General features: G+C 36.6%; 56 protein-coding genes, 1 pseudogene and 1 riboswitch (2 of these 58 cut by a window edge). Of the genes and pseudogenes, 21 read left to right on the top strand and 36 right to left on the bottom strand.

The window, feature by feature from the left end; genetic code table 11:
• The 3 genes from CER22_RS04000 to CER22_RS03985 all read left to right on the top strand — a co-directional run.
• On the top strand, nt 1–4,695 hold the 3' portion of the coding sequence (locus tag CER22_RS04000; protein WP_142293427.1) for a SpaA isopeptide-forming pilin-related protein. Its footprint begins 4,740 nt before the window's first position; only the last 4,695 of its 9,435 coding nucleotides appear in the window; the start codon falls outside the window, past its left edge; the stop codon is at nt 4,693–4,695.
• Between the two features lie 490 nt (nt 4,696–5,185).
• A complete protein-coding gene (locus CER22_RS03990) occupies nt 5,186–6,586 on the top strand; it encodes a M28 family metallopeptidase (RefSeq protein WP_000749138.1) in 1,401 nt (466 codons plus the stop codon).
• A gap of 147 nt (nt 6,587–6,733) precedes the next feature.
• Nucleotides 6,734–7,108, top strand: coding sequence for a hypothetical protein (locus CER22_RS03985; protein WP_088608223.1), 375 nt, complete (start codon nt 6,734–6,736; stop codon nt 7,106–7,108).
• Between the two features lie 25 nt (nt 7,109–7,133).
• Here CER22_RS03985 and CER22_RS03980 read toward each other — a convergent pair whose 3' ends face one another.
• The 5 genes from CER22_RS03980 to CER22_RS03955 form a co-directional block, all read right to left on the bottom strand.
• Nucleotides 7,134–7,805, bottom strand: coding sequence for an anti-sigma factor (locus CER22_RS03980; RefSeq protein WP_088608222.1), 672 nt, complete (start codon nt 7,803–7,805; stop codon nt 7,134–7,136).
• A complete protein-coding gene (locus CER22_RS03975) occupies nt 7,789–8,103 on the bottom strand; it encodes an anti-sigma factor (RefSeq protein WP_087983725.1) in 315 nt (104 codons plus the stop codon). Before CER22_RS03975 ends, CER22_RS03980 begins: the two co-directional genes overlap by 17 nt.
• Nucleotides 8,090–8,617: an RNA polymerase sigma factor gene (locus tag CER22_RS03970; RefSeq protein ID WP_088065044.1), complete on the bottom strand. Its 528-nt coding sequence runs from the start codon at nt 8,615–8,617 to the stop codon at nt 8,090–8,092. Before CER22_RS03970 ends, CER22_RS03975 begins: the two co-directional genes overlap by 14 nt.
• A 323-nt stretch (nt 8,618–8,940) precedes the next feature.
• The gene (gene argS, locus CER22_RS03960; protein ID WP_088608221.1) at nt 8,941–10,611 is read right to left on the bottom strand and encodes an arginine--tRNA ligase; all 1,671 of its coding nucleotides are present in this window, start codon (nt 10,609–10,611) and stop codon (nt 8,941–8,943) included.
• Nucleotides 10,611–11,048 carry a DUF1934 domain-containing protein gene (locus CER22_RS03955; protein ID WP_000414868.1) on the bottom strand — a complete coding sequence of 146 codons (438 nt, stop codon included), beginning with the start codon at nt 11,046–11,048 and terminating at the stop codon, nt 10,611–10,613. Before CER22_RS03955 ends, argS begins: the two co-directional genes overlap by 1 nt.
• A gap of 202 nt (nt 11,049–11,250) precedes the next feature.
• Between CER22_RS03955 and CER22_RS03950 the strand changes: the two genes are divergently transcribed.
• Nucleotides 11,251–12,237, top strand: coding sequence for a S66 family peptidase (locus CER22_RS03950; protein ID WP_088608220.1), 987 nt, complete (start codon nt 11,251–11,253; stop codon nt 12,235–12,237).
• Nucleotides 12,238–12,262: 25 nt separating this feature from the next.
• Here CER22_RS03950 and CER22_RS03945 read toward each other — a convergent pair whose 3' ends face one another.
• Nucleotides 12,263–12,625 carry a YxeA family protein gene (locus CER22_RS03945; RefSeq protein ID WP_000779928.1) on the bottom strand — a complete coding sequence of 121 codons (363 nt, stop codon included), beginning with the start codon at nt 12,623–12,625 and terminating at the stop codon, nt 12,263–12,265.
• Nucleotides 12,626–12,859: 234 nt separating this feature from the next.
• Between CER22_RS03945 and CER22_RS03940 the strand changes: the two genes are divergently transcribed.
• Nucleotides 12,860–13,897, top strand: coding sequence for a PTS sugar transporter subunit IIC (locus CER22_RS03940; RefSeq protein ID WP_000996323.1), 1,038 nt, complete (start codon nt 12,860–12,862; stop codon nt 13,895–13,897).
• Between the two features lie 388 nt (nt 13,898–14,285).
• Here CER22_RS03940 and speB read toward each other — a convergent pair whose 3' ends face one another.
• The 4 genes from speB to CER22_RS03915 all read right to left on the bottom strand — a co-directional run bounded on the left by speB (nt 14,286) and on the right by CER22_RS03915 (nt 17,967).
• Nucleotides 14,286–15,158 (bottom strand): agmatinase, encoded by an 873-nt coding sequence (gene speB / locus CER22_RS03930; RefSeq protein WP_001209823.1) that lies wholly within the window; start codon nt 15,156–15,158, stop codon nt 14,286–14,288.
• A gap of 218 nt (nt 15,159–15,376) precedes the next feature.
• Nucleotides 15,377–16,204, bottom strand: a complete 828-nt coding sequence (gene speE, locus CER22_RS03925) for a polyamine aminopropyltransferase (RefSeq protein ID WP_088608219.1) — start codon at nt 16,202–16,204, stop codon at nt 15,377–15,379.
• A 186-nt stretch (nt 16,205–16,390) separates the two neighbouring features.
• Complete coding sequence (locus CER22_RS03920) at nt 16,391–17,554, bottom strand: MFS transporter (RefSeq protein ID WP_060487953.1); 1,164 nt, start codon at nt 17,552–17,554, stop codon at nt 16,391–16,393.
• 5 nt (nt 17,555–17,559) lie between these two features.
• Nucleotides 17,560–17,967: a MerR family transcriptional regulator gene (locus tag CER22_RS03915; protein WP_088608218.1), complete on the bottom strand. Its 408-nt coding sequence runs from the start codon at nt 17,965–17,967 to the stop codon at nt 17,560–17,562.
• Nucleotides 17,968–18,119: 152 nt separating this feature from the next.
• On the opposite strand from CER22_RS03915, the gene CER22_RS03910 reads away from it, so the two are divergent.
• Both CER22_RS03910 and CER22_RS03905 read left to right on the top strand, forming a co-directional pair.
• The gene (locus CER22_RS03910; RefSeq protein WP_088065048.1) at nt 18,120–18,845 is read left to right on the top strand and encodes a glycerophosphodiester phosphodiesterase; all 726 of its coding nucleotides are present in this window, start codon (nt 18,120–18,122) and stop codon (nt 18,843–18,845) included.
• A gap of 102 nt (nt 18,846–18,947) precedes the next feature.
• Nucleotides 18,948–20,999 (top strand): transglycosylase domain-containing protein, encoded by a 2,052-nt coding sequence (locus CER22_RS03905; protein WP_088065049.1) that lies wholly within the window; start codon nt 18,948–18,950, stop codon nt 20,997–20,999.
• Between the two features lie 34 nt (nt 21,000–21,033).
• Here the strand turns inward: CER22_RS03905 and CER22_RS03900 are convergent, their stop codons facing one another.
• Both CER22_RS03900 and CER22_RS03895 read right to left on the bottom strand, forming a co-directional pair.
• Nucleotides 21,034–21,543: a YwhD family protein gene (locus CER22_RS03900; RefSeq protein ID WP_087983730.1), complete on the bottom strand. Its 510-nt coding sequence runs from the start codon at nt 21,541–21,543 to the stop codon at nt 21,034–21,036.
• Nucleotides 21,544–21,568: 25 nt separating this feature from the next.
• A complete protein-coding gene (locus CER22_RS03895) occupies nt 21,569–22,243 on the bottom strand; it encodes a site-2 protease family protein (RefSeq protein WP_000372469.1) in 675 nt (224 codons plus the stop codon).
• Nucleotides 22,244–22,355: 112 nt separating this feature from the next.
• Here CER22_RS03895 and CER22_RS03890 point away from each other — a divergent pair, with 112 nt between their 5' ends.
• Nucleotides 22,356–22,541 (top strand): 2-hydroxymuconate tautomerase, encoded by a 186-nt coding sequence (locus CER22_RS03890; RefSeq protein WP_001147171.1) that lies wholly within the window; start codon nt 22,356–22,358, stop codon nt 22,539–22,541.
• A 39-nt stretch (nt 22,542–22,580) separates the two neighbouring features.
• Here CER22_RS03890 and CER22_RS03885 read toward each other — a convergent pair whose 3' ends face one another.
• The 6 genes from CER22_RS03885 to CER22_RS03860 all read right to left on the bottom strand — a co-directional run bounded on the left by CER22_RS03885 (nt 22,581) and on the right by CER22_RS03860 (nt 28,598).
• Nucleotides 22,581–23,885 carry an HD domain-containing protein gene (locus CER22_RS03885; RefSeq protein ID WP_000262747.1) on the bottom strand — a complete coding sequence of 435 codons (1,305 nt, stop codon included), beginning with the start codon at nt 23,883–23,885 and terminating at the stop codon, nt 22,581–22,583.
• Between the two features lie 146 nt (nt 23,886–24,031).
• A complete protein-coding gene (locus tag CER22_RS03880) occupies nt 24,032–24,976 on the bottom strand; it encodes an ABC transporter substrate-binding protein (RefSeq protein WP_088065050.1) in 945 nt (314 codons plus the stop codon).
• Nucleotides 24,977–25,165: 189 nt separating this feature from the next.
• The gene (locus tag CER22_RS03875) at nt 25,166–25,978 is read right to left on the bottom strand and encodes an ABC transporter ATP-binding protein (protein ID WP_000212064.1); all 813 of its coding nucleotides are present in this window, start codon (nt 25,976–25,978) and stop codon (nt 25,166–25,168) included.
• Between the two features lie 15 nt (nt 25,979–25,993).
• Nucleotides 25,994–27,010: a FecCD family ABC transporter permease gene (locus tag CER22_RS03870; protein WP_088608217.1), complete on the bottom strand. Its 1,017-nt coding sequence runs from the start codon at nt 27,008–27,010 to the stop codon at nt 25,994–25,996.
• Nucleotides 27,007–28,062 carry a FecCD family ABC transporter permease gene (locus CER22_RS03865; RefSeq protein ID WP_000388283.1) on the bottom strand — a complete coding sequence of 352 codons (1,056 nt, stop codon included), beginning with the start codon at nt 28,060–28,062 and terminating at the stop codon, nt 27,007–27,009. Before CER22_RS03865 ends, CER22_RS03870 begins: the two co-directional genes overlap by 4 nt.
• 311 nt (nt 28,063–28,373) lie before the next feature.
• The gene (locus tag CER22_RS03860) at nt 28,374–28,598 is read right to left on the bottom strand and encodes a DUF1450 domain-containing protein (RefSeq protein ID WP_000526075.1); all 225 of its coding nucleotides are present in this window, start codon (nt 28,596–28,598) and stop codon (nt 28,374–28,376) included.
• Nucleotides 28,599–28,882: 284 nt separating this feature from the next.
• On the opposite strand from CER22_RS03860, the gene CER22_RS03855 reads away from it, so the two are divergent.
• Together CER22_RS03855 and CER22_RS03850 are read left to right on the top strand one after the other, a co-directional pair.
• Nucleotides 28,883–29,575 (top strand): RsfA family transcriptional regulator, encoded by a 693-nt coding sequence (locus tag CER22_RS03855; RefSeq protein ID WP_087981931.1) that lies wholly within the window; start codon nt 28,883–28,885, stop codon nt 29,573–29,575.
• Between the two features lie 129 nt (nt 29,576–29,704).
• Nucleotides 29,705–30,550, top strand: coding sequence for a lipoate--protein ligase family protein (locus CER22_RS03850; RefSeq protein ID WP_088608216.1), 846 nt, complete (start codon nt 29,705–29,707; stop codon nt 30,548–30,550).
• A gap of 48 nt (nt 30,551–30,598) precedes the next feature.
• Here CER22_RS03850 and pta read toward each other — a convergent pair whose 3' ends face one another.
• The gene (pta, locus tag CER22_RS03845; protein WP_000067226.1) at nt 30,599–31,570 is read right to left on the bottom strand and encodes a phosphate acetyltransferase; all 972 of its coding nucleotides are present in this window, start codon (nt 31,568–31,570) and stop codon (nt 30,599–30,601) included.
• A gap of 279 nt (nt 31,571–31,849) precedes the next feature.
• Here pta and hemQ point away from each other — a divergent pair, with 279 nt between their 5' ends.
• The 4 genes and pseudogenes from hemQ (at nt 31,850) to gerQ (ending at nt 35,271) form a co-directional block, all read left to right on the top strand.
• Complete coding sequence (gene hemQ / locus CER22_RS03840; protein WP_001287602.1) at nt 31,850–32,593, top strand: hydrogen peroxide-dependent heme synthase; 744 nt, start codon at nt 31,850–31,852, stop codon at nt 32,591–32,593.
• 355 nt (nt 32,594–32,948) lie between these two features.
• Nucleotides 32,949–34,219 (top strand): annotated as a pseudogene (locus CER22_RS03835) (serine hydrolase).
• Nucleotides 34,220–34,392: 173 nt separating this feature from the next.
• Nucleotides 34,393–34,815, top strand: coding sequence for a cell wall hydrolase CwlJ (gene cwlJ, locus CER22_RS03830; protein WP_000538157.1), 423 nt, complete (start codon nt 34,393–34,395; stop codon nt 34,813–34,815).
• A gap of 27 nt (nt 34,816–34,842) precedes the next feature.
• Nucleotides 34,843–35,271 carry a spore coat protein GerQ gene (gerQ, locus tag CER22_RS03825; RefSeq protein ID WP_000068635.1) on the top strand — a complete coding sequence of 143 codons (429 nt, stop codon included), beginning with the start codon at nt 34,843–34,845 and terminating at the stop codon, nt 35,269–35,271.
• A 31-nt stretch (nt 35,272–35,302) separates the two neighbouring features.
• Here the strand turns inward: gerQ and CER22_RS03820 are convergent, their stop codons facing one another.
• From CER22_RS03820 to CER22_RS03810, 3 genes are all read right to left on the bottom strand, one after another.
• A complete protein-coding gene (locus CER22_RS03820) occupies nt 35,303–35,671 on the bottom strand; it encodes a DUF423 domain-containing protein (RefSeq protein ID WP_000688322.1) in 369 nt (122 codons plus the stop codon).
• 65 nt (nt 35,672–35,736) lie between these two features.
• Nucleotides 35,737–36,024 carry a YwdI family protein gene (locus tag CER22_RS03815; protein WP_001167358.1) on the bottom strand — a complete coding sequence of 96 codons (288 nt, stop codon included), beginning with the start codon at nt 36,022–36,024 and terminating at the stop codon, nt 35,737–35,739.
• Nucleotides 36,025–36,030: 6 nt separating this feature from the next.
• On the bottom strand, nt 36,031–37,023 hold the full coding sequence (locus CER22_RS03810; protein WP_137034927.1) for a potassium channel family protein: 993 nt from the start codon (nt 37,021–37,023) through the stop codon (nt 36,031–36,033).
• 95 nt (nt 37,024–37,118) lie between these two features.
• Here CER22_RS03810 and CER22_RS03805 point away from each other — a divergent pair, with 95 nt between their 5' ends.
• From CER22_RS03805 to CER22_RS03795, 3 genes are all read left to right on the top strand, one after another.
• Nucleotides 37,119–38,402 carry a purine/pyrimidine permease gene (locus tag CER22_RS03805; protein WP_142293426.1) on the top strand — a complete coding sequence of 428 codons (1,284 nt, stop codon included), beginning with the start codon at nt 37,119–37,121 and terminating at the stop codon, nt 38,400–38,402.
• A gap of 281 nt (nt 38,403–38,683) precedes the next feature.
• The gene (locus tag CER22_RS03800) at nt 38,684–39,505 is read left to right on the top strand and encodes a Cof-type HAD-IIB family hydrolase (RefSeq protein ID WP_046955486.1); all 822 of its coding nucleotides are present in this window, start codon (nt 38,684–38,686) and stop codon (nt 39,503–39,505) included.
• A 209-nt stretch (nt 39,506–39,714) separates the two neighbouring features.
• The gene (locus tag CER22_RS03795) at nt 39,715–40,008 is read left to right on the top strand and encodes a DUF3817 domain-containing protein (protein WP_000953389.1); all 294 of its coding nucleotides are present in this window, start codon (nt 39,715–39,717) and stop codon (nt 40,006–40,008) included.
• A 41-nt stretch (nt 40,009–40,049) separates the two neighbouring features.
• Here the strand turns inward: CER22_RS03795 and CER22_RS03790 are convergent, their stop codons facing one another.
• From CER22_RS03790 to CER22_RS03770, 5 genes are read right to left on the bottom strand one after another with little or no spacing between them, the layout of a single operon-like run.
• Nucleotides 40,050–40,727: a uracil-DNA glycosylase gene (locus CER22_RS03790; RefSeq protein ID WP_088608213.1), complete on the bottom strand. Its 678-nt coding sequence runs from the start codon at nt 40,725–40,727 to the stop codon at nt 40,050–40,052.
• Between the two features lie 19 nt (nt 40,728–40,746).
• Complete coding sequence (locus CER22_RS03785) at nt 40,747–41,739, bottom strand: ABC transporter permease subunit (RefSeq protein WP_088608212.1); 993 nt, start codon at nt 41,737–41,739, stop codon at nt 40,747–40,749.
• Nucleotides 41,732–42,649 carry an ABC transporter ATP-binding protein gene (locus CER22_RS03780; RefSeq protein WP_088608211.1) on the bottom strand — a complete coding sequence of 306 codons (918 nt, stop codon included), beginning with the start codon at nt 42,647–42,649 and terminating at the stop codon, nt 41,732–41,734. The genes CER22_RS03785 and CER22_RS03780 overlap by 8 nt, the downstream gene beginning before the upstream one ends.
• Entirely contained in the window at nt 42,646–43,527 is an 882-nt protein-coding gene (locus tag CER22_RS03775) for an SGNH/GDSL hydrolase family protein (RefSeq protein ID WP_176551453.1), read from the bottom strand. The genes CER22_RS03780 and CER22_RS03775 overlap by 4 nt, the downstream gene beginning before the upstream one ends.
• A 10-nt stretch (nt 43,528–43,537) precedes the next feature.
• Nucleotides 43,538–44,515, bottom strand: a complete 978-nt coding sequence (locus CER22_RS03770; protein ID WP_088065057.1) for a LacI family DNA-binding transcriptional regulator — start codon at nt 44,513–44,515, stop codon at nt 43,538–43,540.
• A 98-nt stretch (nt 44,516–44,613) separates the two neighbouring features.
• Between CER22_RS03770 and CER22_RS03765 the strand changes: the two genes are divergently transcribed.
• A complete protein-coding gene (locus CER22_RS03765; protein WP_088065058.1) occupies nt 44,614–45,240 on the top strand; it encodes a YczE/YyaS/YitT family protein in 627 nt (208 codons plus the stop codon).
• 30 nt (nt 45,241–45,270) lie between these two features.
• On the opposite strand, the gene CER22_RS03760 is transcribed toward CER22_RS03765, so the two are convergent.
• From CER22_RS03760 to CER22_RS03750, 3 genes are all read right to left on the bottom strand, one after another.
• Nucleotides 45,271–46,566 carry a homoserine dehydrogenase gene (locus CER22_RS03760; RefSeq protein ID WP_088608209.1) on the bottom strand — a complete coding sequence of 432 codons (1,296 nt, stop codon included), beginning with the start codon at nt 46,564–46,566 and terminating at the stop codon, nt 45,271–45,273.
• 141 nt (nt 46,567–46,707) lie between these two features.
• Entirely contained in the window at nt 46,708–47,613 is a 906-nt protein-coding gene (metA, locus tag CER22_RS03755; protein ID WP_048542768.1) for a homoserine O-acetyltransferase MetA, read from the bottom strand.
• The gene (locus tag CER22_RS03750; RefSeq protein ID WP_000504750.1) at nt 47,597–48,895 is read right to left on the bottom strand and encodes a bifunctional O-acetylhomoserine aminocarboxypropyltransferase/cysteine synthase; all 1,299 of its coding nucleotides are present in this window, start codon (nt 48,893–48,895) and stop codon (nt 47,597–47,599) included. Before CER22_RS03750 ends, metA begins: the two co-directional genes overlap by 17 nt.
• Before the next feature lie 92 nt (nt 48,896–48,987).
• Nucleotides 48,988–49,092, bottom strand: a riboswitch (SAM riboswitch).
• Between the two features lie 314 nt (nt 49,093–49,406).
• Between CER22_RS03750 and CER22_RS03745 the strand changes: the two genes are divergently transcribed.
• Nucleotides 49,407–50,639 carry a chloride channel protein gene (locus CER22_RS03745; protein WP_088608208.1) on the top strand — a complete coding sequence of 411 codons (1,233 nt, stop codon included), beginning with the start codon at nt 49,407–49,409 and terminating at the stop codon, nt 50,637–50,639.
• A 40-nt stretch (nt 50,640–50,679) separates the two neighbouring features.
• Here the strand turns inward: CER22_RS03745 and CER22_RS03740 are convergent, their stop codons facing one another.
• Nucleotides 50,680–51,375, bottom strand: a complete 696-nt coding sequence (locus tag CER22_RS03740) for a YjjG family noncanonical pyrimidine nucleotidase (protein WP_048542774.1) — start codon at nt 51,373–51,375, stop codon at nt 50,680–50,682.
• A 106-nt stretch (nt 51,376–51,481) separates the two neighbouring features.
• Between CER22_RS03740 and CER22_RS03735 the strand changes: the two genes are divergently transcribed.
• On the top strand, nt 51,482–52,153 hold the full coding sequence (locus CER22_RS03735) for a transcriptional regulator YeiL (RefSeq protein WP_088608207.1): 672 nt from the start codon (nt 51,482–51,484) through the stop codon (nt 52,151–52,153).
• Nucleotides 52,154–52,215: 62 nt separating this feature from the next.
• Here the strand turns inward: CER22_RS03735 and CER22_RS03730 are convergent, their stop codons facing one another.
• From CER22_RS03730 to CER22_RS03715, 3 genes are all read right to left on the bottom strand, one after another.
• The gene (locus CER22_RS03730) at nt 52,216–52,842 is read right to left on the bottom strand and encodes an FMN-dependent NADH-azoreductase (protein ID WP_000246726.1); all 627 of its coding nucleotides are present in this window, start codon (nt 52,840–52,842) and stop codon (nt 52,216–52,218) included.
• 190 nt (nt 52,843–53,032) lie between these two features.
• A complete protein-coding gene (locus CER22_RS03720) occupies nt 53,033–53,680 on the bottom strand; it encodes a response regulator (protein WP_088065061.1) in 648 nt (215 codons plus the stop codon).
• 20 nt (nt 53,681–53,700) lie between these two features.
• A complete protein-coding gene (locus tag CER22_RS03715; RefSeq protein ID WP_088608206.1) occupies nt 53,701–55,272 on the bottom strand; it encodes a GAF domain-containing sensor histidine kinase in 1,572 nt (523 codons plus the stop codon).
• Nucleotides 55,273–55,406: 134 nt separating this feature from the next.
• On the opposite strand from CER22_RS03715, the gene pdxK reads away from it, so the two are divergent.
• On the top strand, nt 55,407–56,231 hold the full coding sequence (pdxK, locus tag CER22_RS03710; protein WP_088065063.1) for a pyridoxine/pyridoxal/pyridoxamine kinase: 825 nt from the start codon (nt 55,407–55,409) through the stop codon (nt 56,229–56,231).
• 82 nt (nt 56,232–56,313) lie between these two features.
• Here pdxK and CER22_RS03705 read toward each other — a convergent pair whose 3' ends face one another.
• Nucleotides 56,314–57,369 carry a GGDEF domain-containing protein gene (locus tag CER22_RS03705; RefSeq protein ID WP_088608205.1) on the bottom strand — a complete coding sequence of 352 codons (1,056 nt, stop codon included), beginning with the start codon at nt 57,367–57,369 and terminating at the stop codon, nt 56,314–56,316.
• Between the two features lie 146 nt (nt 57,370–57,515).
• On the bottom strand, nt 57,516–57,671 hold the 3' portion of the coding sequence (locus CER22_RS03700) for a YbdD/YjiX family protein (protein ID WP_000919820.1). 48 nt of this gene lie beyond the right edge of the window; the window shows 156 of its 204 coding nt (coding positions 49–204); its start codon lies beyond the right edge, outside the window — the gene reads right to left on this strand; its stop codon occupies nt 57,516–57,518.

Genomic DNA, 57,671 nt, shown 5'->3' with positions numbered 1-57,671 from the left:
TTTATTGAAACAAAGGCTCCTGAGCATTATGTACTAGACGAAACACCGATTCCATTTAAAATCGATAGAAGTCAGAAAGAAACTCTACTTGTAAAAGCTGAAAATGCTTTAAAACCAGGAGATGTTGAATTAACGAAAGTTGATGATATCGATGGTACAACTCTTGAAGGTGCTGTATTTAAAATTGTTGATGCTAATGATGAAAAGAAAGTCATTCGCGAAAATGTAAAAACTGGTGCGGATGGTAAAGCTATCGCTACTGGTTTACGCCCTGGCGATTATAAATTTATCGAAGTAACAGCACCAAAGTATTACGATAAAAATACAACGCCTATCGAGTTCACAATTAAAGAAAGTCAAGGAACTTCACCAATTACTGTTACTGCTAAAAACAGCTTAACAAAAGGCGGTATTGAATTAACAAAAGTGAATGCTGCAGATGAAAAGGAAACACTTCAAGGTGCAGTATTTAAAATCGTTAATAGAGATACGAATGAAGTTGTTCGTACGGAACTTGTTACGAATAGTAAAGGAATGTTAGTTGTAGATGACTTACGTCCTGGTAACTATAAACTTATCGAAACAAAGGCTCCAACTTATTACGATGTAAATGTAGAACCAATTGAATTTACAATCGAAAAAGGACAACCAAAACTTCTTCCACTTACATTTAAAAATAGTTTAACGAAAGGTAAAGTTAAACTTATTAAAGAAGATGATGTGGATAGCAAAATAGCTCTTGCTGGCGCTGTATTCAAATTACAAGACGCAACTGGCACTGACATTATGAAAGATTTAAAAACAGATGATTATGGGGTACTAGTTATTCCTGATTTAGCACCAGGGGATTATCAATTTATTGAAACAGAAGCCCCTGAACATTATAAATTAGATCAAACACCGATTAAGTTCACGATTAAAAAAGGTAGCAAGGATGATCTGCCAGTCCCTGTAATTGTAAAAAACAGTTTACTTACAGGTGGCGTCACTTTAACTAAAGTGGATGACGTTGATGGCATTACACTTGAAGGTGCAGAATTTATCATTGTTGATGCTCATGATACTAAAAAGGTTGTTCGTAAAGGATTAACTACTGATGAACATGGTAAAGTGTCTGCTTCTAATTTACGTCCAGGTGACTATCAATTTATTGAAGTAAAAGCTCCGAAAGACTATGACTTAAGGAAAGATCCTATTCCGTTCACTATCGGAAAAAGTCAAAAAGAAAATATTAACGTTACTGCTACTAACAGCTTAACGAAAGGTGGCGTCATTTTAACAAAAATAGATGACATCGATCGTACAATGCTGAAAAATGCAGTATTTAAAATTATTGATATGGATGGTAAAGAAGTTCGCACAAATCTTGTTACAGATGACAATGGTGAAATTTCTGTTTCTGACTTACGTCCTGGAGACTATCAATTTATTGAAATGAAGGCTCCTGAACATTATGTGTTAGACGAAACACCGATTCCATTTACAATTGAACGAAACCAAACGAAAAAAATTCCTGTTACAGGGAAAAACACGTTGAAAAAAGGTAGCGTTGAATTAACAAAAATTGACGATATTGATACTGATACGAAGCTCGCTCATGCTGTATTTAATTTATTAGATGCTGACGGAGAGATAGTTGATGAAGGCTTAAAAACAAATGCTGAAGGAAAAATTGTTGTTGAAAATCTACGTCCTGGTACGTATAAGTTTATTGAAACAGCTGCTCCTGAACATTACGATTTAAATAAAAAACCGATCGAATTTACAATTAAGAAAAGCCAAACTGAAACGCTTCATGTTACGGCTAAAAACGCTCTAACAAAAGGTGCAGTGGAACTTTCTAAAGTAGATGACATCGATGACACTACCCTTGAAGGTGCAGTATTTAACATTGTTGATATAAATGGTACTGTAATTCATAAAGACCTTGTTACAAATGGTAAAGGGAAGATCGAAATTAACGACCTACGTCCTGGTGATTACCAATTCATTGAAACAGAAGCTCCTAAGCATTACGTTTTAGATGAAACACCAATCCATTTCACTATTGAAAAAGGACAGAAAAAAACTATTTCTTTAACTGCTAAAAATAGTTTAAAACAAGGTAGTATCGAATTAATTAAAGTTGATGATTTAAATGATCAAACAAAACTTGCCGATGCTGTGTTTAATTTACTAGATCAAAACGGGAAAGTACTTAAAACGGATTTAAAAACGAACAGTGAAGGAAAAATCATTGTTGAAAACTTACGTCCTGGTACGTATCAATTTGTCGAAACAACGGCTCCTAAACATTATGATTTAGACAAAAAGCCAATTGTAGTTACAGTTGAGAAAAGCCAGAAAGATATTGCTACTGTTACTATGAAAAATAGTTTAACAAAAGGCGGCGTTGAACTTATTAAAACGGACGACGTCGATGGTACTACTCTTGAAGACGCAGTATTTAACATTGTTGATATGAATGGTACTGTAATCCGCAAGAATCTTACTACAAATTCACAAGGTAAAATTAGCGTTTCTGACTTACGTCCTGGTGAATATCAATTCGTCGAGACGAAAGCTCCGAAACACTACGATTTAAATAAAGAACCGATTCCTTTCACTATTGAAAAAGGACAAGCTGAACCGATTTCTGTTACTGCTAAAAATAGTTTAACAAAAGGTGCGGTAGAGCTTTCTAAAGTGGATGATATCGACAGTACAGCTCTTGAAGGCGCAGTATTTAAAATTATTGATGACAAAAACAATGATGTTCGTACTGACTTAACTACTGTTAAAGATGGAAAAATCTCTGTTCCTGATTTACGTCCAGGGGACTATCAGTTTATTGAAATAAAAGCTCCTGAACATTATAAATTAGATAGTACACCGCTTAAATTTATAATTAAGAAAAGCCAAGCAGAGAAGCTACAAGTCACTGCTACTAACAGCTTAATTGAAGGTGCTGTTGAATTAATTAAAGTGGATGATATAAATCCAGATACAAAACTTTCTGATGCAGTATTTAACATCATTGATGCGAAAGGTAAAGTTGTTCGCACGAATTTAACTACTGATAAAGACGGGAAAGTTTCTGCTTCTAATTTACGACCAGGAGATTATCAATTCGTTGAAACGAAAGCTCCTAAAGATTATGATTTAAATAAAACACCGATTCCTTTCACTATCGAGAAAAGCCAACCAGCTCACGTTTCCGTTACTGCTAAGAATGGCTTAACTAAAGGTGGCGTGGAATTAACGAAAGTTGACTCTCTAGATGCGAAAGAGACACTGGAAGGTGCGGTATTTAAAATTACTGATATGAACGGTAACGATATTCGTACGAATTTAGTTACCAATAAAGATGGAAAAATCATCGCTAAAGACTTACAACCTGGAGACTATCAATTTATTGAAACGAAAGCTCCGAAACATTATGACTTAAATGAAGAGCCGATTAAGTTCACAATTGAAAGAAGTCAAACAAAACATGTCTTCGTTACAGCTACGAACAGCTTAACGAAAGGTAGTGTGGAGTTAATTAAAGTTGACGATGTTGAAGAAAACACAACACTGGAAGGTGCGGTATTTAAAATTGTTAATAAGGATGGACACGATGTCCGTACTGATTTAACTACTGATAAAAACGGCCGTTTAGTTGTGGATGAATTACCACCAGGAGACTATGAGTTTATCGAAACAAAAGCTCCTAATCACTATGACTTAAACGAAACACCTATTAAGTTCACAGTTAAAAAAGGACAAGAAAAAATCGCTTCCGTTACCGCTACGAATAGCTTAACGAAAGGCGCTGTTGAACTTTCTAAAGTGGATGACTTTGACGGTTCTGTCCTTAAAGATGCAGTATTTAAAATCGTCGATATGAACGGGCACGACGTTCGTTCTGATTTAACTACTGATAAAGACGGCAAAATTTCTGTTTCTGATTTACGTCCGGGAGACTATCAGTTCGTTGAAACGAAGGCTCCTATTGGATACGATTTAAGTGCTAAGCCAATTCCTTTCACAATTACGAAAGGACAATCTCAAGTTACTTCTGTTACAGCTTTAAATAGTTTAACAACAGGTTCAATGGAGTTAACTAAAATTGATATTGATCACCATGGAACACTTGAAGGTGCCATTTTCAACATTTTAGATCACGACGGAAAAATAGTACGAGAAGGTTTACAAACAGACGGACATGGTAAATTAATCGTAAATGATTTGAAACCTGGTAATTATCAATTAGTGGAAACAAAGGCTCCTAAAGGTTATCAATTAGATGCATCACCAATAAACTTTACAATTGAAAAAGCTCAAGCTGCACCACTACAAATTACAGTTTCAAATAAAAAAATCGATTCTTCATCCGGTGGAGATAATAAACAAATTACTCCTCCTAATAAAGAAGAGGAAACGGGGAAAGAAACTTCTGAAGAACTAGAAAAAGGAAATCCTGACACACATGGTAAAGGAACTTCCGAAGAACTAGAAAAAGGAAATCCTGACACACATGGTAAAGGAACTTCCGAAGAACTAGAAAAAGAAAACCCTGACACACAAATAAACAAACAGCAAGATGACCGAAATAAGGGTAAAGAACTTCCAAATACAGGTCACAAAAATGATCCTACTCAAACAGTAGGCATCGTACTTCTACTAGCTGGTTTTTTAAGTATTTTAGCTACAAAACGAAAAAAATATTATTAATAGTTTTTCACACCTAATCAAGTGAACATTTGATTAGGTGTTTTTTTATGCCAAAAAAGGACGATACATAGAGTATCGTCCTTTTAACGGGGTGAGGCTGCCCAAAAGTACGGAAAACCTTTGAACAGCCTCGTATTTTCATATGGATGCCTTACATATATCACTGATAATAAGTATGAAATGCGGAAACATATTTATCATCACATGATTCAAACATGAGAAAAGAAATCCTATAGGATTCTTTTCTCTACATAATCTAAAGTTTGGGTACACTAGATTCATGCAATGTAGGAGCTTTCCAAGCAGAAAGCGAACCTTCATTTAAAATGATAGCATACATATCTCCATCAAAAATATGCAAATATGCATATAGCGTTTTTTTATTTCTCAATGTCAGAATATTGAAAAATAATGAAGATGACGGTAAAATAAAGTCGTTATCCGTCTTCTTTTGTCAGTCAGAGAGAATAGAAGAATAGGAGAGGAAAAAATGAAAAAATCTTTGAAACAAAAAATAGTAAGCTCTTTGCTTGCTGTATCACTCGCTGTTAGCTTAGCTCCAATTGGACAAGCCAAAGCTGATTCCACGTCAGAAATCACACAGACTTCACCTATCACAAAACAAGTTGATGCAAGCCGCGCTATCGAACACATCCGTTTCTTATCCGAAACAATTGGTCCTCGTCCTGGTGGGACAAAATCAGAAGAATGGGCTTCTCGCTACGTTGGTATGCAGCTTAAATCAATGGGCTATGAAGTAGAATATCAACCATTTCAAGTACCGGATCAATACGTTGGATTTATTGAATCACCATTATCCACAAAACGTAATTGGCAAGCCGGCGCTGCCCCTAACGCACTAATTTCTACAGAAGCTGTTACAGCTCCTCTTATCTTTGTTCAAGGTGGAACAAAATTAGAGGATATCCCAAATGAAGTAAACGGAAAAATTGTTCTATTTGAAAGAGGAACAACAGTTGCAGACTATAATAAACAAGTTGAAAATGCTGTTAGCAAAGGAGCAAAAGGTGTCCTTTTATACAGTTTAATTGGCGGACGCGGAAATTATGGACAAACCTTCAATCCCCGCCTAACGAAAAAGCAGTCTATCCCTGTCTTTGGTCTTGCTTATGCACAAGGAAATGCATTTAAAGAGGAAATCGCTAAAAAAGGGACCACTCTTCTTTCTCTAAAAGCGAGACATGAATCTAACTTAACATCACTTAATGTCATCGCTAAAAAGAAACCAAAAAACAGCACAGGTAATGAAAAAGCCGTCGTTGTAAGTTCGCACTATGATAGTGTCGTTGGAGCACCTGGAGCAAACGATAATGCTTCTGGTACAGGATTAGTATTAGAATTAGCTCGTGCTTTTCAAAATGTAGAAACTGATAAAGAAATTCGTTTTATTGCTTTTGGTTCTGAAGAGACTGGCTTACTTGGCTCCGATTATTACGTTAATAGTCTATCCCAAAAAGAACGCGATCGAATTTTAGGTGTCTTTAACGCAGACATGGTTGCAACAAATTACGATAAAGCAAAGAATTTATATGCTATGACGCCTAACGGTTCTCCAAACCTTGTAACAGACGCAGCCTTACAAGCAGGTAAACAATTAAATAATGACCTCGTACTGCAAGGGAAATTCGGCTCTAGTGATCACGTGCCATTTGCTGAAGTTGGTATTCCTGCCGCCCTATTTATTTGGATGGGTGTCGATAGTTGGAATCCATTAATCTATCATATTGAGAAGGTATACCATACGCCTCAAGATAATGTGTTAGAAAACATTTCGCCTGAACGTATGAAAATGGCATTAGAAGTTATCGGGACAGGAGTTTATAATACACTTCAAAAATCTGTTGCTCAAACTGAACAGAAGGCTGCTTAATCATTTAAAAGACCACTGATTTTTATCGGTGGTCTTTTATTGAGAAAATATATATATGCATAAAAGCATATTCCCTCCTGCTCATTATCCTATACAATATTAAGTGTAACAAAAATGATTACAACTAATAAGGAGGCTTTTTCTACTATGAAAAAAATGATTTTAGCCAGTGCCTTAACTTTAGCAGGAATTACTGGCGCTACCGCTTTTATTCCTGAAACAAAAGTCGCTGCTGCCACTCAAGAACAAAGTTTTACAAAATTTTATTCTTTACAAACTGGAAGTAGTTCTGAACAAGAACCTATTTTCCTTCAAAAAGGACAGGAACTAACAATTCAACCTAACAGTAAAACTCCTAGTTACAGTGTTTATGACTCAAATCATAACCTTATCGGGCGATATTCTGATGGTTACGGCCGAATTTTCACTGTAAAAACAGATGGAAATATGTATGTTCAATTTCACGCACCTTTCGTTTACTATAGTCCTGTTAGCTTTTCCGTTACGTATACAATCCAATAAAATAAAGGGCCTTTCTCAAGGCCCTTTATTTTATTTCCCAATTCACTTTTACAAAACCATCTTTCACCATTACACCACTTATATTAAATACATACTTTTCATTTGCCTTTAATGCAGCTTTGAAAGTACCTTTTTTCGATTCACAGATCTCTTTTAACTCTCTTATACCTTCTCCTTGCCTTTCATACAAGCTAAAGCATAAATTCCCACGTTTTGCATCTGTCTCATAAGAAAATGTTACTTCTGTATCTTTTTCATACTCAAGTTCAATATCTTTCCCAGTAATATCCCATGATGAGAATTTTGCCTCGTAACCGGTCTCCCCTTGCTTCTCATTTTCTAAATATATATCACCAGCTCTCCACATATCATCTAACGTTTGAACGAAAGCAAAGCCGCTCAGTAATACAAACATCGTACTTGCAAATATGACAACTAATGTTATCTTTTGTTTTTTCATAGCCTTCATCGTATGTTCTCCTTCTATTTTCTTGTTACTTCTTCGTATCATATATAACAAAACTCCAATAAAAAATGGTAATACAATCGCTATAACACTCCACCACTTACTTATTCCACGCGTTTTCGCATCTGTATACACCCATGATGCTACACATACTAAAAGTGCTATAAAAGTCAAAAGCATTGTAATCCCAGCTATCTCAAATACTACAAATGGATTAGCGAACTCTATCATGTAATTTATACTCCTTCTTTAAAAATGACTGTATGACAACATATATAGGAACGTATAGATGCATCATAATCACACTTGCTATCAACATAGGGACTTTATGATTCAAATGAGTGACAAACTGCTCCATAACAACTGTTAATAAAATAATCCAAATAGCATGAATACAAACAACCCATCTTTTCTCTAATTTCCGAGCATTTCGTACGCTCTGTTTCGTTTTATTTATCAGCTCTCCGCTTGGAATCGTGTCTTCAGCTAAGCTGCTTCTTATCTTCTGATCAAACTTATCTTCCGTCATAAACAAACCCCTCCAAATGTTCCCGCATTTGCTTCTTCGCATAATTAAGGCGGTATTTCACCGTACCAATCGGTATATTTAATATTTCGCTCATTTCTTTATAAGAGTATTGTTCATAATAGTAGAGTACGAGCACGGTTTTATATTTTTCATTCAATAGCTGTATAACTTCACGTATCATTTCCGATTCCACTTTTTGAATAAATTCTTCTGATATATTCACTTCATCTGCGAAATCGATTTCTCCACCATCCTCTTTATGAAACAAATCCAATACGCGATCTTTCCACCTTTTCTTCTTACGATAAAAGTCATAAAACGTACGAACACAAATTGTAGTAATCCATTTTTTATAATTTTCCACGCAAGAAAGCTGGTGCCTAGAGGAAAAAACTTTTATCCAAGTCTCTTGAAAAATATCTTCTGCATCTTCTTTCGTTTTCGCTAATTTATAGCATAAGGAATATATTTGCTGCTTATATATATCAATTAATTCTTCTACCTTTTCTTCCATCTTAAACCTCCTGTCATTTATATAAGACGACGCAAATTCTCCTTTTGTTTGATAAAATTTTATTTTTTTATTATCTCCATACAAAAAGGCAATCACAACATCGTGTGATTGCCTTTTACTGAAAACGAAAAATCGGTTAGAATACTCGGTGGCTTCGCGCCTTCCTCCTATTCTGAACGAGCCGCTTCTGCTTTTCTTTATTGTCTAGCTCTGCCTCCTAGCCCCTTCTGTCTAAGAACCTTCCCCACGAGAAGATAAAATGCATCTTCTGTGGGAAAGAACCTTAGCCTTCAGGGCTAAACAGTCGGCTCCGCTTTTCTTAATTACATTTTTTCTGGTGCAGATACTCCTACGATTGCTAATGCATTTTGAAGTGTAGTGCGTACTGCTTTCATTAACTCATAGCGAGCTTTACTTAATTCTAAGTTGTCTTGGTTTAATACTTTTTCTGCATTGTAGAAGCTGTGTAATGCTGCTGCTAATTCAAATGCATAGCTTGTAATGCGGTGTGGCAGACGTTTTTGCGCTGCATCCGCAACTACAGCTGGGAATTCACCAAGTTTTTTCAGTAACTCTACTTCTTTCTCCGAAGTAACAAGCTTGTAATTCACGTCTCCGCCTGCAGCTAATCCTGACTCTTCACCTTGACGAAGAATACTGCATACGCGAGCATGAGCATACTGTGCATAGTATACTGGGTTTTCATTAGATTTTGATACAGCTAAGTCCATATCGAAGTCTAAATGAGAATCACCGCTACGCATTGCGAAGAAGTAACGCATTGCGTCCACGCCTACTTCTTCCATAAGCTCACGAAGTGTAACTGCTTTACCTGTACGCTTACTCATCTTCATTTTTTCACCATTTTGGTACAGTTGTACCATTTGGATGATTTCTACTTCAAGTGTTTCTTTATCGTAACCAAGTGCTTGAATAGCCGCTTTCATACGAGGAATGTAACCGTGGTGGTCAGCACCCCAAATGTTGATTAACTTATCGAAACCACGCTCTAATTTATCACGATGATAAGCGATATCTGGCGTTAAGTATGTGTAAGAACCGTCGTTTTTAATTAATACACGGTTTTTGTCGTCACCGTAAGTCATAGAACGGAACCAAGTTGCACCGCCTTCTTCAAAGATCTCGTCACGCTCTTTTAATACTGCAAGTGCAGCATCGATTTTTCCGTTTTTGTATAATGATGTTTCTGAGAACCATACATCGAACTTAACACGGAAGCTTTCTAAGTCTTTTTGAAGTTTTGCTAACTCATATTTTAAACCGTATGAACGATAGAACTCATAGCTTTCTTCAGCATCAGCTTTTGCATAACGATCGCCAAACTCTTCAGCTAAACGCTTACCGATTCCAATGATGTCCGCACCATGGTATCCGTCTTCTGGCATTTCTTTCTCTAGGCCTAAAGCTTGCATGTAACGAGCTTCAACAGAAAGAGCTAAGTTATGAATTTGGTTACCAGCGTCATTAATGTAGTACTCACGAGATACATCGTATCCTGCTTTTGCTAATACGTTACATAAAGTGTCACCTACTGCCGCACCACGTGCATGTCCTAAGTGAAGGTCACCTGTTGGGTTCGCAGATACGAACTCAATTTGTACTTTTTCACCTTTACCAGTATTCGTTTCACCGTAAGCTTCGCCAGCGTTAACGATTGTTGGGATTAAGTCTGTTAAGTAGCTATTATCCATGTAGAAGTTAATGAAACCAGGTCCTGCGATTTCAATTTTTTCAATAGAAGCTTTTGCTTTATCGAAGTTTGCAACTAATTCTTCTGCAATCATACGAGGTGCTTTTTTCGCAACGCGTGCAAGTTGCATTGCCATATTTGTAGAGAAGTCACCATTTGTTTTATCTTTTGGAGATTCTAATACAACGTTTGGAATCTGTTCTTCTGTCGCTAATTCTGCCTTTAATACAGCAGCTTGAATTTCTTCTTTAATTAATCCTTTTACTTGTTCTAAAGAATTCATTATTTTGCCTCCTTCAAATTAAGTGTAATTGTATATCTGCCAGCTTCTTGTTCACTTAGAAGCAATGCGTACGTTAAGAAGAGTTGTCCTTTTTTCTTTTCATCCGACCATTTAAAAAGAACGTTATCAGTTTTCGTTTGCAATGCAAACGTACCAAGTTCACTCGTATACGTACCAGTTGTCCATTCACCTTTCACATGCGTTTGACGCATTGAAACAGCACCTGAACGCATAATGAGAACTTGTTCATCTTGAATTTTAATAATTGTTTTCACTTCGCCCTGTTCGTTCGGCTCTTGGAATGTTACATATGTACCTTGACCTTTTACATAGTATTGACCATTTGCTTCAAAAGCAACGGTTTCCTTCCTCGCCCCTTCACGGATTTCTGTTACGAAATGAACGTGTACCGGCAAGCCTGCAAGTTGTTTCTCCACGTCTTGCACACCTTTCAAATGTTATAGATATTAAATACTACTTATAATAAATCACTTTTCCTATCATATCAAAAAAAACCTCTGTCTGTCTGCTGAAAAATCAGGAAAACTCCATTTCAAAAAATAATTCACTTTCACTTTATTTCATATGATAAAATATTTCTTAAATCTAAATATTCTTTCATTTAAAGAGGTGAGTTATGTGCTACCGACAAAATTAAAAAAGGGTGATGAAATTAGAGTTATTTCACCATCTTGCAGCTTAAGTATTGTCTCAACTGAAAACAGAAAGCTTGCTGTAAAAAGATTAACTGACATGGGCTTTCAAGTTACATTCTCAACATATGCTGATGAGCTAGATCAATTTGCTTCCTCTTCTATTTCTTCACGCGTTCAAGACCTTCACGAGGCATTTAGAGACCCTAATGTAAAAGCCATTTTGACAACACTTGGCGGATACAACTCTAATGGTTTATTGAAACATCTCGATTATGATTTAATTCGAGAAAACTCGAAATTTTTCTGTGGCTATTCTGATATTACCGCTTTAAATAATGCAATTTACACAAAAACAGGACTTATTACATATTCAGGGCCCCATTTCTCTTCATTTGGAATGAAGAAAGGTCTCGAATATACGACTAATTACTTTTTACAATGCTTAACTTCTAATAAGCCTATTGAAGTCCTGCCATCTGAAACGTGGAGCGATGATTCTTGGTATATAGATCAGGAAAATCGAGAATTCATTACAAATGAAGGTTATATTTCGATTCATGAAGGCGAAGCAACTGGAGAGATTATCGGTGGTAATATGAGCACATTGAATTTACTACAAGGTACACCATATATGCCAAACTTACAGGGGAAAATATTATTTCTTGAGGAGGATAGTTTAACTGGAAAAGCTACCCTTAACACTTTTGATCGTTATTTACATTCTCTTATGCAGCAACCTGACTTTGAACATGTAAAAGGCATCGTTATAGGAAAGATGCAAAAAGGTGCAGAATGTACGATAGAAGACATTCAAGAAATGATTGCTTCAAAGCCTGAACTTACACATATACCTATCATTGCAAACGCAAGTTTCGGGCATACAACCCCGATTTTCACTTTCCCAATTGGTGGACGTGCAAAAATCATTTCTAATAAAGAGAATTCAGCTATTACCATTTTAACGCACTAAAAAAGGAGCGAACGATTCGCTCCTTTTACGGTTTTTCTATTTTTTCCAACGCTTTTTGCGGAATTGATTCTTTTGGGATTTCAGCCCATCCTTTTCCTTGCATACCTTTTGCATAAATTTTTATAAACGCCCCCGTATGCAATTCACGGTTCATCATTCTTTTCACAACTTGTAACTTTCCGTCTTCTGTATACCCTTTAAATGTATACAAGTATTCACCGTCTTTTTTCTCACCTTTATTTATAACCGCATAATAATCTTGTATTTCTTTATTTGAAAAGAAGTTGTCTACAAAAGCATGCACACCTTCTGTTTTCGTGTTTAAATAGTACGCTGTTCCACCTAAAATAATGGCGAATACAGCTAAAACTTTAATTACCAATTTCATACATGCGCCTCCTGTTTGCACTTCTTTCTCACTAATCTTATGTCTATACCTGTATTATACGGAAAAAGGCATACCATACTCTATTGAAAAGTCTTACACTTTCCTTACATTATTGTAAGGGTTTTTCAACTTATAGCAATTTCCCAATAAAAAATTTTTCCGTTTCATGAACTTTTATATTATTATTGAATGATACAAATTTTTATTACAAAAATCAAAGGAGACAGTTTTCAAATGGCTATCTTGCAAGGTTTAGCACTATTACTTGTTGTACTTTGTCTATTTACACTTTTTAGTTACCGTGCTCCTTACGGAATGAAAGCAATGGGTGCTTTAGCTAATGCAGCAATCGCAAGTTTTCTTATTGAAGCATTTCACCGTTATATCGGTGGAGAGATGTTTCATAATGACTTTTTACAATCAGTAGGAGAAGCTTCTGGTAGTATGAGCGGTGTCGCAGCGGCAATTTTAGTCGCACTAGCAATCGGTGTTTCACCCGTATATGCTGTTTTAATTGGTATTGCTACTAGCGGATTCGGTATTTTACCAGGATTTTTCGCTGGATACGTTTGCGCTTTCGTCGTGAAATTTCTCGAAAAGAAATTACCGGCTGGTGTAGAGTTTTTAGCAATTTTATTTATTGCCGCACCAATCTCACGCGGAATGGCCATGCTTATGGATCCGCTCGTGAATGCAACGCTCGGTAAAATCGGTTCTATGATTTCAGTTGCAACTACAGAAAGTCCTATCATTATGGGTATTATGCTTGGTGGATTAATAACAGTTATTTCTACTTCTCCATTAAGTTCTATGGCACTAACTGCAATGCTTGGATTAACAGGTTTACCAATGGCAATTGGTAGTCTTGCCGTAGCAGCCTCAGCCCCGATGAACTTTATTTTCTTTAAGCGACTAAAAATTTGCTCAAAGAAAGACACAATCGCTGTAGCAATCGAGCCTTTAACACAAGCCGATGTTGTTTCAGCAAATCCAATTCCAATTTATGCGACAAACTTCGTTGGCGGTGCACTTGCTGGTATTATTACATCTCTGTTCCAGCTCGTTAATAATGCACCAGGAACAGCATCACCAATCCCAGGACTTCTTGTCTTATTCGGATTTAATGACGTTGTAAAAGTAACAATTGCTGCTGTACTGTGTGGAATCGTTACCACTATTGTTGGATACATCGGATCAATCGTATTCCGCAAATATCCAATTCGTTCTGCTGATGAAATTCGCGGCATTACTTCGGAAGAAAAAGTTGCATAAGAAAAAGAGCTATTCTCATTGTTTGAGAGTAGCTCTTTTTCTTGTCGTGTAACGGTAAATGAAATTATATCAGCGATTTTTTTAATATATCGACTTACCGACACATAACGACAAAATAAGAGCTCCCTATTCATATAGGAGGCTCTTATTTTATCCAGCTATAGCGGCTAGAATGATCGGTGGCTTCGCTTCTTCCTTCGAGGCAAAAAGTGCCTCTACGTCTGAAGCTCCATCCCCCTCACATTCTAAACGAGCCACTTCCGCTTTTATTTCTATCCAGTTACGCCTCTTAGACCCTTGCGTCTAAGAACCTTCCCTGCCAAAAGGTAAAAAGCACCTTTTGCAGGAAAGAACCTTAGTCACCGGGTCTAAACAGTCGGCTTCACTTTTATTTCACCCAACCGAGCAGCATTTCCCGCACGAATTTGCTTGCTGCGACTGGTGTTTGATCACTATGGTCGTAGACAGGAGCTACTTCTACTAAGTCTGCTCCAACTACATTTATATTTGAATTTGCAATTGCCACGATGGAATCTAATAATTCTTTAGATGTGATACCTCCAGCTTCTAACGTTCCTGTTCCTGGAGCGTGAGCTGGGTCTAATACGTCAATGTCGATTGTGACATAAACTGGGCGTCCTGCAAGTTTCGGTAATACTTCTTTTAACGGTTCTAATACGTCAAATTTATATAAGTTCATACCTACTTCTTTTGCCCATTCGAATTCTTCCTTCATTCCAGAACGAATACCGAAAGAATATACGTTTTCCGGACCAATTAAATCGCACACTTTACGAATAGGTGTAGAGTGGGATAAAGGCTCCCCTTCATACGATTCACGTAAATCAGTATGAGCATCCATATGGATGATTGCTAAATCCGGATATTTTTTTGCCATTGCCTTAAAAATTGGCCAAGACACTAAGTGCTCACCGCCGAGACCTAGTGGAAACTTATCGGCATCTAAAAGTTTTGATACATACTCTTCAATCATGTCTATGCTACGCTGTGGATTTCCAAATGGTAATGGAATATCACCCGCATCAAAATATTTTACCTCTTCTAGTTCACGATCTAAATATGGGCTATATTCTTCAAGACCGATTGACACTTCACGAATACGTGCAGGGCCAAAACGAGAACCTGGACGGTAGCTTACTGTCCAATCCATTGGCATCCCGTAAATAACTGCCTCTGACTCTTCAAAACTTGGATGACTTTTAATAAATACTTTACCTGAATAAGCTTCATCAAAACGCATACTCTTTTCCTCCTTGTGTGGAACTTAAGGTATCCCAACCTTTCATTATTTCTCAAATTTGGAGCCTATAACTCCTCTTTCTCGATTTACCTGTGCCTTCTTTTTCTTACAAGAAGACTACTTCATTTGTAGCAGTGTAAGTAACTAGCATGTTCAAGCCTTCTAGACAAACACCTTAAATGAGTCACTTACACTTTATTTATTTCAATTTAACGCTCTTACTTAATTAAATCGCCAACAAATTTCGGTAATGCGAATGCTGCATTGTGTAATTCTTTTGTGTAGTATTTCGTTTCGATTTCGTGGAAACGCTCTTCACTCACTTCTAATGGATCATGTTTTTTAGATCCAATTGTGAACGACCAAAGACCACTTGGGTAAGTTGGAATGTTCGCTGTGTATAAACGAGTAATTGGGAAAATCTCCTTTACGTCTTTAAACACAGTTGTAATTAGTTCTGGTGTGAACCAAGGGTTGTCCGTTTGTGCAACGAAAATACCATCTTCTTTTAACGCTTTAGAGATTCCAGCGTAGAAGCCTTTTGTAAATAGATTTACTGCTGGTCCTACTGGCTCAGTAGAATCTACCATAATTACGTCATATTCATTTTCGCTTTCTGCAATGTGTAGGAAACCGTCTCCTACTTTTACTTCTACACGCTCATTATCTAGTGCGCCTGCAATTGATGGTAAGTATTGTTTAGAGTACTCAATTACTTTTCCATCGATTTCAACAAGAGTTGCTTTCTTTACGCTTGGGTGTTTTAACACTTCACGAATAACACCGCCATCGCCACCACCTACAACTAATACGTTTTCAGGGTTTGGATGTGTAAATAAAGGTACGTGCGCTACCATTTCATGATAAACGAACTCATCTTTTTCTGTTGTCATAACCATGCCATCTAAAATAAGCATGTTTCCGAACTCTTCCGTTTCAACCATATCAAGTTTTTGGAATTCTGTTTGCTCCGTATGTAATGTGCGGTTAATACGCGCCGTAATCCCAAAATGTTTTGTTTGTTTTTCAGTGAACCATAGTTCCATCGTACAATCACACCTTTCAATGCAAATTTATAATAGGGACATCATTAATGTCCCCTAACAAAAATAAAACAAAACATCCAAAAAGTATAGTTAAAAGTACAAAAATACCGAAAATATATTTTAGTCAGAGGGTTCTAACATATGTACGAAAAGGGATTGCCCTGTAATAGGAAAGAAAACCCTTTCTTAGGAAAGGGCTTTTGTCTCTACTTCTACCGGCTTTCGAACCGGAATTAAAATCATTACACAACCGACTAACACAACAATTCCACCGACTAAAAACGGACTTTGCGGTGAAACAGTGTGGCCGATGATTCCTGATAAGATTGGAGCAATTGCGCCACCTAACCAACGAACGAAGTTATAAACACCTGATGTAACAGATCTTTCATAAGGTGAAATATCCATTACATAACTTGTAAATAATGCATTATTTAATCCAGATGCTAATCCCGATAGAACAATTAATACAATTTGTAACCACATAACTTTCACGAAGAATAGTGCGATTAAGAAAAGCGCAAATACGAGTAAACTACCTTTCAACAATGCTTTCGGTTCATATTTCCCTTCTAGCTTATGGGCCAAAATTGCAGAACCGTAAGCTAACGCTAATCCCCATCCGCAAAATACAAAACCTAATTGAATAGCAGATAAATGCATAATAAGTGGTGAGTATGCTAGCACAACGAAAAATCCGTAGTAGTATAACATTCCTGAAATCGCACCTTGCATAAACGGTTTATATTTCACCAGGTTAAGTAATTCTCCTACGCCTGCCGCCTTACGTTTCACTTTTCGCTCCGGTTCTTTTACAAAAAAGAAAACTAAAATAAATGCTAAGAAAATTAAAATACTCGTCGCAAAAAATGGGTAACGCCAAGAATGTCCACCTAATATCCCGCCTAATAACGGTCCGCCTGCCATCCCTAAACCGATAGCTGCTTCATATAGTCCTACTGCTTCATGAACTTCTTTACTTAATGCAATCAATAATGTCATCGCCGTTGCGAAGAACATCGCATTTCCTAATCCCCACCCCGCGCGGAAAATAGATAATTGGGCAATCGTTTGCGATATACCGCATATAAACGCAAATACAGTTACAATCGCAAGACCGATCGTCATCATTCGTTTATCACCAAATCTTGATGCGAATATTCCAGCTGGTAACATCATAATTGCCATCGTTAAAATATATGCTGTAAATAACATCTCTACTTGCCAATGCGATGCACCAATTTGCTCAGCAATACTTGGTAAGATTGGGTCGACTACCCCTATACCCGAAAAAGCAAGGAAGGTAGCCACCACTGTAATCAATCTCCCTAATTTTTGTTTGCTCTCCATTTTGATCATTCTCCTTTTGTACTCTCTAAAAATGTCGCTGCACGATGTAGGCTATCTTCGAGTTCCGCCTTTACACGCTGCATTTGATCCATTTTCTCGTCTAGCGTATGCACTTGTTTTTCAAGCATCTCTTTAATTTCTTGAATCACTTCGCGGTCACGAGGATTCTCACTATTTCTTCTTTGCTCCATTCTTTCTTTTAACGATAAAAAATGTTGCATTTCTTGAAGTGTAATCCCTAACACTTCTTTCGCTTCTACAATCCTTTTAATTCTGGCGATGTCCTCGTCCGTATACAGGCGAATGTTCCCCTCACTACGTTCAGGGGGATGAATTAAACCAATTTCCTCATAATAACGAAGTGTACGTTTTGTTAAACCAACTTGCTTTGTGACTTCATCAATTTTATACATGTTTATTCCTCCCTTCACTCAATTATTACATTTTACGTTAACGTTAACTTTTGTGCAACTGTTAGACTTTTGTAAATGTTTATCCTATTCAATTGTATTTTTCCAAAAGCAGTTTCATAATGAAAGAAAAGAAACGATAAGGAGATTTCCGTATGAATAAACCACTTATTTTCGCCCACCGCGGGGTAAAAGGAACACATCCAGAAAATACGATGATTGCCTTCCAAGAAGCAGAACGCATTGGTGCCCACGGAATTGAGCTTGATGTCCACCTATCAAAAGATGGTGAACTTGTCGTGATTCACGATGAAACAGTAGATCGCACAACAAATGGCATAGGTCTTGTTTCTGAAAAAACGGTAGCGGAATTACAAGCTTTAGATGCTGGTAGCCATAAAGACCCTTCTTTCCATGAAGCAAAAATCCCAACGTTACGTGAAGTATTCATTTGGTTATCTACGACAAATTTACAGCTCAATATTGAGTTAAAAACAGATGTTATCCACTATCCAACTATTGAAGAAAAAGCTGTTGCTCTCGTTCGTGAATACCATCTATCTAATCAAATTATATTCTCATCATTTAACCACGACTCTGTTTCATTATTAGCAGAAATAGCTCCTGAAATCCCAAGAGCAATTTTATATGATACACCACTTGCTGATCCTATCGCTGAAGCAAAAAATAGAGAAGCAACTGGTTTACATCCAAACTTTCAATTACTAACAAAGGAATTTATTCAATTTGCACAAGATCAAGGGTACGTTTTCCGCCCTTATACGATTAACGAATACAAAGATTTACAAACTATGATTGACTATGGCGTAGATGTCATTATTACCGATTGGCCAGCACGTGCCTTTGAGCTCCTTTCTTAATTGAAGGAGCTTTTTGTTTTCGAAATTTCATTGTTTAAAATAACCGAAAACCCTCAATACTAATACAATAATGTTTGTATTAGTATTGAGGGGCTGAAAAAGATGGATCAAACTATGAATCCGAAACTTAAAAAATATAAACGTCTTTTCTTCACCGTAATGTTTTCTTCTGTTCTTTTTTTTGTTTTTTCCTTTTTTGTTATTATTATAGTTGCAAAAATTATGGGACCTCCTCCTGTTGCTGTCCCACAAACAAGTGTCTTTTACGCTAATGATGACACTGTTATCGGACAAAGTAATGAAATGCAAAAACGTTACAATGTATCTCTCAATGAAATTTCTCCTTATGTAAAAGAGGCGACACTTTCTATCGAAGATCAACGATTTTACAAACATCATGGCTTTGATATGAAACGTATTGCTGGTGCTATTGTTGCCGATTTAAAAGCGATGGCAAAGGTCCAAGGTGCTAGTACGATTACACAACAGTATGCTCGTAACCTATACTTAGATCATGATAAAACGTGGAAACGTAAACTATTAGAAGCGATGTACACAATTCGCCTTGAAGTGAACTATAATAAAAATCATATTTTAGAAGGATATTTAAATACAATTTATTACGGGCATGGTGCTTACGGAATCGAAGCTGCGTCTCGTCTATATTTCGATAAAACAGCAAAAGAATTAACATTAGCGGAAGCTAGTATGCTCGCAGGTATCCCGAAAGGACCTAGTGTCTACTCTCCCTTTTTAAAAGAGGATCGTGCGAAAGGACGACAATCTCTCATATTAGACGAAATGGTAGAACAAGGTTACATTACGAAGAAACAAGCAACGTCAGCAAAAAAAGAGCCACTAACTTTTGCCTCATTAGATACAAAAAAAGTGGCAGAGATTGCACCTTATTTCCAAGATGCTGTACAAGCTTCTCTTCTTCGTGATATCGGATTAGATGAACAAGCCTTACAAAAGGGTGGCCTGCGTATTTATACAACACTAGACCCTAAATTACAATCTGTTGCAGAGCAAGCTGTAAAAGATCACATACCTGACACAACAAACATACAAACTGCGCTCGTCTCTATGAATCCAAAAACAGGTGAAGTAGCTGCCCTTGTTGGTGGAACTGATTATAATACGAGTCAATTTAACAGGGCTACACAGGCCGCTCGACAGCCTGGATCTACGTTTAAGCCATTCCTGTATTACGCGGCATTAGAACGAGGATTCACCCCTGCTACGCGCTTAAAAAGCGAATACACTGTGTTCACTTTAGGTGACGGTGTTTCAAAGTATAAACCGAAAAACTATAAAGACTATTATGCAGACGATTTTGTAACAATGGCGCAAGCTCTTGCGGTCTCTGATAACGTATATGCCGTGAAGACCAATTTATTTTTAGGCGAAGACATTCTTACAAAAACAGCGAAGCAATTCGGTATTACTACCGCATTAAAAGATGTTCCGTCTCTCGCTCTCGGTACATCTCCTGTAAAACCAATTGAAATGGTTAACGCTTATAGCATGTTCGCAAACGGCGGAAAAGAAGTAAAACCGATGTTTATTCGCCGCATTATGGACCAGGAAGGAAACATGCTATACGATGCTCATTTGGAGAGTAAACAAGTTCTCGATAAAAGCAAAGCGTTTGTAATGGAAGAAATGATGACGGGCATGTTTAATAAAAAACTGAGCAGCTATGCTGCTGTAACTGGTCAATCGATGTTATCTAAACTATCAAGAACATATGCCGGAAAATCCGGTTCTACTGAAACAGATAGTTGGATGATTGGATTTACCCCGCAAATCGTAACGGGTGTATGGGTTGGATACGATCAACCTAAATCGATTTCAAACGTAGCAGAACAAGGATATGCGAAAAAAATATGGACCGATACGATGGAAAAAGGCTTAGATGGACAACCTCAAAAAGAGTTTAAACAACCAAGTGACGTCGTTGCAGTCGATATTAACCCTGAAAACGGAAAAATCGCTACAAAAAATTGTCCCATTTCAGTTAAAATGTATTTCGCAAAAGGTACAGAACCAACTGAATATTGTATGGATCATGTCGATGACAAAGAGGAATTTGAAAAGACAACTGAAGAAAAGAAGAAAACAAGTTGGTGGAAAAAATATCTTCCTTGGTAAAAAAAATAGCTGACGGGCATCCGTCAGCTATTTTTTATTCACTTAATAATGCACGGCGCAATTCTTCACTAGATTCGTTCCAAATCGCTTCATTATGTTCTTTCAAGAATGTACCAAGTACTTTTTTAGATGATTCATCCATATGGTCAACCATAATGTAACGCTTCATTGATTTATCCATTTTGTTTACGTGCTCTGGAAGTGATTTATATCCGCGGCGAATTTCACGGTCAACTGTCATTTCACAAGCTGTTACACCTGCATAATAAGCACCTGTCGCCGTTCTTTCAATCGTTACCCACACAAGCCAAAATGGTTTTCCGTTTGGAACTTCATCTTTATTTGTTAAAAACTTAATACCTTTTTCGACTGTACTACGTGCATGCATTGCACCGATATCAACAAATGCTGTTTTCTCTAGTACATCGACAAATACAGGTGAAATGTTTTCTAGACTTAATGCTCCAACACCAAAACCACCATGTCCATCTGTTGAATCATTTTTCACGATATTAAAACCGATTTTTTTCTTTTTCTCTGTCATATGTAAACTCCTCCTCACTTAATGATTATAAAAGGCCAAAAATAGGCGCAATGATACTGTCTAAAAATACAAATACATATGGAATGACAACATTAAAAATAGGTTGAATTGTATAATTGCTAAGCGGTGTAATAACAAGAATTAATAACGCTATTGCTCCATACTTTTCATACTGTGTCATTTTCGCACGAATATTTGTTGGTGCTAGATCTTCCACAACTCGATACCCATCAAGTGGCGGAATTGGCAATAAGTTAAATACAAGTAATACGATATTAAGCATAATAAAAATTCGGAAGAATTGAGCCAATGTATCTGCTACTGCAAATGGAATTGAATCTAATACACCAAATGTTAATAGGCTATACCAAATAATTAAACCAATTGCACTTAAAATTAAGTTACTAATTGGGCCTGCAATTGAAACTAATATCCCTGCAAGACGCGGCCTTTTAAAGTTATATGGGTTAACAGGAACAGGTCTTGCCCAACCAAAACCAAGAATTAATACAGCGATCATCCCAATAGGATCTAAGTGCGCCATCGGTGATAATGTTAAACGGCCTTGCTTCTTTGCTGTATCGTCTCCAAATTTATATGCAACATATGCATGCGCAAATTCATGCACTGATAACGCAATAATAATGGCCATTGCTACCAACGGAATTTGTTGCAATGGGTATCTAAATAACTGATCCATGATTCATCTCCTCTTCAATATGTCAAAAAAAGAAATTATTTGTTTTTTCGATTGTTCTTCCCCATAATCCGCTATAATAAGAGTGTAACTTACATAAAAGGAGCGATTATATATGCCATACGTAACAGTGAAAATGCTAGAAGGACGCACAGAGGAACAAAAGAAAGCTCTTGCTGAGAAAGTAACAGCAGCAGTAAGCGAAACAACTGGTGCTCCTGAAGAAAACATCGTTGTTTTCATCGAAGAAATGTCTAAAAACCATTATGCAGTTGGCGGAAAACGCTTAAGCGACAAATAATTTCAAGTTCTTTCATAAGAAGCAGCTCTTAGCTGCTTCTTATTTTTTTCCTTCTAGTAATTCGATGATTCTCTCTTTATATTTTCCTTTTCTTCCATCTTCATAGATTAAATCATGCGGATAGAATAGTTTTTGATCCCTTCTCTTCTTACCAGTAATTGCCTCAACAATATCCGATTCACGCGAAAGCTCTCTAAGCTCTCCATTTGGCATAAGAAGTAAGATTGGCAGACGTTCTTCTTCTTCACCAGCACGGTAAAAGTCATACGGTAAGTCTGACGTTGAATCAACTACTAAATAGTATTCTGGATCAAGTCCAATCTTTTTAAATAAGCTACTTAATTCCATCCAATTATCTAAACCGTGCTTATCTGTAAACTCTACATATTTAAATAGGTTTCGATTCATAAAACGACGGCATAAATCACTTAAAATTGGATCTTCTTCGTCTTGCCATACTTGGAAGTAATAATACATAACGTTCTCGTCTAACTTTAAATAATCCTCTACTGTAACTTCTTCTTCAAATAAAGAATAGAAATGAACCGGATGATTTTTAAATGTATAATACTTCTCATGCAATGATTTTGCACGGTGTAAAATCTTCGTTAAAATAACTTCGGCACTGCGCGTTACCGGATGGAAATATACTTGCCAATACATTTGATAACGACTCATAATATAATGCTCAACAGCATGCATACCACTATTTTTAATGACTACTTGATTCCCATATGGACGCATGACACGTAGTATACGTTCCATATCAAAGTTTCCATACTTTACGCCAGTGAAATACGCATCTCTTAATAAATAGTCCATACGATCTGCATCAATTTGACTGGAAATCATGCTAATCGCTAATTTATTCGTAGATGTTTTGGCGATTACATCGGCTACCTTTTGCGGGAAGTCTTTATCCACACGACTTAATATGCGATTAATTTCCGTATCTCCAACGATAATCTTTTGCGTAAATTTCTCATGATCTAATGAAAATACTTTTTCAAACGAGTGAGAAAATGGACCGTGACCGACATCATGAAGTAATGACGCACATAAACATAACAATCTATCTTCAGCATTCCAGTTTGGTCTGCCATCAAACACATCATCAATCATACGACGAATAATTTCATATACACCTAACGAATGAGTAAAGCGACTATGCTCTGCACCGTGAAATGTAAAAAATGTCGTTCCAAGCTGCTTAATACGGCGCAAGCGTTGAAATTCTTTCGTTCCGATTAAATCCCAAATAACACGATCGCGCACGTGCACATATTTATGTACCGGGTCTTTAAACACTTTTGTTTCGCTGAGTTTGTCGTTTAAATATACCACCTTCCGACATCCCCCTTTCTTTACTGCATTCTTACTATATATTATAAACGAAATAGGAAACAGAAAGAAATGAAAGACTATATTAATTGCCCTTATATAAAGAAAAAATCACTTTTACCAAAGTAAAAGTGATTTCTGTTTATACATTATTTCCCTAAAACGAATTCAGCAACTTCATCTAAGATCATTTCTTTACCTAGAGGGAAGTAACCTTTGTTTACGTCTTCGTTTTTAATTGTAAATACGTGGTTGTTTTTAACAGCGTTCATGTTTTTCCAAATTGATTCTTCTTTGAATTCTTTTAGACGTTGAGAACCGTCACCAGTTGTAAATACGAATAAGTAATCCGGGTTGTAATCGATTAAAGCTTCTTTTTGTACTTGTACTAGTGGTTTATCCGTTGGTGTACCTTTAACTGCTGGTAATTTTAAATCATTAAAGATTACGCTACCGTAACCGTAGTCACCGTATACGCGGAAAGCATTTGGATATGCAGCCATTTTCATAAATTTAGCATCGCCAGTTTTCGCAACGATTTTGTCATGTAATTTGCTTGCTTTTTCATCATACTGTTTGAACCATTCTTTCGTTTCTTTCTCTTTACCGAAGATTTGACCTACTTCTTCGAATTTCGGACGCCATTGGTCTAATGGAGTTTTTAACATAACTGTTGGTGCAATTTTAGATAATTGATCATAAATCTTTTCTTGACGATTGTTTACAAGAATTAAGTCTGGTTTTGCAGCAGCTACTGCTTCGATGTTAATTTTATCGCCCCAAGCAGAACCAACTGGTTTTACGTCTTTTAATTTCTTTTCAATATGTGCATCAATCTTTTCTTGAGATGTATTAGCAGTAATAATTGGTTTCATACCAAAGATTAATAATTCTTCTGTTGAACCACTAAGATCAGCAATTTTCTTTGGATTTGCAGGAATTTTAATTTCCCCTTTTGCGTGTTGTACAGTGCGCTCTTCAGTCTTCGCATCCTTCGCATCTGCTTTCTTCTCTTCTTTGTTAGAACAAGCTGCAAATAGTACAGAAGTAACGACTAATACCATTGCTAATAACGCCATTTTAAAATTCTTCATGTTCCCACTCCTTCTAGCTGTATTTCTCTTATAAGTTACAGTGAACTATAAGAAACAAGATTAACAATTAATAAATATATATTGATTAATTGTTGCTTATGCCCCGTTCTAACGGGTGTTCAACTTCCTATTTACTAATAAGAAGCTCAACGTCCATTAGAAGCCCCCCTCTTTACGAGGGGGATCTACTTATGCTTTTTTACGCAATTGATTACTAATCATCGCTAAATCATATGTTAAACAAATTGGTTTACAGTTTACTGGACACGGAACGATTTGAGCTTCAATCTCAAATACACTGCGAAGTGTTTCACTCGTCATCACTTCGTCTGGCGTTCCTTGCTTCATTAACTTACCTGCTTTTAATGCAATCATATGATCTGAGAAACGAGAAGCATGGTTTAAGTCATGGATAACCATAACAATCGTTCTACCTTCTTCTTCGTTTAACTTTTTCAATAAGTTTAATACTTCTAATTGATGAGCCATATCTAAGTACGTTGTCGGTTCATCTAATACGAGTAATTCTGTCCCTTGTGCAAGAGCCATCGCAATCCATACGCGTTGACGTTGCCCGCCTGATAACGCCTCTGCTGGACGATTTGCGAATTCTGTCATTCCCGTCACTTCAAGTGCCCAATGAATGTAACGATAATCCTCTTCTTTCAACGTTCCAAATCCTTTTTGATGAGGAAAACGTCCATATGAAACAAGTTCAAACACAGTAAGGCCAGTTGGCACTTCTGCAGTCTGTGGTAAAATCGCCATTTTCTTTGCGATTTCTTTCGTTGGCTGTTTCTCGATTGCTTTTCCGTCAAGATAAACAGTACCTTTTTTCGCCTTCAAAATACGAGAAGCTGTTTTTAATAATGTGGACTTCCCACAACCATTTGGTCCAATAATTGTTGTAATTTTCCCTTCCGGAATTTCAACTGTTAATCCATCAATAATTAACCCTTCATTATAGCCAACAGATACCGCATCAACTGCTAAAGTTGCCATACAAAAAGCCTCCCTTTATTTTGTCCTCATAAGTAAGTATATGAAATATGGTGCACCAATTACAGAAATAACAAGACCGACCGGTATTTCTGAAGTTGTTAACACACTTCTTGAAATTACGTCTGCGAATAAGAGTAAAAACGTCCCTATTAGTGCAGCGGTAGGCAGCATAATTTGATGTTTACCACCGACAAGGCGTCTAGCTAAATGCGGAGCCATTAAACCGATAAAACCAATTCCTCCGGCAACAGCAACAGATGCACCAGCTAAACAAACTGCAATAAATAATAATTTACGTCTTTCTTTTTCTACATTTACACCAAGGCCAACCGCTGTGGAGTCGCCTAGGTTCATTATGTTTAATATGTGAGCCTTACTAATAGCAAGTGGCAAGAAAATAACCATCCATGGAAGTACACTTAGTACGAATTTCCAATCTGTGCCCCATAGACTTCCTGCTAACCAAATCGTAGCAAAACGGAAATCGTTAGATGTCATCTTCATAGAAAAAATTAAACTAACAGCACCAAACCCGGCTGCAACAGCGATACCGACAAGTATTAATCTCGTTGATGAAACGCCGTCTTTCCATGCTAGTAAATAAATAATAACCGCTGCTAATATCGCACCAACTAACGCAAAGAAAGGAAGGATAAATACAGATAAAAATGTACCAGTTCCAACTTTCCCGAAGAAAAAGTAAACGAAGATAACGACTGTTAACCCCGCTCCAGCGTTAATACCAATAATACCTGGATCAGCAAGTGGATTACGTGATACCCCTTGCAAAATCGCACCTGACATCGCTAAAGCAGATCCAACTAATATAGCAATGACCATACGCGGCATACGGAATTCAAATAAAATAACAGACTGATCTTCAGCCCCAAGTCCAACCAATGACTTTAATACGTCCATTGGCGGTATTTTAAATGTCCCTGTATTTAAACTTACTAAAAATACAGTAACGATTAATCCTACTAAGATTGTTAAAACAGAAACGTTCTTTTTTGTTAAGACACTTGTCCTCACATTTTCCCTCTCCCTTCGTTACGTGCTAAGTAGAGGAAGAATGGAACCCCAATTAGCGCTGTAATTGCTCCAATTGGCGTTTCAAACGGCGGATTAATAACGCGAGATAACATATCTGCACATTCAATTAACAGCCCACCTAAGACCGCAGAACATGGAATAACCCATCTATAGTCTGAGCCTACAAGGAAACGAGTCATGTGCGGGATTACAAGACCAACAAATCCAACCGATCCTGCCATAGAAACCGCAGAACCTGTTAACACAAGAACAAGTACTGTTCCGATAAATTTAATTAATGTCGTATTTTGACCAAGTCCAATCGCAATTTCTTCACCGAAGCTTAAAATTGTAATATACCTCGACATCATAATTGCAATAAAGAGACAAACAAGGCCAATTGGTACTAACATATTAATACTTTCCCATTTCACTCCCGCAACTCCGCCTGCATTCCACATACTCACCTCTTGGGCAAGGTTGAAATATAGCGCAATTCCAGATGAAATGGCCCCTAATAAAGCACTAATTGCTGCACCCGCTAAAGCTAACTTCACAGGTGTTAATCCACCTGGTGAAGAAGACCCAATTCCATATACAATGCTCGCTCCAAACGCAGCCCCAATAAAAGATGCGATAACGAACATTAAATAAGGTGAATTAGGGAAGAATGCATACATAATTGCAATTCCAAATACAGCTCCATCTGTAATTCCCATTAACGATGGTGAAGCAAGTGGATTTCGCGTCATACCTTGCATAATTGCCCCTGATACTGCTAAAAAGGCACCTGCAACTACGCCCCCTATTGCTCTAGGCATGCGAAGTTCTTGAATTACGTTATGATGCGTAATAGAACCGTCAAACTGAAACACAGCTTGCCATACAGTCTTTAAACTAATATCTGCAGCACCAAACGAAATAGAAACTGCCATGCTTAAAGCTAACAAAACTGTACCTGCTACTAAAATAATAGAAGCAACGAGCGGCCTGCTCTTAATCTCTTTAACATTCACATCTTGCTGTTCTATACTCCTTGCGCTCGCTTCCATACCTCAACCATCCTAACCAACAACATATATTTAATGAAATGAAATTTATTCTCAAATAGTAATAAAAAATTAGGTTAATTGACCTTTTCTTGATAATGATTATCAGAATCAGACACTTTCTATTCTACCTATCGCTTCAAAAGACTGTCAACCATTATTTTGAAATATAAATTTATATAAATTGAAATTTGAATGAATAAATGATGCCCCTCCTTCATTGAATGTTAATCTACTCAATTGTATTTTCGTAGAATAACTCATTCCTCGTATGGACATAAAAAAGAAGAGTAATCTGTTCACTCTTCTTTTTCTTACTTATTTAACTTTGCTTCAATTTTTACAATTAATTCATCTTCTGTTGGAGCCGCGACTGGACGATTATTTACAAATGCGAATGATTTTTTACGACCAGGACCACAGTAAGACTGACATGCAACTTCAATCGTTGCACATGAATCTACTTTTTTTAACTTTGGAATCAACGTTTTAACGTTCGTTGCCTGACAATCATCACACACACGAAATTCGTTCCCCATTATATAACACTTCCTCTATTTTAAACTTTTCTCAAGTACATTTAAAAATAAACACTAAATGGTATTTTACCGCTCTTTGAAGCTCGTTGCAAGTTTCCCTTTAAAGCTCTTTCTTCATATAATGCTACATATTTATATGTTCTCCTACAGAAGCTTACGTCATTCTTGGCAAAATTTATACCTTTCATCGAAATCTACCATATTTTTAAAAGCTTTGTATAAAAGCTCATTTTTTTGCCCATTATAAAAATAGGAAGTTCATAAAAAGAAAGGGAGTTGAATCTATGAAAGTAAGACAAGATGCTTGGACGGATGAGGATGATTTATTACTTGCTGAAACTGTACTTCGTCACGTTCGAGAAGGAAGTACTCAATTAAATGCATTTGAAGAAGTGGGTGATCAATTAAATCGTACATCGGCTGCCTGTGGTTTCCGTTGGAATGCTGTTGTTCGCTATAGTTATGAACAAGCTCTTCAACTAGCAAAAAAACATCGTAAAGATAAAATGCGCGCTGCAAGCGGTGAACAAGCGAAAAAACGTTTACTTTATACACCACCAGCTTCAGATTCGATAACTGATTATGAAGAATTCGTACAAGAGGAATCAATTGTACAATATAAAGAAGCTATTCCATATAAAGAAACTACCGTTCCTGCTACAAAAAGCTCTATGACAATGCAAGATGTTATTTATTTTTTACAAACAGTCGGATCTTCAAATATAAAAGTGACAGCTCTTGAAAACGAGAATACGAGATTGAAACAAGAGATTAGAGCACAAATCCTTCGAAATGAAGAACTAGAAAAGAAACTAGAAAAATTAGAAAAACAATCTCATACTGTACAAGAAGATTACGAAACACTTATGAATATTATGAACCGAGCTCGTAAGTTGGCAGTCATGGATGACGAAGAACGTTCTCAAACATCTTTCCGAATGGATCGAAACGGTAATTTAGAAAAAATTGCAGAATAGAAAGGATGCATGTAATGCATCCTTTTTTAGTCTTTCATCTTTAAACTTTCCCTTTATATGCGAGAAAACCCCCTTCTTCATTTTTTGCTATAATAGAGATTGTCATTTTAAAGATAAGGGGTTAGTTATATGAGCAATTCCCGTTCCATTTTATCTCAGCCAGAGTGGCGTATTGTAGATCAGTCTAGTTTGGGACCAACATTCCATGCATTGCAGTCATTCGCAATGGATGACACACTGTGCACAAGCATTGGAAATGGTCAATCAGCTGCAACAATGCGTTCTTGGGTTCATCACAATACAATTGTTCTTGGCATTCAAGATTCACGCCTACCACACTTGGAAGAAGGTATTTCCTTTTTACAAGAAAACAACTTCAATGTTATCGTTCGTAATTCCGGTGGACTTGCAGTCGTACTTGATGAAGGTGTTTTAAACGTATCACTTTTATTCCAAGAGACAGAAAAAGGTATCGATATTGATCTTGGATACGATACAATGTGGCATTTAATTAAGGAAATGTTAAACGATTACGATGTTACAATCGAGGCAAAAGAAATTGTTGGTTCTTACTGTCCTGGTAGCTATGACTTAAGTATTCGCAATCAAAAATTTGCTGGCATTTCACAGCGCCGTATTCGCGGTGGTGTCGCTGTCCAAATTTATCTCTGCGCTACAGGAAGTGGCTCTGAGCGTGCCGCACTCGTTCGTGATTTCTACAACCTAGCCATTCAAGGAGAAGAAACACGCTTTACGTATCCTGAAATTATACCGAGTACGATGGCTTCACTTTCAGAATTACTTGGCGAAACTATTACAGTACAAGATTTAATGATGCGCCTTTTAAAAACACTGCAGCAATTCGCTCCAAAGTTAACACCATCTCAATTAACAATAGATGAAATACCTTTATATGAGACGAATTTACAACGTATTATTGATCGTAACAATAAAGCACTTGGCTTAGAAAAATAAAGACCGTCGCTATAATAGCGACGGTCTTTATTTCGATTCATTATAGAATTAAAGTGCTTGAGCTGCTGTAATTAAAGCTAACTTGTACACTTCTTCTTCGTTACATCCGCGAGATAGATCATTTACAGGCATATTTAAACCTTGTAAGATTGGTCCTACTGCTTCGAAGTTACCTAAACGTTGAGCGATTTTGTAGCCAATATTACCAGCTTCTAAGCTTGGGAATACAAATACGTTAGCATCACCTTTAATTGTAGAACCTGGAGCTTTTTTCTCAGCTACAGACGGTACGAATGCAGCATCGAATTGGAATTCTCCATCTAAAGTTAATTCAGGAGCCATTTCTTTTGCAATACGAGTTGCTTCTACAACTTTTTCTGTTTCTGGAGATTTCGCAGAACCTTTTGTAGAGAAGCTTAACATAGCAACGCGTGGATCAATACCGAATAGTTCAGCAGTTTTCGCACTCTCGATACCAATTTCAGCTAAATCTTGGCTGTTTGGTGCAATGTTAATTGCACAATCAGCGAATACATATTTCTCTTCTTCACGTACCATGATAAATACGCCAGAAGTTTTTGTAACGCCTGGTTTTGTTTTAATGATTTGAAGTGCTGGACGAACTGTATCAGCTGTAGAGTGAGCTGCACCACTTACTAAACCGTGTGCTTTACCCATGTATACAAGCATTGTACCGAAGTAGTTTTCGTCTTTAAGGATTTTGCGAGCGTCTTCTTCAGTTGCTTTACCTTTACGGCGTTCAACGAAAGATGCTACCATTGCATCCATTTCTTCGTATGTAGCTGGGTCATAAATATCAACGCCTGCTAATGTTAAATTCATGCTAGCAGCTTTTGCGCTAATTTCTTCTTTATTACCAACTAAAATTGGTTGTACTAACTCTTCTTTTGCTAAACGCTCTGCAGCGCCTAAAATTCTTTCATCAGTTCCTTCAGGAAGTACGATAGAAATGCCTTTTCCTTGAACTTTTTCTTTTACTGTTGTAAATAAGTTGCTCACGAATAAACCCTCCTACATATGTTAAAAAACTCTATCTTTAAGAATACTGCTTTTCCTCTATATTTTAAACTTATAGCTCCCAAAAAATAGATAAAATTAAAATGATTATATTTTCATAAAATTCAGCCTAGAAATAAATCCCCTTTAAGCCTTATCTTCTCCTATTTTCAAGTAAATTTAAATGTGACAATTTTATGCGCTAAGGTTTTATATAGATGATTTTAAAACTATATATGCTATAGTTAACGTGTAAAACTATCATTAACTGAGGTGAATAGAATGAGTGAAGCAACAACAACGTTAGATGGCTGGTATTGTTTACATGATTTACGTTCTATTGATTGGGCTGCCTGGAAAACATTATCTAGCGACGAACGCGGACAAGCTGTGTCTGAATTTTTAAATGTCGTTGAAAAATGGAACGAAGTATCTACCGCGAAAAAAGGTAGTCATGCAATGTATACTGTTGTTGGCCAAAAAGCTGATATTATGCTTATGATTTTACGTCCAACAATGGAAGAGTTAAATGAAATTGAGACAGAATTGAATAAAACAACATTAGCTGAATATATGGTTCCTGCATACTCTTACGTATCTGTTGTTGAACTAAGCAACTACCTTCCAGCTGATGAAGATCCATATCAAAACCCACAAATCTTAGCTCGCTTATATCCAGAACTACCAAAAGCAAATCACATTTGCTTCTACCCAATGGATAAGCGTCGCCAAGGTGATGACAACTGGTACATGCTTCCTATGGAAGAACGTAAAAAAATGATGTACAGTCATAGTAAAATCGGTCGCCAGTACGCAGGTAAAGTACGCCAAGTTATTTCAGGATCAGTTGGATTCGACGACTTTGAGTGGGGCGTAACATTATTCGCTGACGATGTTCTTCAATTTAAAAAACTTATATATGAAATGCGCTTCGATGAAGTAAGTGCTCGTTATGGTGAATTCGGAACATTTTTCGTTGGAAACATTTTACCAGACGAAAAGGTAGAGAAGTTTTTACACATATAGAGTGAAACTTTAATCAGTGGGGGTTTTGTTCATCCCCACTAATTATTAGCCTTCACCAATCGGGCTTTTACAAGCAGTTGATCGCCCATCTAACTTCTTTGCTTTCGCTTAATTTTTAGGTGGGGATCTTACTGCCCGGCAAATAGCGGGGCAAATCGTAAAAAAGGAACGAATTTCGTTCCTTTTTTTATTATCCTCTATATTTCTCCTCAAAAAACTTCTTTTCTCTGCAAATTTGAACAAAAATCGACAATTCTTTTCAATTTCCTTACAAAATTGTAACCTTTCTATATCCAAATTTATGCTAAAATGGTACGAGCTACATGCTAATAACGATGCGAAGGTGATAATCTATATGAAGAAAATCTTATCTATTTTACTAGCGCTTTTATTGTCAATTTCTTCCTTAGGAGTAACAACATCCCATGCGGAAAAAAAATACACATTGAAGCGGCCGCTGCACTTCTATTTGATGCAGATACAGGAAAAATACTGCATGAACAAAGTCCAGATGAATTACTAGCTATTGCTAGTATGTCAAAATTAATTGTTGTTTATGCCGTATTAGAAGCAATTAAAGAAGGAAAAATTACTTGGGATACAAAGGTAAACATTTCTGATTATGCTTATGAAGTTTCACGTAATAATGAATTCTCTAACGTTCCATTTGAAAAGGGACGTCAATATACTGTAAGAGAATTATATCATTCTATCGTTATCTTCTCTGCAAACGGATCTAGTATTGCCTTAGCAGAACTTCTTGCAGGAAGTGAGAAGAACTTCTTGAATCTTGCAAATGAACATGCAAAAAAACTAGGGTTAAAGAAATATAAATTTGTAAACGCTACTGGGTTAAATAACGCTGACTTAAAAGGAAAACACCCTGAGGGAACGGATCCGAATGGAGAAAATTCCATGTCAGCTCGCGATATGGGTATGCTTTCAAAAACAATAATTACAAAGTATCCAGAAATGCTAGAGGATACAAAACAAAGATTTAGAAACTTCCCAGATAATCATCCGAAACCAATTCGTATGGAAAACTGGAACTGGATGTTACCAGGTGCCGCTTTCTCTTATGAAGGAACAGATGGTTTAAAAACTGGTAGTTCTGATACTGCTGGATACGGATTCACTATTACAGCAAAACGTGGTGACTTACGCCTCATTTCAGTAATTATTAAAACAAAATCAATGGACGAGCGTTTCACAGAATCTCGTGAATTAATCGAATACGGATTTAATAACTTTGAGAAACAAAAATTAAAAATAGATAAAAATAATACAATTCCTGTATTAAAAGGGAAAGAAGATCAAGTGACTGTTACACCGGAAAAAGAAATAACAGTAATTGCGAAAAAAGGTAGCAAAGATCCTTATAAAATTGGGACTGAAGTAGATAAATCTCTTGCTGAAGATGGACATTTAGTCGCTCCTGTTAAAAAGGATGCAAAGGTAGGTTCCATCGTTCTAGAACCAACTGATAAATACGGATTTTTAGATGGAAATAAAAACATGAAAGTTACTGCAAAAACGACAGAAGAAGTTGAAAAGGCAAATTGGTTCGTATTAACAATGCGCTCTATTGGAGATTTTTTCTCAAACTTATGGTCTAAAGTATTTTAATGATGGAAAGCTAGCTCACGCTAGCTTTTTTTATTTTCCTCTCCATGTAAAACTTCGTTTGGTTGTCATATCTGAGTCCTTTTTCTCATACGTATGAACTAGTAATCGTTACACACTTCATCTAGAAATAAACCTCTTTCCACAAGGTATTCCAAAAAGAGAGGTGACACATAATGGGTGTTATTGCTTATAACGAAGAAGATGTAAAGTTATTAGCTAGACTGATGCGTGCTGAAGCCGAAGGAGAAGGACAACAAGGAATGTTAATGGTCGGAAACGTAGGGGTAAATCGTGTCCGCGGAAATTGTTTAGATTTTAAAAAAATACGTAATTTACGTCAAATGGTTTATCAAAATCCTGGCGGTTTTGAGGCAACGCAAAAAGGGTATTTTTATCAGCGTGCAAGAGAACAAGATATCGCATTAGCAAGGCGAACGATTCAAGGACAACGTTTTTGGCCTGCAAATTTCGCCTTATGGTTTTTTAGACCTGAAGGTCCTTGCCCACCAACTTGGTATGACCAACAAAACTCTGGACGTTTTAAAAAGCACTGCTTCTTCCAACCATCTGCCGGGGATTGCCCTAGCGTATATTAAGGAATGAAAACGAGGAGGGATTTTTGAATGGCACAGCAACAAAACCCGTATTATGGAACAGGTTTTTATCAACCATCTGGAACTTATGCACAACAGCAACAAATGACCCCACAGCAACAGCAACAACAGCAAGCGATGCAACAACAAGCTGCGCAAGCTCAATATGCCGTCTCTCAAGGCATGTTACCATTAGAACAGTCGTATATTGAAAATATTCTTCGCTTGAACAAAGGCAAGCAAGCCACCGTAGTAATGACTTATGAGCGTGGTAGTTCACTCGGTACACAATCTTATACAGGTATTATTGAGGCAGCTGGACGTGATCACATCGTTATTAGTGAACCGCAATCGGGGAAACGTTTTTTACTACTAATGATTTACTTAGATTATGTAGAATTCCCAGAAGAAATTATGTATTTACCTAGTCAACAAGCAACTTATGCTCCAAGACCATAAAAAAAGCTGGCATATGCCAGCTTTTGTTTTTTTATAAGCCTTTTACAACTGCAGTTCCGACTAAGATCCATGCCACGATAAACGCTACACCACCAAGAGGTGTAATTGGGCCAAAGAACTTAATACCTGTCGTACTTAATGCATACAAACTACCTGAAAACATAATAATCCCAGCTACCATAAGCCAGCCAGCAGTAGTTAAAAGTGATGATTGAATTTTATCCATTAATAAAGCAACTACGAATAGTCCACCTGCATGAAACATTTGATATGTAACGCCTGTTTTCCAAACTTCTAACATTTTTGCAGAAACTTTATTTTCTAAACCGTGTGCTCCAAAAGCCCCTAACGCAACAGATAGCCCTGCCGCAATACAACCTAGTAAAAAGAAAATTTTCATCTTAATTCCCCTTTTTTTACCTTTATCATAAGCAATTTTTTCATATAAGCCAAACGATTTATCTTCTAAAAATCAAATAAAGAATTACCGTTTGCGCCTTCTTCTTTTATATAAACAGGTTCTCCAGAAACCGGCATAACTGGTTGAACTGTCGTCATAGGCTGAGATCCAATTACTTGTGATGGAATCTCAGGTTCTCTATACATAGAAGGCTCAGCTTGTTCATCTAATAATAAATCACATAACGCTCGCACAACTAATAAATGCGCTTTTGATTGTTGCCCTTCACTGCTTTTTGCCTTTGCAATTTCATTCGCCATTTTATTTAAAATCTTATCGCTCGATATTTGCATTCCTTGTCACCTCTTACTTTGTAGTTCTTTCTCAAATTGTCCTAGCTTCTCTACTGAACCAAACACTATTATCATATCATGTTCTCGTAGTTTTTCCTGCCCTGTTGGATTATGTATAACATCCCCATTTCTCAAAATCGCTAAAATTGTTACATCAAATTGATTTCTCACATCACTCTCTAGTAACGATTTACTAGCTAAAATAGAACCTTTGCCGACTGCAATTTCTTCAATTACAAATGACTGTTCCACGCCATATAGTACTGTATCAATATAATGAACTGTTAGCGGATTCGCAATACCTTTTGCAATATGAATTCCTGCCATGCTAGATGGATTAATCACCTTATTTGCCCCAGCACGCTTTAATTTGTCTTCAGTTTCCGGTTTTTCCGCCCTTGCCACAATTTTAATTGCATCGTTTAGCCCTCTTGCTGTTAATGTAATAAATACATTTTCAGCATCATTTGCTACGATAGCAACTAAACCGGCTGCCTTTGAAATTCCCGCATGATGTAACACTTGATCTTCCGTTGCATCTCCGTGTACATACAAAAGTTTTTCCTTCTCTAATATACTTTCATCTTTATCCACGACGACAAATGGAATTTTCTTTTCTTGCAATTCATGTACAACTTGAAGCCCCACTCTACCACAACCACATACGATAATATGATTTTGTAACTGTGCTATTTGTTTATCCATCTTCTTCCTCCGTACTGCATGAAATAAATTCCCTTCAATAATCATAGCTGCCACTACACCAATTGCATACGTAACAATACCGACTCCAACCGGTATGATAAGAAGCGCAAAAACTTTTCCTGCCTGTGTTACAGGAACGGCATCTCCGTACCCAACAGTTAATACAGTAATCATCGTCATCCAAAATGCTTGAAACAAACTAATCTCTTCAATCGCCATAAATCCTAACGTTCCTAGAATTACAACAAAGGTCATACATATAACTGCTATCCATAATTGCTTCCGTGCATTCATATCGTGTTTCAACTCTTTTCTCTATCTACAATCTTTGCCAGTGGAAATGAAATACATATATACTAGATACGGAATCTATGAAAGAGGTTGATATAATGAAAACATTTCTTTCCGCCTTACAATGGGCGCTATTTATTTTAGCTGGGAGCCTTATTGTACCAATTAGCGTCGCAACTAATTATGGTCTCGATGGCACTGAAGCTATTGCATTCGTACAAAGAACATTATTTGTTCTTGGCTTTGCCGGCCTACTGCAAGCTATATTTGGGCATAAACTTCCTATTCAAGAAGGTCCTTCAGGCCTTTGGTGGGGCATTTTCTCTCTTTATGCAAGTTTAGGTATCGTATTATTTGGATCCAGCAACGAAACGCTTAAAGTACTTCAGTACGCCTTCCTATTAAGTGGTATCATTTGTATTATTCTTAGTGTTTTTGGACTCATCGATAAACTAGTGCGCTATTTTACACCGACAGTAATTGGAACATATTTATTTCTTCTCGTCGCGCAACTTAGCGGGTCCTTCTTAAAGGGAATGTTCGGTCTTGACGGACAACATACAGAGGTACAAGCTGACGTATTTATTCTTTCACTCATTGTTATTTTACTATCCTTTTTCATCATGAAGCTACCTATTATTGGACAATATTCCGTTCTTTTCAGTATCGTCTGCGGCTGGATATTATTCGCATGCTTCGGATTATCAAATCCAGTAACGCCTGTGACAGATATAATCCGTTTTCCGTCTCTATTTGTTTTCGGAATGCCTCGTATTGAATGGAACATGGCAATTACGGTAGTTTTCGTTACACTATTACTTCTAACAAATATGTTAGCAAGTATTCGCGTTGTGCAAAGGATTGTCTCTAAGTATGAAAAGAATGCAGCACCAGATCGTTTCAAACAAGCCGGTATTATAACAGGAATAAATCAATTGCTAGGAGGCCTTTTTTCAGCTATTGGACCTGTCGCGATTTCTGGATCAGCAGGATTTATTGCAACGACTAATATTTATAAACGACTCCCATTTATGTTAGGGTCAAGCTTTATTATTTTCGTTAGTATATTCCCAAAGATTACTTCATTCTTTGCGGCGATACCTGTCGCAGTCGGATATGCTGCCATTTACCCTGTATTTGCAAGCATGATTGGCCTTGCCTTTCGCGAATACGAAACAGTACAAGATAAAGAACGGTTATTTAAAGTAGCAGGTCTTTCAATCTTTACAGGAGTCGGAGTTATGTTTGTTCCAGCAGGAGCATTTTCTACACTCCCGCCGTTTCTAGCATCGTTTTTAAGTAACGGTCTTGTTCTTGGATCTGTAATGGCAATTTTGCTCGAAATACTATTTTCTCGTTCTACAGAAAAACAACCATCGTAAATTGGAAAACTTCCATTATTGCACTCTATCTTTAGAGTTGTTACGATAATGATAAAGTTAAACTTTAATCAATGAGAGCTATTCATCTTTACTAATGATTAGCTCTCACCGATCGGGCATTAGCAGTATAAATTATCATGGGCAACGTGCTCGTGGTAATTTATACTAAAAATACAGAACTTCTTCTAGCTTCACAAAAAGAAGTTCGATGTCTTACTATATATTCCCCAATATCTTCATAAAACTTTATTTCTATTTCAACAAAGAGAGGAATTTTCAATATGACTTATAAAATGATTGTTTTAGATTTAGATGATACTTTATTACGTGACGACCATACCATTTCACCTCGTACGAAAGAGGCTCTAATGACTGCACAAGAGCAAGGTGTAAAAGTTGTACTTGCTTCTGGACGTCCAACATTCGCAATGCGTGCAATCGCAAAAGAATTGCAATTAGAGGAGTACGGTAGCTTTATTCTTTCATTTAATGGTGCAAAAATTATTAACTGTAAAACAGATGAAGAGTTATTCAGTAGTACATTATCCCCTGAAATCGTTCACAGTCTTTACGATATTAGTAAAGAAGAAAATGTATGGATTCACACATACATTGGTGACGATATTATCACTGAAAAAAACAACTCTTATACAGAAATTGAAGGTCAAATTACGGGTATGCCAATCGTAGAAGTAAATAACCTGAAAGAATCTGTACAACAACCAGTTGTAAAAGTGTTAATGGTAGAAAATCCAGAACATTTACAAACGGTAGAATCAAAACTACAAAAACAACTAGAAGGCCAATTAAGTGTTATGCGTTCTAAACCATTCTTCTTAGAATTTACTGAAGCCGGTGTTACAAAAGGAACAAGCTTAAACCAACTGATTCAAAAACTTGGCATTAAGCGCGAAGAAGTTATCGCAATGGGCGATAGCTATAACGATCAGGCAATGATCGAATTCGCCGGTCTTGGTGTTGCAATGGGCAATGCACCAGATGATATTAAAGAAATTGCAAACTACGTAACAGATACAAATATGAACGATGGCGTTGCAAAAGTTGTAGAGAAGTTCGTACTAAAAAGAGAAGCACTTGTTTAATATTTTCACTCATAAAACCTATTTGAAGTCAAACACTTCAAATAGGTTTTTATTTAAATTCTCATGCTTTTGTGACTATATTTTGAACTTTGCACTATTCTCGTAGTGTAAACTTTCTTTTTGTATATAATGGAACAAAATAGACTATTTTATTTTGAAAAAGAATACAAATTTACTATATACAAGCATACATTAAAGGAGGCTACTTCATGTTATCTACACCAATCGGACGATTAAGAGCAATCGGCTTAATTGAGGGGATTTCTTTCCTATTACTATTATTTGTAGCAATGCCATTAAAATATTTTGCAGGATTTGCAACAGCCGTTAAAATTACAGGTATGGCTCATGGTGTTTTATTTATTCTATTCATCTTTGCGGTAATTCAAGTAACAATCGTACACCGCAAATCAATTGCATGGGCACTTGGGGCATTTGTTTCATCAGTTATCCCATTCGGTACTTTTGTACTAGATGCAAAATTAAAGAACGAACAACAATAATAGCAAAAAGGTAGTTAACGACTGTTAACTACCTTTTTTATTTACAAATTTGGAATTTCCCAATCAATTTCTCTCTCGCCCATATTAGCTAAAATCGTATTTACTTTAGAGTATGGCTTACTACCAAAGAAACCACGTCTTGCCGATAATGGGCTCGGATGTACAGACTCGATAATATGATGCTTCGTATTCGTAATTAACTTTTTCTTCGCCTGTGCATGACGTCCCCACAATATGAAAATAACCGGTTTTTCACGTTCATTTAATAGCTCAATTACACGATCTGTGAAATGCTCCCAACCTTTTCCCTTATGAGAATTGGCTTCACCTTGTCGAACTGTTAATACCGTATTTAATAATAAAACCCCTTGCTCTGCCCACTTTACTAAATAACCGTTATTCGGGATTTCATAACCATATTCATCTCGAAGTTCTTTATACATATTTAGCAATGACGGTGGCGTTTTAATGCCGGGCTGTACTGAAAAGCTTAAACCATGTGCTTGATCCGGTCCATGATATGGATCTTGCCCTAAAATAACGACCTTTGTATTTTCATAACTTGTATACTCTAGAGCGCTAAAAATATCTTCTATCCTTGGATAAACAACATGTGTACTGTACTCTTCTTTCAAAAAATCAGCCAGCTTACGATAATATTCTTTCTCAAATTCTGGTGCCAATAATGGCTCCCAATCATTTTTTAAAACATTTTTCATGCTTTCACTTCCCGTCCAATTAATTCACCATATCCTGTTTTGTAAATACTACAAACGAAATAATAAGGGATATAACTGCCCAAACCGTTAAATTCATTAAAGAGAACCCCATCGATAAGCCTTGTAATGCAGGTAATTTTCCTGATAGATAGTCTGTTAATGATAAATTCACACTAAAAATATATTTCGCACCCTCCCAAGATGTTGCAAACGAGCTTAAAATGCCACCTGCGATTAATGCGGCTAACATAACGCCCATACCGGCTGGTGTATTTCGAATTAAAACAGAAACCATAAATGATATAGTTCCGACAACGATAGCAACAAACCAAGCTAACCCATACGCCATCAAGACGTATTGCCACTGCGGAATAAGGTGTACAAAATTCGTATTTAACGTTTCCTTATCAATAACAAACCCAGTTAAAACAGGCAAATTCCATCCCGAGTATCCAAATACAAGCCCAGATAATATGTAAGCAAACAAACCGACAAGAAGCAGTATGAGTGAAATGAAAAATAACATCGTCACGTACTTACTAAGAAGTATTTTCCAGCGCCGAATCGGCCGTGTAAGTAGCATCTTCATCGTTCCATCACTTCGCTCTCCTGAAACAATATCGATAGCGACAATCATTACGAGAAGCGGAATAAACAATGTAATTCCTTGCTCAATAAACGACCTTACAAAAGTGGGTGCACCCGGTGCCATCGGGTTAATATCATGATCTAAATAATATTGTTGCTGCTCCACTCTTACCTTTAGCCAATCACGCCATTCTTCTGGTAGTCTAGAATTGTTCAAGCGGTTTTGAGAATCAACAATTTGTTGTTGTAATGAAACTTTCCAATCCGTCGTACCGAGCCTTTTTTGTGTCGTTTCTACTTCACGATACTGCGCATACACGAAAAGTGGGATCAAGATTGCTAAAATAAGCATGACAACAAAAATACGTTTCTTACGATAAATTTTTTCCGATTCATTTAAGACTAGATTCGCAAATTCACGCATGCTGCTCACCCCTTGTGAGTTCAATAAATAAATCTTCTAGCGTAAATACAAGCTCCTTAACGCTATGTACATCTATCCCGTTTTCTACAAAATGTTTATTCCAATTACTTATAGATGCGATATTCATGCGGCATAGTAATCGATCACCTTCTATACTCACTTCTCTTACTTCCTCAGCATCTTCTAGCATATTTTTCGCCTTAGAAATCGGTGTAACAATCCATTCTACACGATCACTTGCTGTTTTAATTAACTCTTCAACCTTGGCAACTGTTATCATCTTTCCTTTATGAATAATAGCAACGCGATCACATATCATTTGCACTTCACTTAGCAAATGACTTGAAATAAACACACTCATATTTTCTTCTTTCACAAGCTTATGTATAAATTCCCTAAGTTCTCTAATCCCAGCTGGGTCTAAACCATTTGTTGGCTCATCTAATATGAGCAATTTTGGATTTCCAAGAAGCGCTTGCGCAATACCAAGACGCTGTTTCATACCGAGTGAGTATGTTTTTACCTTATCGTGAATTCTTTCATCTAAATGAACCATTTGAGCAATTTCAATAATACGTTCATCTGATATACCACCTAACATACGGGCAAATTGTTTTAAATTTTCCCATCCCGTTAAATAGGTATACAGTTCTGGGTTTTCAACGATACTCCCAATTTGACGCATCGCTTCTCTGAAATTTTCCTTAATAGAATAACCGCCGATAGAAATCGTGCCTTCTGTTTCTTTAATCAATCCAACTAACATTCGAATTGTAGTTGTTTTTCCGGCACCATTCGGCCCTAGGAAGCCGAACACTTCCCCTTGTTTTACATCGAAGGAAATATTCTCTACAATTGTCTTCTTTCCAATTACCTTCTTCACGTCACGTACGGAAAGTATCGTCGTCATTTTACCCCTCCTTGTTCTAGTTTTAATTTACTCGCAACATTTTGAACTAATCGGTCCGCCATATATGTATATCCTATTTCATTCGGATGGAAATGGTCGGAGTATAATAAATCTTTCCCACGGTTTTGGAATAAATCAAATGTCGGTGTAATATACACATTTTTATTATTTATCGCTAATTTTTCTAAAGATGCATTCCAGTCTACAACGATGTTTGAAGAACCTTTTAAATCTTCTACATCTTCAAAAGGATTGTATAAACCAAGCCAAAAAATAGGGCTATCTGTATTTAACTTACGAATTTCTTCTATTATTTTCTTCGCTTCATTTTGGAACGTCGCTGTATCAGGACGGTATGTTTCTAAATCTATCTTTTCAAGCGATTCCCACCCTGGAAATAAATCATTTCCTCCAATTGTTAAAACGATTACATCTGCTTGCTTAATTGAATATTGAGCGCCACTACTCTCAATTTGTTTTAATAGGTCGGGCATTTTTGCACCACTAACAGCTAAGTTTGTTAATGCAACCTTTTGCTTATAATCTTTTTGTAAATCTTCTTTCATCCGTCCAACATAGCCAATTCCTTCTTTATCACCAACACCGCGTGTTAATGAATCACCTAAACTAACGATTTGTAACGTTCCCGTTTTCTTTTTCTCTTTTGCCACTACATCGGTCTTTTTAATTAAATTTGAAGCTTTCGGATTTAATACATCATTTACACCTGAAACAAAGCCATATGCAAATAAACAGAAAGATGCAATTGTAATGAGTAGAATTACTTTTACTACTTTTGATCTCATATCAAAACCCCTTTTAGCCCTCATAGATTGTCCATAATTATACCAAACGCAATTTTGAAAAGCGATTTTCAAACCTTATCTATTATGTTGTTTCCCTATGTACTAATTCTGGCAATAACTCTACGTGCCTTATATCGATTTGCTCATCATTAATCTTTTCATATAATAATTCAAATGCCTTCACACCAACATTTTTACTACAATACGAAATCGTCGTAATGCCTAAAATATCTGCCACATCTTGATCATCACAACCGATAATCGTAATATCTTCCGGAATACGAATGCCTTGTTTTTTCGCTTCCGTTACCATCCCCGCGGCAATATGGTTGCAAGATACAAGAAACGCTGTTGGTTTTACTGACATACGTGTCCATTCCCTAATCACATTACGCCCATCTTCCACTGTAAAACAGCCTTTAAACTTCCAAGCCTCTATCGGTGTTACAGCAATCTGTTGAAGCGAATCTTCATATGCTTGTTTTCTTCTCTGACTATTAATGCTATTACTTCTTCCAATGCAATACCCAATACTTGTATGGCCCGCATCTATTAAGCTTTTCATTCCGCGCGAAAACACTTTATAGTAATCAATATGCACACTCGAAATGAAATTCGAGTCGATTTCTTCGCACATAACAATAGGGCCGAATTTCGTATATTCTTCAAGCTTTTCCTTACTATTCGCCCGCGAACATATAATAACCCCATCAAGTTTTTTCATTTTTAACATATTTAAAATTTCTAATTCCCTTTCCTCACTATAATTCGTCTGACAAAGCATCATATTATAATTATTCTTTGCTGTTTCCTTTGATATTCCCTCGATAATAGCGCTATAATATTGATCATTTACGTGCGGTAATAAAACGCCAATTACATTCGTTTTTCCTTTCACTAAATGAATTGCATTCACATTTTGCGTATAATTTAATTCTTCTATAATTGCTAAAATTTCTTTTCGTTTCTGTTCATTCACATATGGATGATTATTTAGTACACGTGAAACAGTTGAAACAGATACCCCAGCAAGCTCAGCAATCTTCCTTATATTCGTCATCTCATTTTCCCCTTCCCTGCAAAAATTCTCCCTTGACCTGGTAAGCTTTCCACAATATATCCTTTCCTAGCAAATACATTTTGAAAGGATATACAACTATGCTTCGATTCAAATTAGAATATATATTTTTCATTGGCGGTCTACTCACTCTCGCCATCGGTATTAATATGATGACGACAATTACTTCCTTTGGACTTAGCCCTTATGATTCCTTCTTTATTGCACTATATCAAAATTTCGGGATAAGTATCGGTTTTTGGATTTTCATGATTAACTTTGCATTTACTCTTATCGTACTCTTTTGGAATAAAAAACAAATAACAATTGGTACAATTGTAACGATGGTTCTTATTTCTCTTTTTGTTGATTGGATTGGTTCCATTCCAACTATTATGGACGCTATCCGTTCTCTTCCAAAATATATAACACTTATTTGCGGAAATCTATTCGTTGGAGCTGGGATTGGTCTTTACGTCTCTACAAACCTTTGCGCAGCACCTCAAGAAGCTTTCGTTTTAACGGTTGCTGAGAAAAAGAAATGGACATTTAGAAGAACAGAAATTTCGTTAGCGTTTTTATTTTTAACATTAAGCTTCCTATTAGATGGACCTATCTATTTTGGAACAATCATCTTATCCTTTACAACAGGCTGGATTATCCAAGCATTTATTCAAATTGGTACGAAGATTTTAAATAGAAAAGAGCCTATTAAGCAAGCTGCTTAACAGGCTCTTTCTGTTTTATGAGAAGAGATACTACTTAGCATCCCCTTCAATTCGATAGTTTGCTTTCAAACAATCTATTTCTTCATACCCTTGCAACGTATGTAGAATATAATCATAATCAGCAAGAGACGCACGATGCGTCACAATTACAATTTCAGCCTTCCCTTTCTCTTCAAGCGGCATTTGAATAATCTTTTCAAAGCTAACGCCACGCTCAGAGAATAATGAAGTAATTTTTGCAAATACACCAATTTCATCTTTTACATGAAGTCTTAAAAATTTCTTCACAACAATTTCTTCTCGCTCTTTTAATACTTTTTTATACTGCGGGGATACCGCACTATTTCCGTTTACACCTAATCTAATATTTTGCATTACAGCTACTAAATCTGAAACAACAGCTGTTGCTGTCGGTAAACTTCCTGCACCTGGTCCATAAAACATCGTTTCTCCGACCGCTTCACCATACACATATACAGCGTTATATTCGTTTTGTACGGCCGCAAGAGGATGTGTATTTGGAAGTAGTGTCGGTTCAACCGTCACCTCTAATTTTTCACCATCTCGCTTCGCAAGACCGATTAATTTAATCGTGTATCCTAAACTCTTACTGTATTCAATATCTTCTTCTGTAATAGAAGTAATCCCTTTTACCTTCACATCTCCAAGCTCTACATTTGTAGAAAAACCAAGGGTAGCCAAAATCGTCATTTTTCTCGCTGCATCTAAACCTTCCACATCTGATGTTGGATCTGCTTCTGCAAATCCAAGTTGTTGGGCTTCTTTTAACACGTCGTTATATGCTCTCCCTTCATCTGACATTTTCGTCAAAATAAAATTTGTCGTTCCATTTACAATTCCCATTACTTTCGTAATAAGATCTGAAGAAAGTCCTTCTACGATACTTCGTAAAATCGGAATCCCTCCGGCTACACTTGCTTCATAAAACAAATCTGCTTTATTATCTTTTGCTACCGCTAAGAGTTCCGCCCCATGTAACGCCATTAAATCTTTATTGGCAGTCACAACATGCTTCCCGCTCTGTAAGGCTTGCAAAATATATGCTTTTGCATCATCAATGCCACCCATCACTTCGATGACAACGTCAATATTTGGATTATCTAAAATTTCATTTGCATCTTGTGTTAATAGAGTAGAAGGTACCTCTACCTCTCTCTCTTTTTCAATATTTTGTACTAGTACTTTCGTTACTTTTACAGGACAACCTACTTGGTGGATAAGTCGCTCTTGATGATCTGTAATGATACGAACTACACCACTCCCAACTGTCCCAAGACCTAATAAACCAACTTGAATTTCTTTCATAATACTGTCCACCCCTCAAAAATTGTGTTTAGATGAAATTATATGAGTAAAAAATCTGAAAAACAATGTTTTTTGAACATTCGGAAAAATATAAGTTAATCTTTACAAAGAAAACGTTGCCACGTGTTACACAATCTTTTTTTATAATACATAAGGGGTTTCTTGATACACGTAATAATTCAGCCAATTAGAGAATAATAGATTCCCATGGCTTCTCCACCTTACAAGTGGTTTCTCATTTGGATTATTATGCTTAAAATAATTTTTCGGCACATCAATATTTAACCCTTTTTGGCGGTCCCGTTCGTATTCTTGCTTTAACGTATCACAACTATATTCACTATGCCCGAGCGCAAACACTTGCCTTCCTTCTTGCCCAATGACAAGGTGAACACCTGCTTCCTCAGAATTTGCTAATAATGTTAAGTCTGTCACCTCTCTAATATCACTCTCTCGTACTTCTGTATGACGAGAATGCGGGGCAAAAAACAATTCATCAAACCCTTGTAACAATTTCACATGTTGCTCTCGAACTTCATGTTCAAATACACCGAACATTTTTTCCTTAAGAGGATACTTTGGAACACCATAATGATGATACAAGCCAGCCTGTGCCCCCCAACAAATATGAAGCGTAGATGTTACATTCTTTTTTGAATACTCCATAATACGTTTAAGCTCTTCCCAATAATCTACCTCTTCAAAAGAAAGAGTTTCAACTGGTGCTCCTGTAATAATAAGTCCATCAAATTTCTCATTCTCAATATCACGAAATGTTTTATAGAAACTCGTTAAATGGTCCTGCGCTACATTGCGAGACAAATGTGATTCCATATGAAGTAAGTGAACATCTAATTGCAACGGTGTGTTGCCAATTAAACGAAGTAATTGCGCTTCTGTTTCTTGCTTTGTAGGCATTAAATTTAAGATAGCAATTTTCAATGCCCGGATATCTTGTGTTTCTGCTCGCTCCTTCGTCATTACAAAAATATTTTCCTTCTGCAACACTTTGCGAGCTGGTAAATCTCTATCAATTATGATCGGCATGTTCTTTGCCTCCGACTAGCGCTGCTTCTAAATCTGCAATAATATCAGAAACATCTTCTATACCAACCGATAAACGAATTAAATCTGATGTAACGCCAGCTAGACGCTGATCTTCAGCACTTAATTGTCTATGCGTTGTGCTAGCAGGATGTATAACACAAGTTCGTGCATCCGCTACATGCGTTACGAGAGTTGCTAGTTTTACATTTGCGATAAATTCTTTCGCTGCTTCTAATCCGCCCTTAATGCCGAATGTTAAAACACCACTAGCACCTTTTTTCAAATACGTTTGTGCTAACGAGTAATTTTCATTGCTATCTAATCCCGGATAATTCACCCATTCAATACGTTCATGGTTAGCAAGCCACTTAGCAACTGCGAGAGCATTTTCACTATGACGCTCCATTCTTAAATGTAGCGTTTCTAAGCCGATATTGCTAATATACGCATTGAATGGGCTCATACAGTTTCCATAGTCTCTTAATAATTGAACACGTGCCTTCACAATATACGCTGCTGCACCAAAATTTTGAACGTAACTTACGCCGTGATAACTTGGATCCGGTTCAACAAGTTCAGGATATTTCCCATTTGTCCAATCGAAGTTCCCTCCGTCAATGACAATGCCGCCTAAAGAGCTTGCATGACCATCAATATATTTCGTCGTAGAATGAACGATAATATTTGCTCCGTGCTCAAATGCTTGGCATAAATAAGGAGTTGCTAATGTATTATCCACGATAAAAGGTACTTCTAACTCTTTCGCTGCATCTGAAAATTCTTTGAAATTTAAAACGTTCATCGCTGGATTTCCTAACGACTCTGCATAAACAAGTTTCGTCTTATCATTAGCAAGGGCCACAATTTCATCAGCACTTAAATTCGGATTAAAGAACGTAACGTCAATACCAAGCTTACGCAAACTCACTCCAAATAAATTAAACGTTCCGCCATAAACTGTGGAAGAACAAAGCAAGTGGTCTCCGCTACTACAAATATTTAAAACAGCAAGCATAATAGCAGCCTGCCCAGAAGCCGTTGCAACAGCTCCTACACCACCCTCTAAATCCGCTAACTTTTGCTCAAATGCAGCTAAAGTAGGATTTCCAATACGCGTATATATATATCCTTCTGCCTCTAAATTAAATAGCGCTGCTAAATCATCTGAAGTATCGTATTTATACGTTGTACTTTGATAAAGTGGCAAAACACGCGGTTCACCATTCTTTGGTGTATAGCCACCTTGCACACAAATTGTTCCTTTTCCCCATGATTCTCCCATCTCTCATTCTCCTTTCTTTTATACAAAATAAAAAACTGCTCCTTTCCTGAAAACAAGAAAGGAGCAGTTTGAAAACACGCTCTAAAGGCTCTTTCTTATCTTTCAGGATTATTACCTGCAGGATTTGGCACAATTCCGTTATACGGCTGTTGCCAAGGTTTCATCGGGCCTGTCCCTCCACCTTTTCTTGATAAGACTATGCAATTACCGTTGATTTTATAGCAATAATTTCCTAATGTCAAACAGTTTTTCTGAATGTTCTAAATTAAATACAAAGAATTTGACATGCATAACAAAAGAAATATATTCCATATCCATTTGAAAAAGACCTTTTAAAACCCACGATTACTATATAAAATTAAGTAAGTAGTTTAACTGTATACATTTCAAATTCTCACGAGACCTCAATATATTGAATAAGCCCACCTCTCAAAAAGATACTATACATATTCCTTTCACAGTAGCATATTTAATCCTTTCGACATTAAAACTTACATAACGGAGGTATAACATGACAAACACAAAGGACATGCACTATATACTCGTCCTATACGGCATTCTTTTAGGCTCTATAGTAGGAGCTACAGTCTGGCTATTTTTAGTTACAATAAATATCGGCATTCACTTTATTTGGGGATACTTACCTACTATTTTCTCTTCTCCCCCGTATTACACTATTTGTGTAACAACTATCGGTGGTATTCTCGTTGGTTTAACCCAAAAATACTTCGGCATATATCCACGTCTTATGCCGGAAGTGATGGGTGAATATAAAAAAACTGGTAGAATTGAATACCGTTTTGTACATAAAGCTACTTTAACTGCGATTATCGTTTTAATATTTGGAGCTAGCTTAGGTCCCGAAGCAGCACTTGTTGGAATTATCGGTGGACTTTGTACATGGGTAGGGGATCGCTTTACATTTGCCTTAAAAGGAATGAATGAACTAACAGAGGTTGGAATTGGCGCTACTTTAAGTGTAATTTTTAACGCGCCATTATTCGGTTATTTAGCTCCAAATGAAAATGAGGGTGAGCAAATTAACGAATTTTCTAAAGGAAAAAAAGCAATTGTATATTTAGCTACCACTTTCGCTGGCTTTTCCGTTTATTTATTACTTAGTAAATTCGATAATCGCGGATCCTTTATCGTTGATTTTGGGGAAGGTTCCCTTTCTCTTAATGAATGGATCGCCTTTCTACCACTTGCTAGTATTGGTGCTATAGTTGGTTTCTTTTATTTCAAATTTGAATTCACATTAGAGAAATTAATCCATCCCTTCAGGGAATACAAACTATCACTTGGAATTATCGGTGGTATTTTATTAGGAATTACAGGAACTTTTCTCCCGTACACGTTATTCTCAGGAGAACATCAATTAAAAGATTTAGTCGTTGAATGGAGTCATTTATCTTTCTGGGTACTACTTCTTTCAGGTGTTTTAAAATTATGTATTACTGCCGTTTGTTTAAATACAGGTTGGCGCGGTGGACATATTTTCCCAATTATATTTGCTGGATCTAGTATCGGATATGCTATAGCTTCCATTATCCCGATAGATCCAATCGCTTCGGTAGCCATCGTCACGACAGCAATTTCAAGCTATGCATTAAGAAAACCAATTGCTATAACATTACTATTACTCATGTTTTTCCCGCTCAATTTACTATTACCGATGCTTGGAGCGGCAGCGATTGGTAATACATTTCCACTTCCTAAAAATAACGAAGCTGCAAACGAATAAAAATAGGCAGTAGGGACAAAAGTTCCACTGCCTATTTTTATTACACACGTTGCTTCAATAACGCGTATAACTCTTCAAAATTTTGTACTTCATATGTTGGCACAATCTCGCTATTATTTGATTTCTTTTCTGGATTAAACCAACAAGTATCAATTCCCGCTACATATCCACCTTTCATATCAGCACTTAACGAATCCCCAATAATGAGCCCTTCTTCAGGGGAAAAATTAGGAATTCGTTCAAAAACATAATCAAAATACTCTTTCATCGGCTTTTGGAATCCCGTATCTTCAGAAACGAAAATATCTTTAAACAAGGCATGTAATCCTGCATTACGTAAACGTTTATCTTGCGTCTTAGAAATACCGTTTGTCACTATATATAAATCGTACTCACTTTGAATTTGACTTATAAATTCAAACGCACCTTGCATAAGTTGGTCTCCTTCTTCTAAGTAGCTACGATAATTATTTTCGAATAATACTCCATCTACTTCTTCCCCGTACTCTTTAAACAAAATTGAAAACCGCGTATTTACAACTTCATCACGGTTCATTTCACCTTCCTCAAAAGCATCCCAAAGACTTTTATTAATTTTTTTATAGTGCCCTTCAACCTCGCTAGTTAGAGGAATCCCTTTCTCTTCAAACAGCATACGTAACGCCATTTTCTCCGCCTTCTGAAAATCTAACAATGTATCATCTACATCAAATAGCAATGTTTTATATTTTTTCATAAGCCCTTCACACTCTCTTTTCTACAAAAACAAATTTACGTAAATCGTATCATTCCTTCTTGTAAACATAATAGGAGATATCTCATACTAAACATGAGGTGAAAATATGAAAGTCAGCAAAAATAGCGAAGAAATCTCTCATTACATGCAAACTTACAACGTCCATACTCTTTTTTCTTTTAATGTCTTACCGTATGCTGAACTACATTCCTTTCAAAAGAGAGAAAGGATATGTAATGAAGGCGTTGATGTTCCTTATCTTTATTACTTAATTTCCGGAAAAGCGAAAATATATATGAGTCACAAAAACGGGAAGGTCTCCTTAATTAACTTTATTCAAGCACCTTCGTTCATTGGAGAATTAGGGTTAATTGGCGTTGAATCCGTTACGAAAACGGTGGAAGTGATTGAAGATTGTATGTGCTTAGCGCTCCCTCTTAAAGATTGTCAGCATCTTTTATTGCAAGATGCTACCTTTCTACAGAAACTATGTAAATTTATCGGCGAAAAAACAATTAGCCGAACAGAAAGTTACGCCAAAAACAATAGTTATCCGTTCAAAAATCGATTAGCGGCTTTTATTCTATTAACAGAACAAAATAACAGTTATACAGAAAAACATACCGAGGCTTCGGAATACTTAAATGTCAGCTACCGCCATCTTTTATACGTATTAAACCAGTTTTGCCAGCAAAATTACTTAAAAAAAGACGGAAGAACCTATTACATACAAGATCGAATTCAATTAGAAAAACTGGCTGATGAACTTAAAATATAAAAAAGTAGCATTAACGTTTATCTGTTAATGCTACTTTTTTCGAGTGACGATTCTATTTTCAATTAAAATTTACTTGCCACTTTAGCTGCTTCTTCAAGACCAGCTGTAATGATTTCTTCTGCTTTATCTGGGAATTGGTTATGTCCTTCAATAACTACTGTTTCCATATTTGTTGCACCGAAGAAGCCCATCATGCTTGCTACATATTTAACAGCCATTTCTACTTCAGCTGCTGGACCTTCAGAATATACGCCGCCGCGCGCGTTTAATAATGCAATCTTCTTATCTCCAATTAGACCAACTGGACCTTCTGGCGTATATTTAAACGTTTTGCCAGCTCGGTTTAAATAATCAATATATGTGTGTAGCACTGCTGGAATCGTTAAGTTCCATAATGGGAAACCGAAAACGACTTTATCAGCTTCTAAAAATTGATTTAAATACTTATCAGCAACTGCTACTGCTTTTGCTTCCTCTTCAGTTAAATCAAATCCTTTACCTGCTTTGAATGTACCATTAATCATATCTACGCCTACATATGGTAATTCTTCTTTATATAAATCAAGTTCTACTACTGTATCATTTGGATGTGCTTCTTTATAGTTTGCTAAAAATGCCTCGTATAATTTCACACTAACTGCTTGTTCCGCTGGGCGGTTGTTTGCTTTTACAAATAAAACTGTTGCCATTGTTTTTCCTCCTAGTACTCACTCTTCTGTTGTTATATGCTTTCAAAAAAGGTATCCCTTGTAATTGTTGTTTTGTTGCTTACAAACATATTTTATCTTTATATCAAGACAATTTCGTCCTCACATAGACGTATTTTTCCATAAAAAAAGTCCACCTTCTAAAGGCGAACTAGGTCTTACGACTTTTGTCTTATACAATTCCATTTTTCACTGCATATAATGCTGCTTGCGTGCGATCAGATAAATTCAACTTACTCAAAATACTACTTACATGAGCTTTTACCGTTTTTTCTGTAATAACTAAAACAGAAGCGACCTCTTTATTACTCATTCCTTTCGCTAATAGCTGCAACACTTCATTTTCTCTCGCCGTTAGCACATCCACTTGAATAGAAGGTTCTTCTTCCTTTTCTTCCACAGGTAATGTTTGAGAGAGAAGAGTATTTGCTATATCTGGATGTAATTGAATATTACCTTTATATGCGCTTCGAATAGCTTCAACAAGCTGATCGGGTTCTACATCTTTTAAAATATACCCACTTGCCCCCGCCCTTAACGCTGGTAAAACATGCGCCTGATCAGAAAAGCTAGTTAATACAATTACTTTCACATTTGGATATTCTTTTTTGATGCACGCCGTCGCCTCGACACCATCCATTTCGGGCATATATAAATCCATTAATACAACATCAGGATTCGTCTCCCCTACTTTCACTAACGCTTCTTTCCCATTATTTGCTTCTCCAACTAACGCTAAATCTTCCTGTGTACTTAAGAAAAATGCTAATCCTTTTAAAACAACTGTATGATCATCAACTAACAATACTTTTATTTTCACAAACTTCCCTCATTTTCACATCATAATGGTACATTTACTTTTACACTTGTTCTTTTCTTATCACTTACAATTTTAATTGTTCCACCGACTAATTCTACTCTTTCGCGCATCGTAGTCATACCGAGTGATTTCTTCTCTTTTATATTCTTCTCTACAAAGCCGTTTCCTTGATCGACTATTTCTAATGATACATTCTTCTCCGTCACTTTGAAATAAATCGCCGCTTCTCTGACATTCGCATGTTTACTTACGTTATTTAAAGCTTCTTGTCCAATTCGCCATAGCGCTTCCTCTACTACGCGTGGCAAATCACGAACACCTGTAACTTGTTCCCGAATTTTCAATCCCAAACTTTCACCATATTGTTTTAAAGCTGGTAATAGTCCTTTCTCTAATCCCGCTGGACGTAGTTGCCAAATTAACGTCCTCATTTCTTTTAAAGCACCTTGCGATAACTCACGTATCTCATGCAAAGACTGATCTACCTTTTCGTTTTTCCCCTTTAAGACGGCTTCGGCACCTTTCGTCATAAAAGTTAATGAAAACAACTTTTGTGAAACAGAATCATGCAAATCTCTAGCTAAACGATTACGTTCTTCCAGTCGTACAAGTTCTCGGCGCTTTTCATTTAACCTTAAGTTCTCTATCATTAACGATATATGATTGGCTAACGCCTGTACTACATCTATCGTATTTATATCAAATTCTCCATTATTCGAACTTACACTTAGTACGCCAAATATATGATCTTGAATATGTATGGGAATGGCAATAACCGCACGATTAGGATGTACGATATTCCCAACCTGACTCTTTAACAAAACAGGCTCTTCTTTTTTCAGAGCTTCCTGTGCCGCTGACTTCAAATCCTCTTGTATCTCATCTATCTTACATGAGGCTCTTACAGCAAGTTCATTTTCTTCTCTAATAAAGAATACAACTTGCTCCCATAAAAATAACTTCCCTATTTGCTTTACAATCTCCTCTGGCAATGCATTAAATTTATGAATCGTCCTTAAAGCTTGAATAAATCGGTCTAACTTTACATAATAATGAGCCCTTCTCTTTTCATTTTCATACAATTTTGTACGTTTTAATGCTGTTCCAATTTGGAAAGCAACTGATTGTAATAGCACTAACTCTTCTTCAGAAAAATGCGTTTTACCTGGACTAGCCACATTTAATACGCCAAATTCATCTCCCCCCGCTTTTAGCGGCACTGTCGCATGATGCACAATCCCTTCTGTATCTCCCCAGTTATATTCAATCGCATTATTAATTCTCTTACATTCAATAATATTAACGGCTTTCTCTAGTTTCCCTTCCACAAATCGGTGTAAACACCAACAATTCCCCTCACACATCGGTCGTTTATTTTCAAATCTTAGTCCCTCTGGTAATTGATAATCAATTAATTTTGTATATCTGCCATTTTCATCCGCAAGAAATATCCATCCTGTCGTTAAACCTGTTACATTCAACAGTTTTTCCAACACAGCTTGCAGCACATGATATGTATCATTTGAGGTGTTCAACGTCTCTGCAATCTCTTTTAATATAACTAATTCATTTGTACGATTCTCTTGAAACATAATTCGTCTCCTACATACAAGATTTTAAATCGCCCCTAAAGTAAATCATCTACTTTTCACTTTGTACTTATTCGTAACATTGATATAATGGTGAAAACATAGTTTTCATTATATCACTTGAGGGGGATTTCATAATGACATTAAATAAAGCACTTACTATCGCTGGTTCTGACACAAGTGGCGGTGCTGGTATACAAGCAGATTTAAAGACATTCCAAGAACTTGGTGTATACGGAATGACATCTCTTACGACAATCGTAACGATGGATCCACATAACGGTTGGGCACATAACGTATTCCCAATCCCAGCTTCTACATTAAAACCACAATTAGAAACGACAATTGATGGTGTTGGAGTAGATGCTTTAAAAACAGGTATGCTTGGATCAGTAGAAATTATTGAAATGGTTGCTGAAACAATCGAAAAACATAATTTCAAAAATGTAGTAGTTGACCCTGTTATGGTATGTAAAGGTGCTGATGAAGCATTACATCCTGAAACGAACGATTGCTTACGTGACGTTCTTGTTCCAAAGGCATTAGTTGTAACACCAAACTTATTTGAAGCTTACCAATTAAGTGGCATAAAGATTAATTCTCTTGAAGACATGAAAGAAGCAGCAAAAAAAATCCACGCTTTAGGTGCGAAATATGTCCTAATTAAAGGCGGTAGCAAGCTTGGTACGGAAACTGCAATCGACGTCCTATATGATGGAGAAACATTCGATCTTCTAGAATCAGAAAAAATTGATACGACAAATACACACGGCGCAGGTTGCACATATTCTGCTGCAATTACAGCAGAACTTGCAAAAGGAAAAACTGTGAAAGAAGCAGTAAAAACTGCTAAAGAATTTATCACAGCTGCTATCCGTTATTCATTCAAGATCAACGAATACGTAGGCCCAACACATCACGGTGCATATCGTAAATTCGTTGCATCAAAAGAACTTGTCTAACATATAAATGAAAACACCCACAGAGTTTATATATTTCCTCTCTGTGGGTGTTTTTTTATAAGCTCTTCTGGTCATCTTATCTTTAAGATGCAGAACTAACCTGATTTCTACCATTTCTTTTGGAGTAATATAATGCATCATCAGCAGCTTGAATAAATCGCTCTGGTGATTCTTCATACACTGAAATTCCTACTGAAACTGTAATTTTTATTTTTGTTCCATTTAGCAATTGAAATGGATGGTTTTCAACAGCCGTACGAACTTTTTCCCCCATACGCATTCCATAAGCTAATCCTTTCTGCGGTATCAAAAGCGCAAACTCTTCCCCACCCTTTCGAAAAGCCAAATCTGGAAACATTGAAACTTCTCGTAAAATATGCCCCATTTGTTTTAATACTTCATCTCCCGCAGGATGCCCATACGTATCATTTACACACTTAAAGTGATCAATATCTATAAGTAGTAAACAAAGTGAATCATTTTTCATACGCTTATTACCAATATGACGATTCATCTCTAAATCAAACTGTCTTACGTTTCCTAAACCTGTCAGTGCATCTATCGTTGCGTATTGCTTCATCGTTTGAAATAACTCATTGGATTGCAATACATAATTTGCGCTTATAAATGTGATATATGCTGCAACACCACTACAAACTAAATATAATGCTATTATAGACATATCCTTAAATAAAATAGAAAGTGGAACCGTTAAAATAGATAAACTATATACATTAAACCAGATCCATCTTTTAAATATAGAAGCTTTCATCCGCCAAATGAAAATAATTCCAAAACCTATCAATACAATTGTATAACAAGCCAATTCAGAGGCTAAAGAGTACTCAGTAAAAAATAATCGGGTAATTAATATAATAGTAACTGTTATACTGCTAGCTATCGGACCTCCAATTATAATTGCCAAAATAACAGCTAAATAACGTAGATCCAACATAATATCTTCAATATGTACACCAAAATGCATCAACAGTACACTTAATATTCCAGTAAGAATACCTACTACACATTTCTGCCAAAAAGAGAACCCTTCTTTTAACGGTTTATCTCTTAAAAGCTGACCTCCAACAAAAATAAAGGAAAGAATAATTGTTGTGTTTACAAATAAGTCCCTTAACATAAAATAATCTCCCTACTTTTCTATCTATCCCTTTCCTTATTTTATTTTATACGAAATACCTATAATTCCCAAAGCTTTTTATTTATTTTTTGCTGTTCCACGTGAAACAGCAAAAAATAAAAAAGGACGAAAACTCGCCCTTTTCCTCAACAACACCTTGATATCTTTCCACCCTTTGCATTAAATCTAGCTTCTTGCGCTTCTGCAAAAAACTGTTTTTGACATACCACTTCTTCTTCTGGATGATGCTTTTTCATATGCTCTACATATGTTTCATAGCTTGGTACCCCAACGAGTAAACT

It is taken from the genome of Bacillus sp. K2I17 (genome assembly GCF_002209985.1).
Taxonomy (GTDB): Bacteria; Bacillota; Bacilli; order Bacillales; family Bacillaceae_G; genus Bacillus_A; species Bacillus_A wiedmannii.
The sequence above is the reverse complement of the archived record's forward strand: the minus strand, read 5'-3'. Positions and strand labels throughout refer to the sequence as shown.

Excerpts from the sequence above, each read along its gene's own strand:
- CER22_RS03990 (WP_000749138.1), top strand. The coding sequence starts at position 5,186 with ATGAAAAAATCTTTGAAACAAAAAATAGTAAGCTCTTTGCTTGCTGTA.
- CER22_RS03985 (WP_088608223.1), top strand. The coding sequence starts at position 6,734 with ATGAAAAAAATGATTTTAGCCAGTGCCTTAACTTTAGCAGGAATTACT.
- CER22_RS03980 (WP_088608222.1), bottom strand. The coding sequence starts at position 7,805 with ATGATAGAGTTCGCTAATCCATTTGTAGTATTTGAGATAGCTGGGATT.
- CER22_RS03975 (WP_087983725.1), bottom strand. The coding sequence starts at position 8,103 with ATGACGGAAGATAAGTTTGATCAGAAGATAAGAAGCAGCTTAGCTGAA.
- CER22_RS03970 (WP_088065044.1), bottom strand. The coding sequence starts at position 8,617 with ATGGAAGAAAAGGTAGAAGAATTAATTGATATATATAAGCAGCAAATA.
- argS (WP_088608221.1), bottom strand. The coding sequence starts at position 10,611 with ATGAATTCTTTAGAACAAGTAAAAGGATTAATTAAAGAAGAAATTCAA.
- CER22_RS03945 (WP_000779928.1), bottom strand. The coding sequence starts at position 12,625 with ATGAAATTGGTAATTAAAGTTTTAGCTGTATTCGCCATTATTTTAGGT.
- CER22_RS03940 (WP_000996323.1), top strand. The coding sequence starts at position 12,860 with ATGGCTATCTTGCAAGGTTTAGCACTATTACTTGTTGTACTTTGTCTA.
- speB (WP_001209823.1), bottom strand. The coding sequence starts at position 15,158 with ATGCGTTTTGATGAAGCTTATTCAGGTAAAGTATTTATTAAAAGTCAT.
- speE (WP_088608219.1), bottom strand. The coding sequence starts at position 16,204 with ATGGAACTATGGTTCACTGAAAAACAAACAAAACATTTTGGGATTACG.
- CER22_RS03920 (WP_060487953.1), bottom strand. The coding sequence starts at position 17,554 with ATGGAGAGCAAACAAAAATTAGGGAGATTGATTACAGTGGTGGCTACC.
- CER22_RS03915 (WP_088608218.1), bottom strand. The coding sequence starts at position 17,967 with ATGTATAAAATTGATGAAGTCACAAAGCAAGTTGGTTTAACAAAACGT.
- CER22_RS03910 (WP_088065048.1), top strand. The coding sequence starts at position 18,120 with ATGAATAAACCACTTATTTTCGCCCACCGCGGGGTAAAAGGAACACAT.
- CER22_RS03905 (WP_088065049.1), top strand. The coding sequence starts at position 18,948 with ATGGATCAAACTATGAATCCGAAACTTAAAAAATATAAACGTCTTTTC.
- CER22_RS03900 (WP_087983730.1), bottom strand. The coding sequence starts at position 21,543 with ATGACAGAGAAAAAGAAAAAAATCGGTTTTAATATCGTGAAAAATGAT.
- CER22_RS03895 (WP_000372469.1), bottom strand. The coding sequence starts at position 22,243 with ATGGATCAGTTATTTAGATACCCATTGCAACAAATTCCGTTGGTAGCA.
- CER22_RS03890 (WP_001147171.1), top strand. The coding sequence starts at position 22,356 with ATGCCATACGTAACAGTGAAAATGCTAGAAGGACGCACAGAGGAACAA.
- CER22_RS03880 (WP_088065050.1), bottom strand. The coding sequence starts at position 24,976 with ATGAAGAATTTTAAAATGGCGTTATTAGCAATGGTATTAGTCGTTACT.
- CER22_RS03875 (WP_000212064.1), bottom strand. The coding sequence starts at position 25,978 with ATGGCAACTTTAGCAGTTGATGCGGTATCTGTTGGCTATAATGAAGGG.
- CER22_RS03865 (WP_000388283.1), bottom strand. The coding sequence starts at position 28,062 with ATGGAAGCGAGCGCAAGGAGTATAGAACAGCAAGATGTGAATGTTAAA.
- CER22_RS03860 (WP_000526075.1), bottom strand. The coding sequence starts at position 28,598 with ATGGGGAACGAATTTCGTGTGTGTGATGATTGTCAGGCAACGAACGTT.
- CER22_RS03855 (WP_087981931.1), top strand. The coding sequence starts at position 28,883 with ATGAAAGTAAGACAAGATGCTTGGACGGATGAGGATGATTTATTACTT.
- CER22_RS03850 (WP_088608216.1), top strand. The coding sequence starts at position 29,705 with ATGAGCAATTCCCGTTCCATTTTATCTCAGCCAGAGTGGCGTATTGTA.
- hemQ (WP_001287602.1), top strand. The coding sequence starts at position 31,850 with ATGAGTGAAGCAACAACAACGTTAGATGGCTGGTATTGTTTACATGAT.
- cwlJ (WP_000538157.1), top strand. The coding sequence starts at position 34,393 with ATGGGTGTTATTGCTTATAACGAAGAAGATGTAAAGTTATTAGCTAGA.
- gerQ (WP_000068635.1), top strand. The coding sequence starts at position 34,843 with ATGGCACAGCAACAAAACCCGTATTATGGAACAGGTTTTTATCAACCA.
- CER22_RS03820 (WP_000688322.1), bottom strand. The coding sequence starts at position 35,671 with ATGAAAATTTTCTTTTTACTAGGTTGTATTGCGGCAGGGCTATCTGTT.
- CER22_RS03815 (WP_001167358.1), bottom strand. The coding sequence starts at position 36,024 with ATGCAAATATCGAGCGATAAGATTTTAAATAAAATGGCGAATGAAATT.
- CER22_RS03810 (WP_137034927.1), bottom strand. The coding sequence starts at position 37,023 with ATGAATGCACGGAAGCAATTATGGATAGCAGTTATATGTATGACCTTT.
- CER22_RS03805 (WP_142293426.1), top strand. The coding sequence starts at position 37,119 with ATGAAAACATTTCTTTCCGCCTTACAATGGGCGCTATTTATTTTAGCT.
- CER22_RS03800 (WP_046955486.1), top strand. The coding sequence starts at position 38,684 with ATGACTTATAAAATGATTGTTTTAGATTTAGATGATACTTTATTACGT.
- CER22_RS03795 (WP_000953389.1), top strand. The coding sequence starts at position 39,715 with ATGTTATCTACACCAATCGGACGATTAAGAGCAATCGGCTTAATTGAG.
- CER22_RS03790 (WP_088608213.1), bottom strand. The coding sequence starts at position 40,727 with ATGAAAAATGTTTTAAAAAATGATTGGGAGCCATTATTGGCACCAGAA.
- CER22_RS03785 (WP_088608212.1), bottom strand. The coding sequence starts at position 41,739 with ATGCGTGAATTTGCGAATCTAGTCTTAAATGAATCGGAAAAAATTTAT.
- CER22_RS03780 (WP_088608211.1), bottom strand. The coding sequence starts at position 42,649 with ATGACGACGATACTTTCCGTACGTGACGTGAAGAAGGTAATTGGAAAG.
- CER22_RS03770 (WP_088065057.1), bottom strand. The coding sequence starts at position 44,515 with ATGACGAATATAAGGAAGATTGCTGAGCTTGCTGGGGTATCTGTTTCA.
- CER22_RS03765 (WP_088065058.1), top strand. The coding sequence starts at position 44,614 with ATGCTTCGATTCAAATTAGAATATATATTTTTCATTGGCGGTCTACTC.
- CER22_RS03760 (WP_088608209.1), bottom strand. The coding sequence starts at position 46,566 with ATGAAAGAAATTCAAGTTGGTTTATTAGGTCTTGGGACAGTTGGGAGT.
- metA (WP_048542768.1), bottom strand. The coding sequence starts at position 47,613 with ATGCCGATCATAATTGATAGAGATTTACCAGCTCGCAAAGTGTTGCAG.
- CER22_RS03750 (WP_000504750.1), bottom strand. The coding sequence starts at position 48,895 with ATGGGAGAATCATGGGGAAAAGGAACAATTTGTGTGCAAGGTGGCTAT.
- CER22_RS03745 (WP_088608208.1), top strand. The coding sequence starts at position 49,407 with ATGACAAACACAAAGGACATGCACTATATACTCGTCCTATACGGCATT.
- CER22_RS03740 (WP_048542774.1), bottom strand. The coding sequence starts at position 51,375 with ATGAAAAAATATAAAACATTGCTATTTGATGTAGATGATACATTGTTA.
- CER22_RS03735 (WP_088608207.1), top strand. The coding sequence starts at position 51,482 with ATGAAAGTCAGCAAAAATAGCGAAGAAATCTCTCATTACATGCAAACT.
- CER22_RS03730 (WP_000246726.1), bottom strand. The coding sequence starts at position 52,842 with ATGGCAACAGTTTTATTTGTAAAAGCAAACAACCGCCCAGCGGAACAA.
- CER22_RS03715 (WP_088608206.1), bottom strand. The coding sequence starts at position 55,272 with ATGTTTCAAGAGAATCGTACAAATGAATTAGTTATATTAAAAGAGATT.
- pdxK (WP_088065063.1), top strand. The coding sequence starts at position 55,407 with ATGACATTAAATAAAGCACTTACTATCGCTGGTTCTGACACAAGTGGC.
- CER22_RS03705 (WP_088608205.1), bottom strand. The coding sequence starts at position 57,369 with ATGTTAAGGGACTTATTTGTAAACACAACAATTATTCTTTCCTTTATT.